Genomic DNA, 57671 nt, shown 5'->3' on the forward strand with positions numbered 1-57671 from the left:
AAAAAATAAATGAGAGCATTTGTATAAATAGAAATAGTGCAATGGTCTTGCTAGTTTTAGATGGGCGCGTGAGCATAAATAAATCTTTAGATCTTAACAAGGGTGAGAGCATTTTTATAGGCAGAAAATCTGGAAACTTATTTATTAATGGGAATGGTCAAGCTTTTATTGTTGGTTTTGATTAAAATTAAGCTTACTTATGTGAGCTTAATTTTATTACCGATTTGATTATTTGGTTAATTAAATGCAAATTTTATGAATCCAAATCCAAAAAAATTGAATTTAATTCCTTCAAATAAAATTTTTGGCTTTGTTAGTAATATTGTTGGTCCTAGTGCGGGGTAAATTTTGAATCCTATGTATAAATTTTTTGCAAAGTTATACTCCATTACAAAAGGAATTCTTATAACAGTGCCTATTCTCTCATAATCAGTTTCTTTTTCTTCATTGGGAGGTATAAGAGATGTTTTTGACCAATCAGCACCTATTCCAATGCCGCCTCCGATTCTCATATATTGTCCAATTTGTTTTTTAAAAACAATATCTATTGCTCCATTTAGATAATTTTCAAAATTGTTTGATTTAAGGCCAATAAAACCTCCATATCCAAAATCAATGTTTACATAAGGAATTGTGACTATAATGTTTGCAATAGGATTACCTATTCCAATGCCCATTGAGAATAGATCGTAACTTTTTTTTTCTTTTACGCCTTTAAGCTTTGCAATACAGGTGGTTGAATCTTCTTCTTTGCTGCATCTGACCATATAATTGTCAGATGCAAAAGAAAGTTGTAATACACCTAATGCTAATGTTAAGATATGTATTTTTTTAAAATTTTTTATCATTTATTCTCCATTATATATATATTTTTATAAAGCCCGTGCCTAGGAAATTGAATCTAGCTCCTTCAAATGACAGTGGGTTGCCAAATAGCATAGTTGTTCCAATAGTAGCAACAGCTTTAAATCCAATCACAATATTTTTAAGAAAACTGTATTCTATTACCAAGGGTAGTCTTATTACAACTCCTATTCTATTTTGAAGAGAAGCTGCTTGTTGAGTTTCATTTTCTTCTTCTTCTTCAATATTTGATTTCTCAGGACTTCCTTTTGACCAATCTGCGCCTATTCCAATACCTCCGGAAATCATAGTGTTTTTATGTATTTCATCTTTAAATAAAAGATCTATTCCCACTACAACATAGGGCATGAAATTATTGGGGTTAAGCCCTATAAATCCTCCGTAGCCAAGGTCTATGTCTACATATGGAACAGATATTGTAATGTTTGTAAGCGGATGTCCAACCCCAAAGCCTATGCCAAATAAATGACGCACAGACTCTTCTTTTGTAAGAAGTTTCTCAAAATCAAAGTCATCTTCGATCATAGACTTGCTTTTTGATTGAGCAGGTAATAAACCCGTTGTTAATATAAATATTATTATTGCTAATAGCATTCTCATTGAAATTCTCCTTTTTTATATCCAATAATTTTAGATATTATCTTTACAATATTTTTAATAAAGCATAAAAAATTAAAAATATTAATATTTATTTGTTTATTTTGATAGCAAAACTTTATTGTTAAACTTTTTATTGTTTTGTTTGTCAAAGTTTTGCTTATCAAAAAATTTTTAATCACAAATACAGGTATTATTATACTACTTGACTGTATGTTGATGTTAATCTTGTTTATTTGTATAAGGTTTTTGGAAATATATTTTTGTTTTAAGGTTTTGGTCTTTAAAAAAAATATAAATTGATAAATTGGTAATAAATAGCTTTTATTGCAATGCTTTATTTTAAAACGCTTGCAATAAAACTTTATTTGCTTGAAAGTTTTTGAAGTTAATTTTAGGCCATCATTCTTTTTGTTCAAAAATTTATCCCAAAAATTTGAATATTAAGTTTTTAATCTATAAACAAATAATATATCAAAGTTTTGAATTTGAAATGCTGTTTGATATTATTTTAATTAAGACTAACTTAGTTATACTAAGTTTAGTATATGATTTGTTGTTATTAAACTTATATAAAGCTTATGATTAAACTGTATATCGTTTTTTTTTATTTTTTTTCTTTTTTATTGGGATTTTCAGAAAATATTTTTTTTAAAAATTTAGGATTCTCTAATAATGATCAGTATTTTATGTTTGGCGAATACGGATTTGAAAATGGATATTATTATTCTGCTGTGTACTTTGTTGATGTTGTTAAAAATAATTTTGCAAATTCCGGAGCGCATTCTAGGATTTTCAAGGAGCATATTGAGTATTCAGACAGCTATGATAAAAGTCTTTATGAACTTTTAAAGATGATTAATTTTAAAGTTAAAGAATTTAAAATTAATCATTTAAGAAGAGGACGAGAAATTTATTTTTATATTAAAAGTGAAATTCCAGAAACAGATTTTTTAAATTTTGTTGATTTTAAAACAGGAAACGAATATCAAGTTTTTGTAAATAAGGATATTAATTCTCAAGAACTTTCTTCTTCTTTTAATATTTTTTTATCTATTAGATATTGTAATTCAACTCTAGAAAAACATTTAACTGTTGGAAGAGGGAATTTCTATAGAAAGAATGTTATTGATTATAAAATAAGGGAGATTTTTTTATTTCCAGATGAAGATGGAATTGTTTTTGTTTTAGAAAAAATCATGTTAAATTCTTATGGGAATAAGTATAAACGGTTTATGGTTGAAGTTAAAAAATATTGAATATAATTATTTATTTTTTTAAAGAAGTGTAATGCTTTAAAAAGGATAATGTATGAATGATTTTATAGCATCAAAAGAAGATGATTATTCTAAGTGGTATTTAGATATAGTTCAAAAAGCAAAACTTGCTGATTACAGTCCTGTAAAAGGGTGTATGGTTATTATGCCTTATGGATATTCTATTTGGAGCAAAATTCAGAGTATACTTGATGAAAAATTTAAAGAGACAGGGCATGAGAATGCCTATTTTCCAATGCTTATTCCTTATGGTTTTTTAGAAAAAGAAAAGGATCATATTGATGGATTTTCGCCTGAGTTTGCTATTATTAAGGATGCTGGCGGAGAGAGCTTGGCGGAGCCTTTGGTTTTAAGGCCCACTTCTGAAACAATTATTTGGAATATGTATAGTAAGTGGATTAAGTCTTACAGAGATCTTCCTCTTAAAATTAATCAATGGGCAAATGTTATTCGCTGGGAAAAGAGAACAAGGCCTTTTTTGCGCACTACTGAATTTCTATGGCAAGAAGGACATACCGCGCATGCTACTGAAGAGGAGGCAATCGAAGAAACTTTGCTTATTTTAAATTTATATAAAAGATTTATGGAAGATTATTTAGCCATTCCAGTTTTTTGTGGTAAAAAATCTGAAAAGGAAAAATTTGCAGGGGCTGTTTCTACTTATTCTATTGAGGCATTAATGCAAGATAAAAAAGCGCTTCAAGCCGCCACATCCCATTATTTAGGTTTAAATTTTGCAAAAGCATTTGATGTAAAATTTCAAGACAAAGATGGCAAGATGAGATATGTATTTGCTAGTAGTTGGGGAGTTTCTACTAGATTGATTGGTGCTTTAATTATGGTTCATTCTGATGAGAAAGGCTTGATTTTGCCGCCTCGCATTGCTCCTATAGAAATCATTGTTATTCCTATTTTTAAAAAAGAAGATGAGATTAATAAAAAAATTTTGGATTATTCTGATTGCGTTGTGTGTACTTTAAAAAAAGCAGAATTTAGAGTTGAAATTGATAAGGATATTAAAAGTTCTCCAGGATTTAGATTTTCTGCTGCTGAGTTTAAAGGTATTCCAATACGTCTTGAAGTAGGAATAAATGATATCCTTTTAAATTCTGTTACTATTGTAAGAAGAGATAAAGACAGAAAATTTAAGTATCAAATATCGCTTGATTCTCTTGTTAATAAGGTTAAGGTAGAGCTTGATTCTATGCAAAATGATTTATTTAAAAAAGCATTGAATTTTAGGAATCTAAACACTAAAGAGATTTTTAGAAATGGAAAGGACAGTTATAAGTTATTCAAAGCTTATCTAAATGATGATTCTGGATTTGTGCTTTCTTGTTGGTGTGGTTGTTTGAATTGTGAAAATATTATTAAAAATGAAACTAAAGCTACAATAAGATGCATTCCTGATGATTTTAGGGCTAAAGATTTAACAGGCATGACTTGTATTTATTGTTCTTCTAAGGCTAAATACTTTGTTTTATTTGCCAAATCTTATTAATTTGTTTGATTTTAATTGATTTTTTATTAATCTTTTAATTCTTTAAAGTTTATTATGTGAATGATTGCAATGTTAAAGGCAAAGTCGATTAGTAAGGCTAAAGAGATTAATATTGGAAGCATTGGTGTTATGTTAGAAACATTTAGCTCTATTCCTTTTGTATAAGTAGAGCAAAGCATTGTAATTATATAAATTAAGCTGTTTGGTATATGAGGAAATGCAAGGACAAAAAAAAATGATAAAGTGCTCATGTAGCTTATTTCATAGATAGAAATAGGTAGGCTAGAATATGATTTTAAAATTATAAAAAATGATATTACTGAAACAAAAATAGTCCCAAATTTAGAAACAAAATTTATTAGGGGTATGTTTATAATTATAGATTTTTTTATATTTATTCTTTCATTTTTAATATCTTCTATTAATATCACATAAGGAGAGTAAGAATCTTTTGATAGTCCTGAAAATATTATGTTTTGAAATGATACAAAGATTCCTTTATATATCATTTTAAAATTTTTTGTTAATCTATAACTAATTGTTGGCAATATTACGAATAAAATGATAATCGTCCATGTCAAAAAGAATGTTATACTATTTATATAATTTTGGTAGTCTTTAAAGCTTTTCAAGCTTGTAATATAATCTGCTGCTATAAAAATGACGCCTATATTTAATATATTCGCAATAAATCCATTGGCATGGTAAAAAAGATTGGATGCGCTTAGCATAAGTTCTCTAGCTATTCTACCTTTTTGTTTTGCATAATAAAAACTGGTGCCTATTATTATTGAAATCATATAGATGCTCAGCAGATTTGGATTGCTAGATGTAAATATTTTGAAAATATTTTTTGGGAAAAATGTTTCTAATAAAGCTTCTTTTTCAAAAAAATGTGCATTTTGTATTGTTTTTTCTAGTATTGGAATTCTTTGTGGAAGATATATTATTGCAGCTATTATTGATATAGCAACTCCAGATAGGTTGGTTAAAATTCCATAATAAATTGTTTTACTAAATAGTTTTTTAAAGTTTTTATTTTCAATAATATTTTCAATTCCTAATGGGATTGAAAATATTAAAAAAGGAATAAGAGATAAGTATGATAATCTTATAAAAGCATGAGATAAAGAGCTGTAAATCCCAAGGGGGAAAAATAATCCCAAAAAGATTCCAATAGATAGCGTGAAAAAAAAATTGATTTTTATATTCATACGACTTTTCCTTTCAGAGATTTAAGGTACATTGTGTATAATAAATAGTACTAAATTTTTTTGTAAATATAAACTTTAGAGTTACAATTGTACTTGTGTTGCTTGTGGGTGTTTTGGGGGTTTTTTGTATAAATATCCTGATTCTGTAGATACAGATTTAGATTCAAGATTGCCAAATATTTTAACTTTAGAAGAGCATGATAAGCAATTTTTTACTAAAGATTTTTATAAGAATCTTATTTCAAGTAGTAAAGAGATTGGCCTTAAGCTTCATAAAGTTTTAGTAGATTATCTAAATCCGAAGTCAGAAGAGGTTGATAGAGTTTTAAAATATAATCAAGTGATTAACATGTATTGGTCTTTTCTCAGATCAATTGCAAAAAATATTTCAAAATTGACCATGGAGCAGAAAATCTTATTTAGATTTGCTGCTCTTATTCCAAATGCACTTGGATCTGAAATTCAGTTATTAATTTCAAAAACTATTTGGGACAATCGCTATAATGAGTCTTTTATTTATTTTGATGAATGGCTTTATGGGGTTAATAGTTTTAAGCTTAGTAGATTAGCTACTGATTTGCCGATGGATAATTTTAAAGAAGAAGATATGGAAAAAATTTTACTTAACAAAAAAGAAAAGCTTTTGGCAAATATTGATTTTGCAAAGAGTAGTCTTAAGAGAGCTGATAAGATCAGAGAAGAAGCTCTTTGTAAGTTAAAAAGTATGTTTGAATTTTTATTTTCAAATAATAGTCAAAACGATTTAACTTATATGTCTGAATACGGAGTACGAAATCCTTATGCTAATTCGATTTTAAAGCCTTTAAATTTTGCTGGTGATTATGTTGATGATCTTATTAAATCAAATCGAGATATCAATGTTTTTATCAATAAAATTGAAGATGCTAACAGGGAGCTTTTTGAAATTCAAAATAAAATGAATAATATTGGAATGTCTGATGAATCAACTATTGCGTATGATGAAGTTGAAGTTATAAGAAGTGCTAATAAGCTTGCAATAGGGCCAAGGGGTAATCATTTCCCCATTCTTTTGAAAAATAATGTAGTTCCTAATCCTCAATTTTTCGGCAGCAGAGAAAGAATTATGCAGCTTGTTTGGGAAATTGAAGATATTCAGCCCAGGCTTTTTCAAAAAGCGTATAGAGGAGATTTGCTCAGAGTAGTTCCTTATTTTATATTAATACCTTCTTATGGTGATAAAGGAATTTGTTGGGAATCAATTGATGTTAAAAATAGAGCAAATGGAAGGGGTAAAATATTAATCCCCATGTATGCTAAAAACTTAAAAAAAGCGGTTATTTTAGGTATTGGTGATTTTGTTTGGGAACTTGCAAAAGAACAAGCTTCTTATAGATGGATGGAAACAGGAATTACAGGTCAATATTATGATTATTATGTTAAATTTATTAAAAAAGGAAATATTAAAAATTTTTTTCTAGAAGATTATTTTATTTGGATAGAAAAGGAAAGTAAAGGAATTCAAAAACTTGAGAAATTGGTGCGCGGCATAATGTGGAGAAATTTGCCCTTTTCTAAAAATTTAAAAGAGTCACTTGCTAAAAAATCTTTTATATATAAAGATCTTATTGATAAAGATAAAAATATTCAAGTATCTGATGGGTATTAAATTTATTTTCTATTTTACCAGAATTCTAATTATTTCTTTGTTTTTCAGCAATTTAATTTCTTTTTTGTAATTATCGTCAATGTAAATTTTTTTCTTTTCTAGAGATTTAATTAATTTAATATTTTCTGTTTCTATTGCGGCTTGCATCGGTGTTTTTCTATTTTTAAGTGTAGAGCTTAAATCAGCTCCGCTTTCTTTTAAAAATTCAAATGCTTTTTCGTTATTAGTATATATTGCCCAAAATATTGGGGAATGACCGGTATTATCGATTTGATTAAGGCTTATCCCATAATCCACCAATATTTTTATAATTTCAAATTCATTATTTATTATTGAAATTGAAATTGGAGATATTTTATGTTTAAGGTTTATTTCTGCCCCAAGGTTTAGTGCGATTAAAACCCCCTTTTTATTGCTGAAAAAAACAGATATTATAAAAAGATCATTTTTGATTTTTCCTAGATTTTGTAAGGTTTTTTTGTCGTTTATATTTATTGAATTTACAAATTTATTTAAAGCGTCTTTATTTTTTTGATATTCTTTGCTATTGAAAATATACAAATTTTTTTGCAATTCTTTTATTATTGAAATATTTGTATTGGCAGTTGCTAAATTTAAATTCATTATTATTTGGAATAGCAGTAAAGGTATAATGAATTCTTTTTTCATGTTTTGTAAGTTTTGCATTCCTTTAATAAAGTATTTAATTTTAGATGATTGCTTTTTTAATAAAAGTATTAGATTAATATTTATTATAGGTTATTATAAGATTGTTTTTCAATGTTTTTTATATTAGTTGGTATTAATAAAAATGTGGGTATATTAAGTTAATATTTATAAAAATTTTGACAATTTTAAAATTGAGTTGGCATTTTATTATGTGTAGTTTATATTGTAAAATACTCTTATGAGCCTATTTATTGAAATTGCTAAATTCATTTTGATTTTATTTTTATTTGCTTCTTGCAAACAAAAACAAAGTGAAATTCAAAATCTTACCTATCTTTTAAAATCTTCTAATAAGAATAGATTAGATAAATTTCTTATTGTTGATAGGGTTGTTAATATATATATTGCAAATAAAAATTATGAAAATGCTTTAGAAATTGTAAATAGTGGAATTATTGATGATGAATCTAGAGAATATTATCCTTTGTATCTTTATTTAATGGGCAATATTTATAATTCTATGGGAGAAGATTTTGTAGCTTTTAGCATTTACAAGCACATTGTTGACAATTTTGATGATTATATTTATGAAAACTGTTCAGTAAAAACAAGAGTAGCTAAAAAGATTGTTAATTTAAATATTGATTCAATCGATAAGATCAATTATTACAAATTTATATTAAATACAGGGATTGATAATTTAAATAATGCGGAAAAGGGTAATTATTTTTATAATCTTGCATTAAGTTTGGAAGATGTTCAAGATTATGATGAATCTTATTTTTACTATAAAAAATTTCTTTCAATTCCAAGGTCAAATTTAAAAATAGATTCTAGAGACTATTTTAATGTTGTTACAAAAATTAATTATTTCAATAATCCAGAGTTTGTTGTTTATAGAAATTTAGGAGATTTAATCCAGGATGTTAAAAATTTTGTTCTCTCTGGAGAAACTTCTAAATTGCTTAATATAAGAGATAAAAATAATTTTTTTATTCAAAGTTGGGATCAAAAGGGCGGAAAAAGTAATTCTATTAATACTAACAGCTTTTTAACCACGATGATTAGGCTTGGAGGGAGAAGAAAAAACGGAATACAATTTGCAAAGCAGCTTGAAGCGGATTCTAGCGATGATATATCTTACCTTGAATCAAGCGGATGGGATCATATTAGGGAATGGTATTTTGTTTTTAAAAGAATTGTTTATCCTAAAGATCCAGAAATTAATAATGGTTGGACTTGGATAGGTGTTTATTTAGGCAAAAAATAATAGGAAGGAGATAATGCATTTTTTTAAGTTTCTTTTTAGTTATTTATTTCTACTTTATTCGAATGTTTCTATAATAAAGAATGAGGTTACCGAGACAAGTGTGTATAGAATAATTGATTGGGATAAGAAGGTTATTTGTTTTGACATCGTTAAGGAAATTAATGAAAATGAATTTAGACCAGTAGGTTTAAATACGGCTTCTAAATTAATAGCAACTATTAATGACTTTAAAGATACTTTAATAAGAGAGTCTCTTTTTAAGATAATTATGGATTCTGAAAATACTTTTAAAAATTATTTTGATCTGAATCCGAGCTTAATACTTAATTTTTCAGGTCCCAATAGTATTTTGAAAAGATCTTATATAAAATATTCAGAAGATTTAAGAAGCTTAACTGTTAGGTATGAGCTTAGTCTTTTTCCCGATTTTATAAATTTATTTTTTTCGCATGAAAAGCCTTATAAAGCTTTTTATCCATTGATAAGTGCTGATATTGATAAGACCGATTATACAGGAATTGTGATTTATGTAGGTGAAGTCTACAATAATACTTTTGGTTCTAAAAAATTGGAAGACTCTTTTTTTATCAAAATTTATGATGAAAACATTAGGCCATATTTTGATAAGAGAATGGTTTCTTCGGAAGCTTTGAAAAAATGGGGGATGCTTGAGTATAGTAATGATGTTCTTTATAATAATAAAAATAGGGTTGGGCATCGTCCTTTAAAATTAGTTGCCAAAGGCATTTATGGTAAAAATAATACAGATATTATACTTGATGAGCATTCTATTAATAAATTGTTTTCAAATAGTAATAACATTAAACTTTTACAAGACGGAAAACTTGTTGTAATAAAGTAAGAAAATTAATATCTGTACTTGTTTTTTTTCAAACAATCAACTAAGATAATAAAGAGTTTTATAAGGAATTAATGCCCTTATAGCTCAGTTGGTAGAGCACCACCATGGTAAGGTGGGGGTCGTCGGTTCAAGTCCGATTGGGGGCTTTTATTGGTAGTTAGGAGTTTTGTTGTATGGGTAAAAAGAAGGGAAAAGGAGCTGTTGAGCTTATATCTTTGATTTGTGAAGAGACAGGGATTAGGAATTATACCACTACTAAGAATAGACGTAATAAGCAAGAGAAGTTAGAATTGATGAAATATTGTCCAAAATTACGCAAACATACTCTTCATAAGGAAGGAAAAATAAAATAATAAATAATAGGTCAGTAGTTCCAACGGTAGAACGACAGTCTCCAAAACTGTATGCTGGGGGTTCGAATCCCTCCTGACCTGTTGTTAGAATTAAAGTGAGGCTTTAATGTTTAGGTTTATCAAAGATAGTATTTTGGAGCTTAAGAAGGTAACGTGGCCTAAGTATAATGAAGTAGTTGAAAATGGAAAACAAGTTTTTTGGTTAGTATTATTTGTTTCAATTTTCTTGGGTATAGTCGATTATCTTATGTTTCTTGTTGTAACTTATGTATTTTAGTTTTATTGTAAGAAGGGTAAATTATGTCTAGAGCTTGGTATGTAGTTCAAACTTATTCTCAATATGAGAAAAAGATAGAGCAAGACATAAAACTTTTAATAGGTGAAGGTGTTTTTGGTAGTGTAGTATTAGATGTTAAGGCACCTATTGAAAAAGTAGAAGAGATAAGAAATGGCAAGAAAAGAATAAAAGAAAGAAAAATTTGGCCAGGTTATATTCTTATTGAGCTAGATCTTCCAGAAGTAGGCTGGAAAGATATTGTTGCTAATATTATTAAAGTTCAAGGTGTTATTAATTTTGTTGGTGTTAGTAAGGGTCAAAGGCCTATTCCTATTAATGATGAAGAAGTGAAAAGTGTTTTTATGCTTACTGGTGAAATTAAAGCAAATAAATCTATTTTTATGCTTTATGATTTTGAAGAAGGGGAAAGGGTTAGAATTAAAGGTGGACCTTTTGACTCTTTTGAAGGGCTTATTAGCTCTATTGATTACGAAAGAAAGAAATTAAAAGTTGCAGTTCAAATTTTTGGAAGGTCAACTCCCGTTGAAGTTGATTTCCAGCATATAGAAAAGATTTAAAATTTGATACTAATGGGAGCTTTGTAGGCGTTATTACCATAAGGAGATAATATGGCAAAAAAAAAAGCAATTTCTTGGATTAAATTACAGGTTCCAGCTGCTCAAGCAGCTCCAGGAGCCAAGATAGGGCAAGCGCTTGGACCTCATGGAGTTAGTGGCCCTCAGTTTGTAAAGGAATTTAATGAGAGAACCGCAAAAATGGATCCCGGCATTGTGGTTCCTGTCATCATCACTGTTTATAGCGACAAAAGTTTTTCTTTTATTGTAAAAACTCCCCCAGCTTCGATTTTAATTAAAAAGGCTATTGGGATAGAATCAGGATCTAAAAAATCCAATACAGACAAAGTTGGAACTATATCAAAAGAAAAGCTAATGGAGATAGTAAAAATTAAAATGCCTGATTTAAACGCAAAATCAGAATCAGCAGCGTTTAAAATTATTTCAGGGAGTGCTCGTTCAATGGGTGTTGAGGTGGAAAAATAATGTCAAAAAAGGGTAAAAAATATACCGCAGCTTTTTTAAAAGTAGATAAAAGTAAGCTTTATAGCATTGAAGATGCAATTTCACTGTTAAAAGAAATTAAATTTGTTAAATTTGATGAAACCATAGATATATCCATTAACCTTAATTTAAAAAAAAATCATACTGTTAGAGATACTATAGTTTTGCCAAATCAGTTTATGAAGCCAAAAAGAATACTTGTTTTTGCAAAAGGCGAACGAGCAGATGAAGCTAGAGCTTTTGGTGCAACTTATGTTGGAGACGATGATCTTATAAATAAGATTAAAAGTGGTTGGGATGAATTTGACGTTGTTGTTGCAACTCCTGATATGATGAAGGATGTTGGAAGACTTGGTCCTATTTTAGGGAAAAGGGGCTTAATGCCCAATCCAAAGACCCAAACGGTCACAAATAATCTTAAGGATGCAATCAATAGCCTTAAAAAGGGTCGAACAGAATTTAGAGCAAATAAAAATGGTGTAATAAGTTTTTCTTTTGGTAAATCCTCTATGGACAATGAAAAGATAAAAGAAAATTATGAGGAATTTATCAAGGAAGTTGTTAAAAAAAGACCTAGCGACTTAAAGGGAGCTTTTATAGATAGTATTTATATTTCATCTACTATGGGGCCTTCTATAAAAGTTAATTTTGTTTGGAGGTGACATTATGAGCGTAAAGATAAATTCTAAGAAGTTGGAAATGTTTGATTTATTGAAAAAATTTATAGATAACAAGCAAAATCTTTTTTTCTTAGATTATAGAGGTTTGAGCGTGTCTCAGTTAACAGATCTTCGCAATAAAATAGAAGGCGAACATGGAGCTTTAAAAGTTGTTAAAAATAATATAATGAAGATGGTTTTAAAAGAAAAGAATATTAATGTTGTTGATTCTTGTTTGGTTGGCCCTACGGTAGTTGTTGCTGCATTAGAAGAGGCTAATGTAGTAGCAAAAATTTTTTATGATTTTGTAAAAAGTAGTACTTTAAAAGTAAAGGGCGGTTTTGTTTTGGGAGAGTTTTATGATGAGGCTAAAGTTCAAGCTTATAGTAAGCTCCCTACCAAAAAAGAGTCTATTTCTTTATTTGCTAGCGTGTTAAAAGCACCAGTTTCTAAGCTTGCAAGAACATTGAAAGCTTTGGCTGATGTTAAAAATTAACATGGCAGTGTTAGTCTTAATTTTTGAGTGCATGCTATCACTGTAAAATGAAAATATATAAGGAGTTAATATGGCACTAAATAAAGAAGATATTTTGACCTGGCTTGAGGGTGCAAAAACTATGGAAGTTGTTGACCTTGTAACAGCCATTGAGGAAAAGTTTGGAGTAACTGCTGCTGTTGCCGTTGGTGGGGGAGGCGCTGTTTCAACAGGTGCAACTGATTCTGAAGAACAAACCGAATTTGATGTAATTCTTATGTCTTTTGGTGATAGCAAAATAAATGTTATAAAAGAGGTTAGAAGTATTACAGGGCTTGGTCTTGGAGAAGCTAAGGCCTTGGTTGAATCTGCTCCTAAAGCTATTAAAGAAGGTCTTTCTAAGTCAGATGCTGAGGAATTAAAAAAGAAACTTGAGGCAGTTGGCGCAAAAGTTGAAGTTAAATAAAAAATTAAAAATATATCAAAGTTGTTATTCCGCATGTCGTTATGATGTGCGGCTTGTTATGTCTTAAAAAAGGAGTCTTTTAATGATAAAAAGAGTTCATCTGGGACAAGGAAGAGCTGATGAAATTTTAGACTTACCTAACCTGATAGAAATACAATTAAATTCTTATGAAAAATTTTTACAACTTGATAAATTAAAAAATAAAGAACCTTTACTTAATGAGGGCCTTGAGTCTGTTTTTAGAAATGTATTTCCCATAAAAAGTGGAAATGGTGACGTTGCTCTTGAGTATGAAAGATACTATATAGAAAATGATTCTCTTAATTTTACAGAAAAAGAATGCAAAAGGAAGGGTCAAAGTTATGAAGCTGTTTTAAAGGTAAGGCTAAATTTGCAATTTTTGACTACTGGGGAAATAAGGCAAAAAGACGTATACATGGGAACTATTCCTTTAATGACAGAAAGGGGTACTTTTATTATTAATGGGGCCGAGAGGGTTGTTGTTTCTCAGATTCACAGATCCCCAGGGGTTGTTTTTTATAAAGAAAAAGATTTGTATTCTGCTAGAATAATTCCTTATCGTGGTTCTTGGTTAGAATTTGAGATTGATTCTAAAAAAGATTATCTTTATGTAAAGATAGATAGGAAAAAAAGAATACTCATAACTCTTTTTTTAAGAGCCTTAGGTTTTGATACAAGAGAAAAAATAATAGAAACTTTTTACAACATTAAAAGAATTAAAGTTGAAGACGGGACAAAAAGAGATCTTCCGGGTCAATATTTAGCCAAAAGTATTAACATAAGAGAGAATATGTATTATCGAGCAGGAGATAAGATTACCCTACAAGATGTTGAAGATTTTTTACAAAATGGAATAAATGAAATAGAGCTTGTTGATTTTGATGGTTATGATGATATTCCTGGAAAGCACTTTGTGAGCTCTAATGTTATTTTAAATTGTCTTGAAAAAGAAGATGCTTTTTTTGCTTTAAAGGATGGCTCTAAAGAGCTTCCAAAAGAATCAGTTATGCTTGCTGTTTATGGTTCTCTTTTTCCTGGTGAGCCAATATCGATTGATAATGCTGAAAATGATTTAAAAACTATATTCTTTTCTGAAAGAAGATATGATCTTGGACGTGTGGGGCGCTATAAACTTTCTAAAAAATTTGGATTTGATGATTTAAGTACATCGGTTTTAACTATGGATGATATTGTTAACACAATATCTCATCTTTTGAGAATATATGAAGGGCATGATATTCTTGATGATATTGACCATTTAGGAAATAGAAGAGTGCGTTCTGTTGGAGAGCTTCTTACTAATATATATAAAGGTGCGATGTCAAGAGTTGAAAAAATTGCGAAAGATAGAATGTCTAACAAAGAAGTTTTTAATCTAAAGCCTCAAGAATTAATAAGTGTTAAACCTATTGTATCTGCTGTTAAAGAATTTTTTGCAACTAGTCAGCTTTCGCAGTTCATGGATCAGGTTAATCCGTTAGCCGAACTTACTCACAAAAGACGTCTTAATGCTCTTGGGCCAGGGGGACTTTCAAGAGATAGAGCAGGATTTGAAGTAAGAGACGTACATTATACCCATTATGGCAGAATGTGCCCTATTGAAACTCCTGAAGGGCCAAATATTGGACTTATAGTTTCTTTGGCTACTTATTCTAGAGTTAATGATTATGGTTTTTTAGAAACTCCCTACAGGAAAGTTGTTAATGGAGAAGTGACTGATGAATTAGAATATTTGTCCGCTATTGATGAAGAGAAAAAGTGTATTGCGCAGGCTAATGCTGCTTTTAATTCTAGCGGAAAGTATCTTGAAGATTTAGTTTCTGTTAGAATCTCTGGTGATTATACCACAACAAGCCCTAAAAATATAGACTATATGGATGTTTCTCCTAGGCAGTTAATCTCAGTATCTTCAGCATTAATTCCTTTTCTTGAGCACAATGATGCAAATAGAGCTCTTATGGGTTCTAATATGCAAAGACAAGCAGTACCACTCCTTTTCCCTAAACCTCCGATTGTTGGTACGGGCATGGAAAGTGTTGTTGCAAAGGATTCAGGAGTAGTAGTTAAGGCTAAAAGAAGTGGAGAAGTTATTCTTGCAACAAGTAGTAAAATAGTTGTCAAACCTTTTGAATCAGAGAATGCTAAAGATTTAGACGAATATCATATTGTTAAATATGAAAGAACAAATCAAGATACTTGCTTTAATCAATCCGTTTTGGTTAAAGAGGGTCAAAAGGTTGAAAGGGGCGAGATAATAGCTGATGGCCCTGCTACTAGATATGGGGAGCTTGCTCTTGGCAATAATTTATTGCTAGGAGTTATTCCTTGGAATGGATTTAATTATGAAGATGCTATATTGATTTCTGATAGAATTGTAAAAGAAGATCTTTATACATCTATTCATATTAAAGAATTTAGTATAGAAGTAAGAGAAACTAAACTTGGTCCTGAGAAGGTTACGGGAGATATACCGAATGTTAGCGAAAAGATATTAAACAAATTGGATGAAAATGGGATTATACGTATAGGAACTTATGTAAAGCCTGGCGATATTCTTGTTGGTAAGGTTACTCCAAAGTCAGAAGGAGACATTACTCCTGAATTTAGACTTTTAACTTCCATTTTTGGAGAAAAAGCAAAAGATGTTAAAAATAATTCTTTAAAAGTTCCTCATGGTACTGAAGGCACTGTTATTGATGTTCAAAGAATTACTAAAGAAGATGTTGGCAATCTTTCTCCTGGGGTTGAGGAGATACTTAAGGTTTATGTTGCTAAAAAAAGGAAGCTTAAAGAGGGTGATAAAATGGCTGGACGACATGGTAATAAGGGTGTTGTTGCAAAAATTCTTCCTGTTGAAGATATGCCTTATCTTGCAGACGGAACCCCTCTTGACATATGTTTAAATCCTTTGGGAGTCCCATCTAGAATGAATATTGGGCAGTTAATGGAATCTCAATTGGGCCTTGCTGGCAAATATCTTGGTGAATCTTATAATGTTCCTGTTTTTGAATCTGCTACAAATGAACAAATTCAAGAAAAATTAAAAAAAGCCGGATTTAATCCAACTTCTAAAGAAATTTTATATGATGGTTATACAGGAGAGCCATTCGAAAATGAAGTAATGGTTGGGGTCATTTATATGCTTAAGCTGCACCACCTTGTTGATGATAAAATGCATGCAAGATCAACCGGTCCATATTCTCTTGTTTCTCAACAACCTCTTGGAGGAAAGGCCCAATTTGGTGGGCAAAGACTTGGAGAAATGGAGGTTTGGGCTCTTGAAGCTTATGGTGCGGCGCACACTCTTCAAGAACTTTTAACAGTTAAATCTGATGATATGTCGGGTAGAGTTAAGATATATGAAAATATAGTAAAAGGTATTCCTACTAATGTATCAGGTATTCCCGAGTCTTTTAATGTGTTAATGCAAGAGCTTAGAGGGCTTGGACTTGATTTATCAATTTACGATGATAATGGGAATCAGGTTCCCTTGACAGAAAAAGAAGAAGAATTGATTAATAAAAGTTAGGTTTTTGGAGTTTTTATGAAAGAGATAAAAGATTTTGAAAAAATAAAAATTAAAATAGCATCTCCTGACCAAATTAGAAATTGGTCTTATGGAGAGGTTAAAAAGTCTGAGACTATTAATTATAGAACTTTGAGACCCGAGAAGGATGGGCTTTTTTGTGAAAGAATTTTTGGCACTACAAAGGAATGGGAATGCTATTGCGGTAAATTCAAGTCAGTTAGATATAAGGGCATTATTTGTGATCGTTGTAATGTAGAGGTTACTCATTTTAAGGTGAGGCGTGAAAGAATGGGGCATATTGAGCTAGCAGCTCCAGTTGCTCATATTTGGTATTACAAATATATACCCTCTAGGATTGGCCTTTTGCTTGACATTACAGCGTCTAGTTTGAATTCTATTCTTTATTATGAAAAATATGTAGTAATTGAACCAGGTGATACTGATCTTAAAAAAATGCAACTTTTAAATGAAGATGAGTATATAGAGGCTAGAGAGCGATATGGAATGTCTTTTAATGCTTCGATGGGAGCTGAAGCTATTAAAACTCTTCTTGAAAATCTTGATCTTGATGGGCTTTCATCTAAGCTTAGAGTTCAAATGATAGATAAAGATGATAAAACTGATAAAAAACTCTTAAGACGTCTTGAAATTATTGAAAATTTTAAAATTTCTGGGAATAAGCCAGAATGGATGATTATGGAAGTTCTTCCTGTTATTCCCCCTGAGATTAGGCCAATGGTTCAGCTTGATGGAGGGCGCTTTGCAACATCTGATCTTAATGATCTTTATAGAAGAGTTATAAACAGGAATAATCGTTTAAGGAAGTTGCTTCTTCTTAATGCGCCAGAGATTATTGTGAGAAACGAAAAAAGAATGCTTCAAGAATCGGTGGATTCTCTTTTTGACAATTCACATAAACGAAAGGTTGTCAAAGGATCATCGAGTAGGCCCCTTAAGTCGCTTTCTGATGCTTTAAAAGGTAAGCAAGGAAGGTTTAGACAAAATCTTCTTGGTAAAAGAGTGGATTATTCTGGTCGTTCTGTAATTGTTGTTGGACCTGAGTTAAAGCTCCATCAATGTGGATTGCCTGCAAAAATGGCTCTTGAGCTTTTTAAGCCTTTTGTGATAAGAAGGTTAATTGAGAGTGAGGCTGTGTTTAATATCAAAAGAGCAAAGAATTTAATCGAACAAGAAGTTGACGAAGTATGGCAAATTTTAGATCTTGTTATCAAAGAGCATCCTATTCTTTTAAATAGAGCACCTACTCTTCATAGACTTGGAATACAAGCTTTTGAGCCTGTGTTAGTTGAGGGTAAGGCAATAAAATTACATCCTCTTGTTTGTCATGCATATAATGCTGATTTTGATGGTGATCAAATGGCAGTGCATGTGCCTCTTACTCCATCAGCGCAAGCTGAAAGCTGGGCTTTAATGCTTTCAACAAATAATCTTTTAAATCCTGCTAATGGACATCCTATTGTTTTTCCATCTCAAGATATTGTTTTGGGCCTATATTATTTAACAATGGAAAAAAAGAATACTGTTGGAGAAGGTAAAAAGTTTTTAAACTTTAGCAATGTTATTCTTGCTATAAATAATAGAAGTCTAGATTATAATGCTTCTATTTATGTAAAAATTGATGGTGAATACAAAAAAACTACAGCTGGTAGGGTTATATTTAATGAAGCTTTGCCTAATGGAATTGAATTTGTAAACAAAACTCTTAGTGATTTGGAACTGCAAATTTTAATATCAAAAGTTTATGTAGTTCATGGCTCTTCTACTGTAATTGAAATGCTTGATATTATTAAGGAGCTTGGGTTTAGGTACGCTACTAAGTTTGGATGTACAATTAGTATGAGTGATATTATTGTTCCTGATGAAAAAAAAGCTTATGTGGATAGGGCTAATAAAGAGATTGCTAAAATTCAAAATGATTATGCCAAAGGTGTTATTACTGGTGAAGAGCGTTATAATAATGTAGTTTCTGTTTGGTTAAAGACAAACGAAGAACTTACTAATAAAATGATGGAAATTTTAAAGAAGGATAGAGATGGATTTAATGTCATATATATGATGGCAGATTCTGGTGCTAGGGGTAGTAGAAATCAAATAAGGCAACTTGCTGGTATGAGAGGATTGATGGCAAAAACTTCTGGGGATATTATTGAGCTTCCAATTATTTCCAACTTTAAAGAAGGTCTTTCTGTAATAGAGTTTTTTATATCTACAAATGGAGCTAGAAAGGGCCTAGCAGATACTGCGCTTAAGACAGCTGATGCTGGATATTTAACTCGAAGATTAGTAGATATTGCTCAAGATGTTGTTGTTAGAATAGAAGATTGTGGGACTATAAACGGAATAAAAGTTGAAACTGTAAAAAATGGCGAAGAAATATTGGAATCTTTAAAAGAAAAAGCTGTTGGGAGCTATTCTATTGAAAGAATAAAAAATCCAATTACTGGCGAGATTGTTTTAGATGCAAATGAAGAAATATCAGAAGCTAAAATAGAATTATTAGAAAAAATTGGTATTGGAAAACTTGTGATTAGATCTGTTTTAACATGTGAAGCTGAACATGGCGTTTGTCAAAAATGTTATGGTAGAGACTTTTCAAAGAACAAACCTGTTAACATTGGTGAGGCTGTAGGAATAATTGCTGCTCAGTCTATAGGCCAACCAGGTACTCAATTGACTATGAGAACTTTTCACATTGGTGGGGTTGCTCAGGCTGGTAGTGAAGATGATAAAATATCTTTAAAGAATGCTTTTATACTTAATGGCATAGAAGGCTTTAATGTTAATGTTGACAATGGAATTCTTTTTACAAGAAAGGGAACTTTAAAAATAATTAATGTTTTTTATGAGGAGAAAATTAAGAATATAAAAGAAATTAAAGTTTTAGATTCTCAAAGGGTAATCAAAGGGATTCTTTTGTTTGTTAATAAAAAGGGTGTAGAGATTTTCTCTTCTTATATTGGGTATATTAAATTAAGAGACGATAAATTTTTAATAGTATCAGAAGAGCAAGAAGTTACCTTGAAAGCTGGTACAAAGCTTGAAATAGGGGTTGGTGATTATGTTGAATCTGGTAAGGTTATTGGTACATTTGATCCATTTGCAGAGCCTATTATTGCAGAGGTTAGGGGTAAAATTAAATTTAAGGATATTATTTTAGGAACCACTCTTAAAGAGGAAATAAACACTGAAACAGGTAATGTTGAGAAAAGAATTACAGACAATGTTTTTGAATCTCTTGATCCTAGAATTTTTATTATTGATAGTAGTGGTATGGAGGTTGCCTCTTATGTATTACCAGGTGATGCTTATCTTCAAGTTGAAGATGGTCAGAATATTAATATAGGAGATGTTATTGCGAAACTTTCTAAAGGCTCTGAAAAAACTCAAGATATTACAGGGGGATTGCCTCGTGTTAATGATCTTTTTGAAACAAGAATTCCTAAGAATTTAACTGAAATGGCTAAAGTAAGTGGGATTGTGCAATTTAAATCAATTCAAAAAGGTAAAAGACTTATTAATATTTTAGATGAGTATGGGGTTGAGCATAAGCATTATATTCCGGCCGGCAAGCATCTTTTGGTTAGAGATGGAGATATTGTTAAGGCAGGAGATATGCTTTGTGATGGTAGAATTAATCCTCATGATGTGCTTGAAATTCTAGGTGGGATTAGTTTGCAAGAGTTTTTGTTGGCAGAAATTCAGGATGTTTATCGAAAACAGGGTGTTAGTATTAATGACAAACATATTGGTGTGATAATTAAACAAATGATGAAAAAGGTTAAGATTGTAGCAGTTGGTGATACTAATTTTGTTTATGGGCAAAAGGTAGATAAGCATACTTTTTATGAGCAAAATAGAAAAGTAATCGAACAAGGTGGTGAGCCAGCAATAGCAAGTCCAATTCTTATAGGAGTAACTAAAACGTCCCTTAATATAGATTCTTTTATTTCTGCGGCTTCTTTCCAGGAAACAACTAAAGTATTAACAGATGCTTCTATTGCCGGAAAAGTAGATGATCTTAGGGGATTGAAAGAAAATGTTGTAATTGGGCATTTAATTCCTACTGGAACTGGTATGGGACTTTATAAAAAAATTAAAGTTAGTGAAAATATCGATTCTGAAGTTTAACTTGAAAATAAGCGATATATTTGTTACCATTTTACTAATAATTTCAAGAAAAGGAGAGCGTTGATAAATGCCTACAATTAATCAATTAATTAGAAAGCCTAGAAAGAGTCAAACGGAGAAGACCGCGTCTCCTGCGCTTCAAAATTGCCCCCAAAGAAGAGGAATTTGTACACGTGTAATGACCGTAACCCCTAAAAAGCCTAATTCAGCTTTAAGAAAAGTAGCACGTGTTAGACTTTCAAATGGATTTGAAGTAACAGCATATATTCCAGGAATTGGTCATAATTTACAAGAACATTCTGTGGTTCTAATTAGAGGTGGTCGAGTTAAAGATTTGCCCGGAGTAAGGTACCACATTGTTCGAGGAGCCAAGGATACTCTTGGAGTTAACAATAGAAAAAAGGGTAGATCTAAATATGGAACAAAAAAACCTAAAGCTTAACTAAAAGGTAGGTTAATATTAAATATGTCAAGAAAAAATAAAAAAATAAAAAAGAAAATTTTTGTTGATACTAGGTACAATTCTAGAATTGTTGCAAAGTTTGCGAACAGAATGATGTACGATGGAAAAAAATCAATAAGTGAGAGTATACTTTATAGTTCGATTGATTTGCTAGCTGATAAGCTTGAAGATAGTGACAAGATGGCTGTTTTTTGCAAAGCTTTAGATAATATTAAGCCATTAGTAGAAGTAAGAAGCAGACGAGTAGGTGGTGCTACCTATCAAGTTCCTGTTGAAGTTAGAGAAGAGAGAAGAGAAGCTTTAGCTATGAAGTGGATTATTTTTGCTGCCAGAAAGGCTAGTGGTAAGTCTATGAAGGAAAAGTTGTCAAACGAGCTTTTAAATGCATATAATTCTACTGGAGTTGCTTTTAAAAAGAAAGAAGATACTCATAGAATGGCTGAGGCAAATAAAGCTTTTACTCATTATAGATGGTAAAAAAACACCTTTTTTAAGGTGTTTTTTTATTTATATGTTGTGGTATTAGTAGAGCTATTTGTATTTTTTTTATTAAAGGTAAGGGGGTTTTTGTGTTAAAAAAGGTTTATTGTTTTTTAATTTTTTTATTTATTGTTGCTTGTTCTGGCTCTGATGAGAAGAAGTCAGGTTCAAAAACAATTTCGCTTATAGTTGACGGCACTTTTGATGATAAAGGGTTTAATGAAAGTTCTTCTAAGGCAATAAGAAAATTGAAGTCAGACTTTGGTATAAATATAATTGAAAAAGCATCTACAGGCAATTCTCATTTGGGAGATATTACAACTCTAGAAGATGGTAATTCAGATTTGATTTGGGGAGTTGGATTTAGATTGTCAGATGTTCTCTTGCAAAGAGCTAGCGAGAATGTTTCTGTTAGTTATGCAATCATAGAAGGGGTTTATAATGAAATTCAAATGCCTAAAAATCTTCTTAATGTTCATTTTAGATCCGAAGAGGTGGCTTTTTTAGCAGGATATTTTGCGTCAAAAGTGTCTAAAACCGGTAAGATTGGATTTATTGGAGGAGTGAGGGGAAAAATTTTAGAATCTTTTATGTATGGATACGAAGCTGGTGCTAAGTATGCAAATTCTAATATTAAAGTTGTCTCTCAATATGTTGGCACATTTGGAGACTTCGGACTTGGTCGCTCAACAGCATCCAATATGTATCGAGATGGGGTTGATATTATATTTGCAGCAGCAGGACTTTCTGGCATAGGAGTAATTGAGGCTGCAAAAGAATTGGGGCCCGATCATTATATTATTGGAGTAGATCAGGACCAATCATATCTTGCTCCTAATAATGTTCTTGTTTCTGCTGTAAAGAAAGTTGACTCATTAATGTATGGCTTAACAAAAAAGTATTTAGAAACTGGAATTTGGGATGGAGGAAAGAATATTTTCTTTGGACTTAAGGAAGATGGACTTGGCTTGGTTTTAAATGAAAACTTAAAATCAAATTATTCTAAGATTTATAACAGATCGTTGAAAATTGGGCAAAGTATAATGAATGGTATAATAAGAGTGCCTTATGACAAGATATCTTATGATAACTTTGTTTTACAAATGGCAAATTAACTTGATTTGTATAGAATTGGTTTGCGAGAAATGTTTTTAGGCTTTTTAAAGAGATTTTAGAAAATCTTTTAATTGTTGTAATTTTAAATTCAGATCAATCTTGCAAAAGAGTTTAAATTTAGATATTATGGTGATGATAGGAAAAATTATTTCTCCTATCATCATATTTTTACTAATGCTAGAAGTTTTTCAAAAAAAGGTTTGTTGAAGTTTTTATTTTATAAATAAGGAATTTTACTTATTAGTAAAATAAAGTTAATGTTTTTATTTTTAAAAATTCTAAATTTTTTAAATAAGCTTTATAAGGAGAGGGTTGATTTTGTTTAAAAGGTTTATTTTTATTGTTTTATCTTTATTTCTATTGGCTTGTTTTAGACCTAATGAGAAGTCTGTTAAATCTGACAAAGTTGTTATAGGTGTTTTGGCTAATGGTAGCTTTCACGATAAAGGCTATAATCAAAGTGTTCATGAGGGTGTTGTAAAACTTAGAGATGATTTTGGAGTAAAACTTATCACTAAATCTTTAAGGCCTTATCCTATTGAGGGTAAAAGACTTCTTACTATTAATGAGGCAATGACAGAGGATGCTTATGAGGTGCAAAAAAATCCTTTAAATATTTTTTGGTTGATTGGATATCAATTTTCCAATTTATCAGTTAAGCTTTCTTATGAACGGCCAGATATTTGTTATGGGATTATAGATGCTTTTGATTATGGTGATATTCAAGTTCCTAAGAATTCCTTAGCTATTAAGTTTAGAAATGAAGAGGCTGCATTTCTAGCTGGATATATTGCTGCTAAGATGAGTAGAAAGGGAAAGATTGGATTTTTAACAGGTCCCGAAAGTGAATCTTTAAATGATTTTAAGTTTGGTTTTAAGGCTGGAATTTTTTATGCTAATCCCAAATTAAGATTAGTTTCAAAAAAAGCGCCGTCTCTTTTTGATAAAGAGAAAGGCAAAGAAATGGCTAAGTTCATGTATAAAGAGGATAAAGTAGGCGTTATTTTTCCAATAGCTGGCATAACTGGTCTTGGGGTTTATGATGCTGCTAAGGAACTTGGATCTAGATATTATGTTATTGGTTTAAATCAAGATCAATCATATATTGCACCTCAAAATGTTATTACTTCAATACTTAAGGATATTGGTAAGGTTATTTATTCTATTTCATCAGATTATATTAAAAATAAAGTTTTTAAAGGTGGGGTTGTTATTGATCGAGGGTTAAAAGAAGGAGTAATAGAAATTGTTAAGGATCCTGATGTTTTAAATGATAGGTTAGTTAATGAGATTGTTGATCTAGAAAATAAAATAATAAGTGGAGAAATTATTGTTCCTGATAGTGAATATGCATTTGATTTATTTAAATCAAAGTTATAAACTACTTAGGTATAGCTTTATTTGAAAAGAGGAACAGTTTATGAATAAATTATTATTATTGATTTTGCTTGAAGGTGTTATTTTTTTATCTTGTAGTGGCAAGGGTAGTCTTGAGAGTGGTATTCCCAAGATAGCTGTAATAGTTGGTGGAACTTTTGATGATAAATCTTTTAATGAAAGCGCTTTAAATGGTATAAAAAAAGTTAAAGAGGAATTTAAGATTGAGCTTCTCTTAAAAGAATCCTCAACAAGTTCTCATTTATCTGATCTTGAAGGGCTTAAAGATGCGGGTTCAAATTTAATTTGGCTTGTTGGATATAGATTTAGCGATGTGGCCAAGGCTGTTTCTTTACAAAATCCCGAGGTAAAATATGCGATTATTGATCCTGTTTATTCTAACGAGCCTATTCCTTCAAATTTAGTAGGCATGACTTTTAGAGCTCAAGAAGGCGCGTTTTTAACAGGTTATATTGCTTCAAAAGTTTCTAAAACAGGTAAAATTGGATTTTTAGGAGGAATAAAGAGCGAGATAGTAGATGCTTTCAAGTATGGGTATGAGGCCGGTGCTAAGTATGCCAATAAAGATATAAAGATATTTACCCAGTATATTGGCAGCTTTGATGATCTTGAAGCTGGTAGAAGCATTGCAACTAAAATGTATTCTGATGGGATAGATATTATTCATCATGCTGCAGGTCTTGGAGGAATTGGGGCTATTGAAGTTGCAAAAGAACTTGGTCCTGGGCATTACATTATTGGAGTTGATGAGGATCAATCATATCTTGCTCCTGATAATGTTATTACATCTTCAACTAAAGATGTTGGTAGATCTTTAAATATTTTTACATCTAATTATTTAAAAACTAATACTTTCGAAGGCGGAAAATTAATAAATTATGGACTTAAAGAAGGAGTTATAGGGTTTGTAAGAAATCCCAAAATGATTCCATTTGAACTTGAAAAAGAAATTGATATTCTTTCTAGCAAAATAATCAATAAAGAAATTATTGTTCCTTATAATGAAGAAAGTTATAAAAAATTTCTTAAAGAATTTATTTAAATAAAGAGTCAATTTATATTTTTTATTTTTAATAATTTAGGTATAAAAAACACATTAGTTTTGTTTAAATAATAGAAATGGAGAATCGTTCTATATGAGTATTGTAATTTTTATATTTGGAATTTTGTTGACTTCTTGCTTTAGTAAGAATGGAGCTGAATCTGGTTCAAGTAAAATTAAGATATCTATGTTGGTAGATGGTGTTCTTGATGACAAATCTTTTAATTCTAGTGCTAATAAGGCGTTATTGCGTTTAGAAAAAGATTTTCCAGAAAGTATTGAAAAAGTTTTTTCTAGTGCTGTCTCTGGAGTTTATTCCAGTTATGTTTCAGATCTTGATAATTTTAAAATGAATGGTTCAGGTTTGATTTGGCTTATAGGGTACATGCTTACGGATGTTTCTTTATCGGCTTCATTAGAGAATCCAGAAATTAGATATGGAATAATAGATCCTATTTATGGCGATGATGTTCAAATTCCTAAAAATTTGATTGGCGTTGTTTTTAAAATAGAGCAAGGTGCTTTTTTAGCTGGCTATATTGCAGCTAAAAAAAGTAGTTCTGGCAAAATAGGTTTTATAGGCGGAGTTAAGAGCGGTGTAGTAGATGCATTTCGTTATGGCTATGAAGCTGGTGCAAAGTATGCTAATAAAGGCATAACGATTATAAGTGAATACACCAATTCTTTTTCTGATGTTAATATTGGTAGAATTATGGCTAATAAAATGTATTCTAAGGGGATAGATATAATTCATTTTGCAGCCGGGTTATCAGGATTTGGTGTTATTGAGGCTGCAAAAAAACTTGGCGATGGTTACTATCTCATTGGAGCCGATCAAGATCAGTCGCATCTTGCTCCCAAAAATTTTATTACTTCTGTTATAAAAAACGTTGGTGATGCATTGTATTTGGTTACTAGCGAATATCTTAAAAATAATAATGTTTGGGAAGGTGGAAAAATTATTCAAATGGGGTTAAGAGATGGTGTTGTTGGCTTATCTAATGCGAATGAATTTGAATACATAAAAGTCCTTGAAAATAAAATAATCAGCAAAGAGATTATTGTTCCTTTCAATCAGGAAGGATATGAAATTTTTATAAAACAAATATTAAAGTTATAGATTTTTCAAGTAAAAAGATTTTAATTTTCTAATTTTGAATTTTTTAATTATGTTATATTTATTGTGTTATAATAAATAGAAGTACATTTCTATTGTTTAGAGGATTTAGCATTGAATAAAAAGATGTTTCCTAAAATTTACTATTATGATCAAGACTTTATTGATATTTATAATAAAAGTTTATCTTGGATTCAAGACAAGGTTGTTTTACAAAAAGTTGCTGATAAGGGCAAAAAAGATAAAAATTATTATTCTGAGAATTTTAATTATATAGACCAGATGCAAGCTTGTATGTCAAGCTTTTTTCTTGTTTATAGTAATGGGGAATATTCATCTACATCTGCAATTGATAAATTTTATCAATTGCAGGAAGAATCTGGTGCAATCAGAGCTAGATATGACAATAACAATGCGATTATTGATCTTGATGATAATGAAGAGAATATTGGATTTCCTATTTTTGCATGGGCTGAATATAATTTATATCACAAAACTGGAAATAAAAAGAGAATTTCTGAAGTTTTGCCAATTCTTGATAAGTATTATAAGTGGATAGAGAATAAATTTTTAAAGGAAAATGGTCTTTATTCAATTGATGTAAATAAAATTTTTTATAAAAACTCTCCAAGAGTAGGTGCATACTATCCTATAGATTTTAATTCATTGCAAGTTCATAGTGCATATTGTATTTCTAAATTAGCAGACATTTTAAATGATAAAAATTTGTCACTTGAATACAAAAAACGATTTTTTTCTCTTAAGGTTAAAATTAATTCTTTAATGTGGAGTGAAAAAGATGGATTTTATTATGATCTTGATGTTAATGAAAATATTCTTGAAATTAAGACAATAGCAGGGTTTTTTCCAATGCTTTCTGAGATTCCCAGCGAAGATAGAATAGAAAGAATGATTTTTTATTTAAAAAGTACTAAGCATTTTGGGACTCCAAATCCTTTTCCAACTCTTGCTGTTAGTGAGCCGGGTTTTAGTGAGGATGGTAATGGATATTATGGCTCAGTTTATACTTATATAAATTTTTTTGTGATCAAAGGCCTTGAATATTGTGGTCGTGCAAATATTGCAAGAGAATTTACTATAAGGCATTTATATTATATATTAGATACTTTAATGCCGTTTAATAAAATTAAAGGGCACATTTGGGAAGCTTACAAGCCTATGCAAGAAGGGCCTGCATATTTTGATTCTAATAAAAAAACTTATACTGAGAAAGATCTTATTTGTTATCTTGCTCTTTTTAGCATTAGCTTGATGATAGAAAATATTATTGGGCTTACAATTAGTTTGCCCGATAAAACTGTATATTGGAACATACCAACTCTTGAGATTATGGGGATAGAAAGCTTATCTCTTAAAAAGAATCAAACTACAATAATTTGTAATAAAGGGAAAAGAGGCTGGGAAATAAAAATGGAATCTGAAAAACTTTATTATTTTACAATAAATATATTAAATAAAAAAGAAAAAACCCTTCCCATTCCTTCAGGAAGGTGTTCTATGTTGTTAGATAAGCTTTGATGAATTTGGTGGATTCATTAAATGTCTTGTGAAATTTAAATTTTTGGAGGCCTTTTAATGATAGATATTGATGAATTGAGAATTTTTCTTAAAGAGAAGAGTTATTCTAAAATTAAAGAAAAATTTTTAAAGCATGATTCTTTTGACATTGCTGAGGCTCTTAAAAGACTTAATGGATCTGAACTGATTTTACTCTACAGATTTTTACCAAAAAAAATAGCAGTTGAAACTTTTTCTAATTTTGATCAATCTACAAAAAACAAATTAGCAAATTCTTTTACAAATAAAGAAATAAGTGAAATGATTGATGAGCTAAATCTTGATGACGTTATTGATCTTTTAGAAGAGGTTCCTGCAAATGTTGTTCAAAGATTTTTAGCAAGTTCTACAGAAGAGAATAGAGAAATTATTAATAAATTTTTGTCCTACAGTGATGATTCTGCAGGTTCGATTGTAACAATTGAGTATGTTGAACTTAAAGAAGATTTCACAGTTGGCAAAGCTCTTGACTATATTAGAAGGGTAGCTAAAACCAAAGAAGATATTTACACTTATTATATTACAGATGATGAAAAACATTTAAAAGGAGTTATGAAAATTGAGGATTTAATCTTAGCTCAAGATGATGTCATTTTGTCATCAATAATGAGAAGTAGTGGTTTTTATATTGTGGGGGTTAATGATGAGAAAGAAGATATTGCGCTTCTTTTCCAAAAGTATGATATTACTAGCGTTCCCGTTGTTGACAATGAAGGGAGAATGATAGGGGTTATTATTATCGATGATATTTTAGATGTTATTCAATCAGTAAATACTGAAGATTTTCAAATGATTGCGGCTGTTAAGCCCCTAGATACGTCTTATCTTGATACTTCTATTTTGGTTATGACAAAAAATAGGATAATTTGGCTTTTAATTCTTATGGTATCTTCTACTTTTACAGCGACAATCATTTCAAATTATCAAAACTTAATGTTGTCTTTAGTGCTTTTGGCTAGTTTTATTCCCCTTTTAATGGATACTTCAGGCAATGCTGGCTCTCAGGCATCTGCTTTAATAATTCGTGAGCTTGCTCTTGGTACTGTCAAGGTAAAAGATTTTTTTAAAGTTTTTTTAAAGGAAATATGTGTTAGTATTCTAGTGGGAGTAATTCTTGCTAGTGTTAATTTTTTAAGAATTGTATTTTTTGTAGCTCCGCAGCATTCTGATAAGCTTAAAATAGCGTTTGTAGTTTCAGCCTGTTTGATGGTAAGTTTGACAGTGGCAAAGATATTGGGGGGTCTTTTACCTATTGTTGCTAAAATTTTCAAGTTGGATCCAGCGCTTATGGCAGGCCCTTTAATTACTACGATTGCAGATGCTATTACTTTGATAGCTTATTTTAATATAGCAAAATGGGTTTTGGTTAGTTATGCTGTTTAAGTTTCATTTAAATATATTGATTGTTATTTTTTTATAATAGGATATTTTAATGTATAATTGTATTTTTTGTAAAATAGTAAATAAAGAGCTTCCTAGTTATAAAGTTTATGAGGATGATTTAGTTTTAGCATTTTTGGACATTAATCCTTTGGCTGTTGGGCATATTCTTGTTATTCCTAAAGAACATAGTGAAAATTTATTGAATATGGATGATAAATTTAACGAGAGAATTTTAAGGGTATGTAAAAAAATTTCTAATGCTTTAAAGAAAATAAATTTAGGCATTTATGGTGGAATAAATATTTATTCTTCTTTGGGAGCTGTTGCAGGGCAAGAGGTTTTTCACACCCATTTTCATATAATTCCAAGATTTAAAAATGATGGACTTGGTTTTAAGAGAGGTAATAAACTTAATCTTGAGGTTGAAAAATTTAAAGAGTTGTCTATGCAAATAGGTATGAATATTTAATTTTATTTTGCCAAAAAGGATTCTTTATGAGAAGAAACTTTATTTTCTTTTTTGTTTTTATGTTTAATGTATTAAGAGTTTATTCAGGAATTCCTGGCTATCTTAATGTATACAATGGAATTGGGGTTGGTGTTGATAATTTTACTAAAGATTTATTCTTCTACGAAAGACTTAGGTATCAATTTTTTAGTGGACTTGGTATTAATGTTTCTCAAAATTTTGCATTTGGTGGGGAATTTAATTTAGATATTAAATTATTGCCAAGCCATACTCCTTATACTAAAGAAATTATGTTTATGTTGGATGATCAAATACATTTAAAGCATCCTCTAAATTATTTTATAGTAAAAGATATTACATTCTCAATGAGAATATATGGCAATTATTATTTTTTGCCTTATACTCCAATGTTTAGTTTAATCTTTTTTACAGGGTTAAAATTTTCATATATTGGTGCAAAAATTTGTTTTGAAGGTTCACGTGATTGGGCATTATTTAATAATGTTATTTTAGGAGTAGACATTGGAGCTAGAATGAATATGGATGTTATTTTTTTGGAATATTCAATTTCTCCAATTTTTTATAACAAGTCTTTGCTTTTAAATCAAATGCATAAAATAACTTTAGGCTTTATTTTCCAGCTTGATGTAGCAACAAAAAATGACAGTGAGATACTTTCTATTTTGTAAGCTTTATAAGCTAGGGATATTTTAAATTTTCTTCTTTGATATTGTTTAATATTTGTAAGTATTTAGAAGACTCATATTTAGCCATATCAAGGTTATGTTCTTTGTAATTCCCGCATTCTTTATCGCTTGCTCCTGGAATAGGTTCTGAAAAATTTACAATTTCGTAAAAAAGCCATGATATTAAGTCAATAAGATCTTTGCTTTCATAGTTTCCAAAAACTATTAAGTAAAAACCAGTTCTGCACCCCATGGGACCAAAATATACTATTTTTTCGGCCCAAACTTCGTTATTTCTAAGTAAAGTGGCTCCTATGTGCTCTATTGTGTGTATTGCTGCGTTTTCAATTATTGGCTCAATGTTGGGAGCTTTAATTCTAATGTCTATTGTAGTAAATATTACATTTTCAAAGGTATCTTTTCTTGAGACATATATGCCAGGGTTTAATTTTGTATGGTCTATTGTAAAGCTTGTTATTTTTTTCATTTTTTTAGTACCGTTTGTATTTTTTTTACAAAATCTAATTTTTCCCATTCAAATTCATTTTTTCCAAAATGACCATAAGTACAAGTTTTAAGATATATGGGTTGTTTTAGGTTTAATTTTTTAATTATACCATTGGGAGTTAAATCGAAGTTATTGACAATGAAATTTAATATTTTGTTTGCGTATTTAGGATCATTTATTCCTGAAGTTATTTGAATAGATATTGGGTTTTCAATTCCAATTGCATATGCAAGTTGTAGCTCGAATTCTTTAGAAATACCGGCTGCTACCATATTTTTTGCGATATATCTTGCCATGTAGGCAGCTGATCTGTCTACTTTTGTGGCATCTTTTCCGCTGTATGCCCCTCCTCCGTGTCTTGCAAATCCTCCATAACTATCGGCAATAATTTTTCTTCCCGTAAGACCCGTGTCTCCGGTAGGACCGCCAATTACAAAATTTCCAGAAGGATTAATGCAATAAGTAGTATTGTCATCAAGTATTGATTTGTCTTGAATGGTGGGCTTAATAATTTCTTCAATTATTGTTTGTCTTATTAGTTTTTGGGAGATATTTGGATGATGTTGGTGAGAGACTATAATATTTTTTATTTTGATAGGCCTTCTATTTTTATCGTATTCTATAGTAACTTGAGATTTTGAGTCGGGCCGCAACCATTCTATTGCTCCTGATTTTCTAAGATTGCTAGCTTTTTTTAGAATTGAGTTGGCGAGTTCATAAGGAGCAGGTAAAAAATTTGTTGTTTCATCGCAAGCATATCCAAATATTATTCCCTGATCACCTGCTCCAAGGGTGTTAGATCTTTTTTTTTCAATTGCGTTTATAATATCACGTGATTGATTGCCAATGGTGTCTATTACCGTTATTGTTTTATAATCAAGTCCATAATCAATATTTGTATAGCCTATATCTTTAATAATTTTTTTAGCAATTTCTTTTATATTTATGTGTTTTTTTTCAGGACTATTTATTTCTCCTGCTATTACTACTAAATTTTGTGTAATTATGACTTCGCAAGCTACTTTTGCATTCTTATCTACTTTTAGCATTTCGTCAAGGATGGCATCAGAGATTTGATCTGCAATTTTATCTGGATGTCCTTCAGATACAGCCTCAGAAGTTAAAGTTTGGTTAGCTGCTATTATTTTATTCATATTAGCCTAATAAGTTCCTTTGTCATTTTGCTTGAATTTATTGATGATGTTTTTAAAAATTTATTAAAGTCTATATGGTTGTCGTTATTGTTTGGTAAATCAGAAATTGAACGAATTATTATGAATGGTATTTTAAATATGTGTGCCACTTGAGCTATTGCAGCTCCTTCCATATCTACGGCTAAAGCATCTTTGAAATTTTTTTTAATTGTCTCAAGATTTTTTTCATTGTCAACAAATTGATCTCCTGTTAGTATTAGGCCGATATGGATATCAATGTTTAAAAGTTTGTTGTCAATAATATTGGTTACTTTTTTCAATAGCTCTTTGTCTGCTTTAAACTTTTGTGGTAAATTAGGGACTTGTCCTATTTTGTGTCCAAACTTGGTTAAGTCAAAGTCATAGTATGCTGTTTCTGAGGATACTATGATATCTAATATTTTAAGGTTAGAGTTTTCTTTTATTCCTCCAGAACTTCCAGAGTTTATTATATGAGTGATTTTGTATTTAGATATAATTTGATTACTCCAAGTAGCTGCGTTAACTTTTCCAATTCCTGTAGTTAAAGATATTACATCTTTTCCTAAGATTTTTCCTTTATAAATTTTTTTATTTTCTAGGTAGCTATTTAATACAATCTCTTCTTTCTCATCAATCATTTTATTTATTTCTTCTGATTCTTCTTGCATAGCTGCTACGATCAAAATCATGCTTTTTCTCCTTTTTAAGTGTTTTATATGCTATCTGATAAAGAATGTTTATTTTTAATTAGTTCTATTTCATTTTGATTGAGTATTTTTTTTATTCCTGTGTTTGTGTTTGGTATAGCCTGAACGCTAACTTGCTCACTTTTATCTACAACTTTTCCATTTTTTATTATGTAGTTTATGTATGGGAGTTTTGGGTTAGAATCGTCTATGTCTACTATTTTGGCTATAGAATTGTCATTAAGCTCTACAATAAAGTCTAAAGGGCAAGAAGATATTGCATTGATTATTAACTTTAAAACTCTTTTGTCAAATTTTTTGTCAGCATCTTTAATTAATTCAATAATAGATGCTCCAGAATTAAAAGATTTTTTGTATGCCTTGTCTAAAATGATAGCAGAATAGGCGCTAGCAGCGCCTATTATATTTGATTCTATGCTTATGTTTTCACTTGTTAGTCCTTTAGGATAACCTGTTCCATCTAAATTTTCCTTATGTGTTAAAAGTGTTAAACATATTGATCGTGACAAATTGCTTGTTGAGGCTACTTTATAATTGATTATGGGATATTTTTTTATTATTTCTAGTTCTTCGTCAGTTAATGCTTCTTTTTTTTCGCTGATTTTTGATGGGATAAACAGGAATCCTATTTTATGTAAAAGAGCAATACTACAAAGTTCTACTGTTTTATAGTTATTTAGCCCCATTTCATTCCCAAGGGCTACTGTTAAGATAGCTGTATTTACTGAATGAATAATGTGGTAGTTTGCAGAAAGCTTGGGAATTCTAAAATATTTGATAAAAATTTTTTTCTGTTTCTTATAAAATTCTATTACTTTTTTTACAGTAGGCATAATGTCTTGGTAATATATTTTTTTATTTCTTTTACAATTTTCATAAATTTCTTCTAAATTGCTTATTATTACATGATAACTAGAAATAGCCTCGTCATTGAATTTTTTGTGTATTTCCTCATATTCTTTTTTAACAGAATCATCACTGAAAAAATTTGCTCTCTCTTTAATGTATGATTTTAAGTTCCATTTTTCGATAAGCTCAATATTTTTGTCTTCAATAAATGCATTCTTAGGCCAAACCAAAAATTCCTTGTCTATTAAATATGATGAATTTTTTATGTTTTTGATAATGCTTTCAAAATTTTGCATTTATTTCCTTGAAATTAAGCTCTATTAACCATGTATATCATATTATTTATTAATTGTCTATCTATTAGTATAATGTATTTATTATATCTCAATTTTTGAATTAAGCTTTTTTTGAAGAGATTTTTATGGTAGAAAAAATACGCTTAGGCTTTAATATTGTATTTCTTGGATTATTTATTTATTTTCTTGCAATTTTAAGATTTCAAATGAAATTAAGCTTTATTTTGTTTAATTACCAATTTATTGTAATTTATTTTTTACTAGTGGTTGTTTTTAATGTTATTTATTCTCAATATTTTTCTTCAAGATTGTATTTTATTTTAAATGGGATAGAAGATACATTTACTTTTTTAAAGCTTAAAATGGTTCGTAAAAAGCTTAAAAGTGTTTTTGAAATATCTATTCTTCTTAGGCTTATTTTAATAAAACAAGATAAAAAAAGCCTTGACGAGCTTTATTTATATTTAAAAGACAATAAATTAAAGCATAAGACAATAGTAGAGCTTTATTCTGTTCTTATTAGCTTTAGAGAGAAAGAAAAAGCTTCTAGTTTAATTTTAAATCATAAGAGCAATAGAAATAAGTGGGTGAAATATTGTGAGGCTCTTAGTATGCTGTCATTTGAAGAGCATTTAAAGTTAAAAGAGTTAGTGAATTTTTTAAGTAAGTTTTTTTTAAAAAATGATATTTTTACTATTTATTTCTATTATTTATTGCGAAAATCGAAAATATCTTTTGATTTGCTTGAAATCAAGAAAATTGAGATTAGAAATCGATATTTTAAATTTAAAAATAGAATAGATTCTAAGCATACAAGGCTACTTAGTTCGAATTTATTTTTTGTTGTTTTTTATTATATTTATGATTTTTCTAAAAAAGATGTTTTTTATTGAAGGAGTTGTGTTTTGAGTATAAGAGTTCGTTATGCGCCTTCTCCAACGGGTTTGCAACATATTGGTGGGATTAGAACAGCTTTGTTTAATTATTTTTTTGCAAGGTCTTGTGGGGGTAAGTTTTTACTTAGAATTGAGGATACAGATCAGAGCAGATATTTCTCAGAAGCTGAAAATGATCTTTATTCAAGCCTTAAATGGCTTGGCATTTCTTTTGATGAAGGCCCTGTTGTAGGAGGTGATTATGCACCTTATGTTCAGTCTCAAAGAAGTGCAATATATAAGCAGCATGCTAAATATTTAATTGAATCTGGGCATGCTTATTATTGTTATTGTAGTCCTGAAAGGCTGGAAAGAATTAAAAAAATTCAAAATATTAATAAGATGTCACCCGGATATGATAGACATTGTAGAAATTTAAGTGATGACGAATTTAAGAATGCGCTAATTAAAAAAATCAAGCCTGTTGTTAGATTTAAAATTCCTTTAGAAGGAGATACTAGCTTTGATGATATTTTGCTTGGAAAGATTACATGGTCAAATAAAGACATTAGTCCTGATCCTGTAATCCTTAAGTCAGATGGACTGCCTACTTACCATCTTGCAAATGTTGTTGATGATTATTTAATGAAAATTACTCATGTATTAAGGGCGCAAGAATGGGTTTCTTCAGGTCCGTTGCACACGCTTCTTTATAAAGCTTTTAAATGGAAGCCACCTATTTATTGTCATCTTCCAATGGTTATGGGAAATGATGGTCAAAAATTAAGCAAAAGACATGGGGCAACAGCCTTAAGGCAGTTTATTGAAGATGGGTATCTCCCAGAAGCTATTATTAATTATGTTACTTTGCTTGGCTGGTCTTACGATGATAAAAGAGAATTTTTTTCAAAAACTGATCTTGAGCAATTTTTTTCAATTGAGAAGATCAATAAGTCGCCTGCGATTTTTGATTATCATAAGTTGGATTTTTTCAATAGCTACTATATTAGAGGGAAAAAAGATGAAGATTTATTTAATCTTTTACTGCCTTTTTTCCAAAAAAAAGGGTATGTTTCTAAGCTTAGTACTCCAGAAGAAAGCCAAAAATTAAAATTATTAATTCCTCTTATAAAGAGTAGAATTAAAAAACTAAGCGATGCTTTAAATATGACCAAATTTTTTTATGAAGATATTAAATCTTGGAATTTAGATGAGTTTTTAAGTAGAAAAAAAACAGCTAAAGAGATTTGTTCTATTTTAGAATTAGTAAAGCCTGTTTTAGAAGGATTTGAAAAAAGATCTTCAGAGGAAAATGATAAAATTTTTTATGATTTTGCTGAGAATAATGGTTTTAAATTGGGAGAAATTCTTCTTCCTATTAGAATTGCAGTACTTGGCAGCAAAGTCTCTCCGCCGCTTTTTGACTCTTTAAAATTAATAGGCAAGTCTAAGGTTTTTGAAAGAATAAAATTGGCGCAGGAATTTTTAAGAATAAATTAATAGCTATTAAGGATATTTTTATGGTTAGAATGGAAGATATTATTTCTCTTGCAAAAAGAAAAGGTTTTGTATTTCAGTCCTCAGAAGTTTATGGGGGTCTGTCAGGAGCTTGGGATTATGGTCCTTTGGGAGTTGAACTTAAAAAAAATATAAAAAAAGAGTGGTGGAAGAGCATGGTGTATTTACACGAGAATATTGTAGGATTAGATAGTGCTATTTTTATGCGACCTGAAGTTTGGAGAGCATCTGGGCATATTGACGGTTTTTCAGATTCTATGGTTGATTGCAAAGATTGTAAAAGTAGATTTAGAGCTGATTTTGTTGATTTGTCAAAAAATTGTCCAAATTGTAAAGTTGGAAATAATTTTACTTCTCCAAGAAGTTTTAATTTAATGTTTAAGACTCATATTGGAGTAGTTGAGGATAGTTCTAGTGAGATTTATTTAAGGCCCGAGACAGCGCAAGGAATTTTTGTTAATTTTAGAAATATTTTAGATTCTTCAAGGCTTAAGATACCTTTTGGAATTGCTCAGGTGGGTAAAGCGTTTAGAAATGAAATAGTTACTAAAAATTTTATATTTAGAACTTGTGAGTTTGAGCAAATGGAAATGCAGTTTTTTGTTCATCCCAAGCAAATAGATGAATGGTTTAGTTATTGGCAACAAAATAGAATGAATTTTTTTGTAGAAACTCTTAAAATTAGGCCTGATAGATTAAGATTTAAAGCTCATGATTCAACACAGCTTGCTCATTATGCAAAATCCGCATTTGATATTGAGTATGAATTCCCATTTGGATTTCAAGAAGTAGAAGGTATTCATAACAGGGGTAATTATGATTTAACACAGCATTCTAAATTCTCTAATAATCCTAAAATATTTGAATATTATGATTTGTTAACAAAAGAAAGATATGTGCCTTATGTTATTGAAACTTCTGCTGGGCTTACAAGGTCTGTTTTGATGTCTCTTTGTGATGCTTATTCTGAGGAAGAGCTCTCAGATGGGGATAAGCGTATTGTTTTACGATTACATCCCAAGTTGGCTCCCTATAAGATTGCTATATTTCCTCTTGTTAAAAAAGTTGAGCTTGTTGAGATTGCTAGAAGGATTTATGTGGAGCTTTGTGATGATTTTCATATATTTTATGATGATAGTGGAACAATAGGTAAAAGGTATAGACGTCAAGATGAAATAGGAACTCCTTATTGTGTAACAGTAGACTATGACACTATTGAGGATAAAACAGTTACTGTTAGGGAAAGAAATAATATGACTCAAAAGAGAATTTTTATTAATGATTTATATTCATACATTAAAACAGATATTTTAAATTATAAAGGAGATTTTAATAAATGAATCTTGCTTTAAATCTTTTACATAGGCGCGGATTTTTAAAGCAATGTACATCTTTGAAAGTTTTAAGTGATTTAATGGATAGAGAAAAAATAGTTTTTTATGCAGGAGTTGATGCAACATCTAGCTCTCTTCATATTGGTCATTTGATTCCTTTTTTAGCAATGATGCATCTCAGACAACATGGTCACATGCCAATTGTTTTGATTGGAGATTCTACAACAAAAATAGGTGATCCTTCTGGAAAAAGCGAGTTGAGAAAGATTTTATCTTCAAAAGAGATTAGTAATAATGCGGTGTCGATAAAAAATCAACTTCAAAGAATAACTAAGTTTAGTTCAAGATGTTTTATTCATAATTCAAATTGGTTAGATAGTCTCAATTATATTGAATTTTTAAGAGATATTGGCATCCATTTTTCTGTTAATCGTATGTTAAGTTTTGAAACTTATAAAAGAAGGCTAGATTTTGGACTTTCATTTATTGAGTTTAATTATCAGCTTTTGCAGTCTTATGATTATTATATGCTTAATAAAATTAAAAATTGCCGACTTCAAATTGGTGGTGATGATCAATGGGCCAATATTATTTCAGGTGTTGACTTGATTAGGAGAAAAAATGGAGTAGAAGCTTTCGGGCTTACTTTTCCATTAATTACAAGAAGTGATGGAAAAAAAATGGGCAAATCAGAAAAAGGTGCTGTTTATCTTGATTCTAGTCTTTACAGTATTTATGATTTTTATCAGTATTTTAGAAATACCGCAGATTCTGATGTTAAAACTTTTTTATACCTTTTTACTTTTTTAGAAGAAAATGAGATTGAATTACTTTCAAATTTTAAGGGAAATTCTTTAAATAAAGCCAAAGAGATCTTAGCTTTTGAGATAACTAAAATTGTTCATGGAGAAGCAGAAGCTTTGAAGGTTCAAGAGGCATCTTTTGCTGCATTTAGGGGTAGTGGAGATAGAAGTAATATTCCATTTTTTAAGTTTAGCTTTTCTAGTATAGAAGAAGAGGTGTTATTGGTTAATTTAATGCTAGATTCAAAAATTGTGCTTAGTAAGTCAGAAGGCAGAAGATTAATTAATTCTGGAGGAGTATATATCAATGGTAAAAGGGTAGAAAATCAGAATCATTGTCTTACTAAAGAGGATTTTAATAATAATGAAATTGAATTAAGAGTAGGTAAAAAAAAATTTTTACGAATTGTTTTATAGTTGATTTTTAATGTATGACAGAAGAGCTTTAAATTGTTTGTTTTTTAACACATTTTTGTTTTTCATGGAGTCTAAGCATCTTGTTTTTACAGAAGAGCACATTTTTTATGGGTTGATTAAAAGCGATAAAATTAAAGAGCTACTTAATTTTTGTACAATTGACTTTTATAAGCTTAATAAACAGCTAGAAGAATTTTTTAGTAAACTTCCCTTAAGAGACAATTATATCCCAGATAATGTTTCTAGTATTGATTATTTGTACGAAGATATAATTAGTATTCTTTTTTTTTATAAAAAACCTTATAAAATACAAGAAAAAGATTTATTGTGGGTGCTTGTTAAAAAAAGAAAAAATAGCATTTTAGATGCGTTACTTAACTCAGGTTTTAATTTAACTATTTTTGACAAACTCATTGAAGTTCATGATTATTTGGCTTTAAATACTAAATCTGCTTCAGGTTATGATGGCGAATTAATTGCAGAATATATTCATAATAATGCACCAAAAAGTAAAGGAGGCTTTCATATTTTTAATGATAATCGAAGTAAGTTAGATCAAAATAATATTTTCTTAGAAAATAAAGATTCCATTGGCAATTTTTTAACAAACGTTATTGATTCTTTAGATTTAAAGCACAATCCTTTAATTGGCAGAAAGCAAGAATTATTTCGGTTAATTCAGATAATACTTAGGAAGCATAAAAGTAATCCTATTTTATTTGGAGAACCTGGTGTTGGCAAAACAGTACTAATCCAAGGTCTTGCATATAAAATAAAAACAGAAAATGTTCCAAAGGATTTAATAGGGTATGAAATCTATTCTCTTGATATTGGTAGACTTATTTCTGGTACTAAATATAGGGGAGATCTTGAGAGTAGAATTAACAGGGTTTTAGATTTTTTAAACTCAAGAAAGAAAGTTATTCTTTTTATTGATGAGATTCATATGATAGTAGGGGCAGGAGCTACTTCATTTGGCAGTATGGATATTTCTAATTTATTGAAGCCTATTCTTACTTTGGGAAAAATTAAATTTATTGGGGCTACTACTGAGTGTGAATATAGAAAATTTTTTTTAAAAGATAAGGCTTTAATGAGAAGGTTTCAGAGTATAGAGCTTAAAGAGCCAAATTTTGATGACACCTATAATATTTTGCAAGAGATTAAAAAAGATTATGAGAGATATCATAATGTAGAATATACTGAGGAGGCAATACAAGCTTGCATTGTCATGTCTCAAAAGTATATTAAAGATAGATTTCTTCCAGACAAAGCTTTTGATATTTTAGATGAATTAGGTTCTAAGTTTAAGCTTGAAAACATAAAAAGGATCATAACAAAAGATGATGTTTGTGATTTGATTAAGTCTCTTGTTGGTTCTAATATTTTTAATTTTGAAGAGTATAATAGTGAATTGTTGATTAATTTAGAAAATAGAATAAAAAAAGAACTTATTATAAATGATAGTTTGGCATCTGATTTAATATTAAATATTAAATTATTAAAATTTAATATTCTTACCAATAGAAGCACTATTGGTATATTTGCTTTTATTGGTGCTTCTGGAGTCGGAAAATGCAAATTGGTGGATATTTTGTCAGAAGAGCTTAAAATTCCAAAATTTACTCTTAATATGAGTGAGTATGGCGATTTTAATTCTCTTGATAGATTAATTGGGCCTGTTTTAAGTAATGAGGGGTATTATGAATCTACTAGATTTTTCAAATTTTTGAACAAATTTTCTAATTCTATTATTTTCCTGTCAGATTTTGATAAATGTAATAAAAGGGTTTTGGATTTTTTTTTAGAGGGGTTTAAAACAGGTAAACTTTTTGATGGTCTTGGGAGAAAGGTAAGTCTATCAGAAAGTTTAATAGTAATAAGTGTCAATGCAGAGAATAATGAGCTTAATAGCATTGGCTTTAAAAATAAAATGGCAGGGGAAAATGATTTTAATCTTATATTAGAGAAGAGGTTTCCCAATGAATTTTTAGAGTTAATAGATTATGTGTTTTTATTTAAATTTATTGATGAGTTAGATTTTGAAAAAATTATTTTTAATGAGCTTAATCATTTTGCAAGGATATTAAGAGATAAAAAATTTGATATTTTTTTTGAAAAAAGTGTTGTTGATTATATTCGGGAAAAGGTTTATGGGAAAGGTTATGGATTAAGAAGTGTTAAAAAATTTATATTCAAAGAAGTGGGGAAACTTTTAATAGATGAAATTCTTTTTAAGAAAATTGAAAATTCTGGTAAAATAAAAATCTATTTAGATGAAACAATAATAAAATATGAGTTTTTATAAGGTTATAGGGAGTATTTATGAAAGTGTCAGTAATAGGAGCGGGGGCTTGGGGGACAGCTATTGCTAAGTCTTTGGCAGATAAATTTGATTTTAATATTTTTTTATGGTCTTTTGAAGAAGATGTTAAGAATGGTATTAATAATAATAATGTTAATGTCAAATATTTAAAGGGAATTAAATTGCCAAAAAATTTAGTTGCAAGTTCAGATTTATTTGAAGTTGCAGCAATGTCTGATTATATTTTAATTGCAACGCCTTCTCTTTTTACTGTTGATATTTTAAAAAAATTGGATCAATTTTTCAATTCTTTAAAGATAAAGCCAAAATTAGCAATACTTACAAAAGGGTTTATTACTTTTAATGGAAAAACTCAGCCTGTTGTTGAAGCTGCTGAGAGAGTTATGAAAGGATATAAAGATGAAATTACCTATATTGTTGGTCCAAGTCATGCTGAGGAAGTTGGACTTGGTGTTATAACAGGCCTTGTTGCGGCTAGTAACAACAGGGAAAATGCATATTTGTTTATTAATTTATTTGGTAAAACCCCAATTTCTTTGTTTTATAGTAATGATATTTTCGGGGTGCAAATAGCAGCAGCTTTAAAAAATGTGTTTGCAATTGCATTTGGAATTTTAGATGCATATAAATTAAATTATCCTAATTTAATAGGTAATAATACAGAATCATTTTTATTTTCAATATCCTTAAATAATATGAAAGATATTGCAATTGAGCTTGGGGGAAAAAATATTGAAACGTTTTTATTTTTGTCTGGTTCTGGTGATTTAGATGTTACTTGTAGAAGCATATTAGGAAGAAATAGACGATTTGGTAATGAAATTGTTAGCAAAAACATTTTAGAAAACTTTTTTAGCCTAGATGATTTGATAAGCAATATTGAAAAAATTGGATATTTGCCAGAAGGAGTTTTGGCGGCCAAATCGATTTTTTCCCTTTTAAAAGAATTAAATCGCGATCTCAATCCCAATAGCTTGTTAAGTGTTATATATAAAATTTTGAATAAAGAGTTAGGGCCTGAATCTGTTATTGAGTATATGAGAGATATTAGACAATAAAATAAAGCCTCTGAGGAGGCTTTATTGTTTTTGATCATTCATCATATATAAAATTTTGTTATAGACATCTTCTATTATTTCAAAATTCATTACAACTTCTGTAAGTTCATTAGATTTAATAGTTCCTATTATGTTTTCATTTTTTGTCAAATCATCTCTTTTGACTAAAGAATTGCTGTCTACTAAAATTTTTATTCTTGTTATGTCTTTTTTTATATTTTTAATATTTTTGATTCCTCCAAAGCATTCTATAATATGCTCTGCTACTTTGATTTTATTTGTTTTTTCTAGGTCTGCCATAGCAATTTTATTCCTTGTAGAAAGCTGTATATGCTAAGTAAGCATTGTATAAGTCAAATTTGGAAGTTATTTCCATTGGAGAATGCATGCTTATAACAGCAGGTCCCATGTCTATTGTTCTTATTCCATAGCTAGCTAAGAATTTAGCAACAGTTCCCCCTCCGCCTTCTTCTACTTTTCCAAGCGTTGCTACTTGCCAGGCTATATTGTTTTTATTTAATAATTGTCTAATATAAGAAACAAGCTCGGCGTCAGCATCGCTAGCCATACTTTTTCCACCATGTCCTGTATATTTCATTATGGGTATGCCATAGCCAAGTTGAGGAGCATTTTGTTCGTCATGAACTGAGCTAAATAGTGGGTTTATTGCTGCACAAACATCAGCAGAAATGCTTTTTGAATTCCATAAAGCTTTTTGTACATGAAGGTTATTATATTCTGATTTTTTAATTTTAAAAATCATGTCAGAAACAAAATATTCAAGATATCTTGAGTCTAGTCCAGTTGAACCTGTTGAGCCAATTTCTTCTTTATCTACAAGAAAGCAAATAGCTGTTTTATTTGGAACCTCTTCAAGATCAAATATGGATTCTAGCGAAGTGTAGGCGCATATTTTGTCATCTTGTCCGTAAGCACCAATTAAAGCTTTGTCAAGTCCAATGTCTTTTGCTGTTCCTGCAGGTACTATTTCAATTTCTGATGATACGAAATCTTCTTCTTCTATTTTGTATTGTTCTTTTATTAGTTGCAGAGTTGCCATTTTGACTTTATCTTTTTCTTTTGTTTCAATTGGTAGGCTTCCAATTAAAATTTTTAGATTTTCTCCCTCAATAATTTCATCTGATTTTCTATTTCTTTGTATTTTTCTATCAAGATGAGGTAAAATGTCGGGAATTATAAATACAGGATCGTTTTCATTGTCGCCAATATTGATTTCAACCTTTTCTCCATTTTTTAAGAATACTACGCCTCTTATTGAAAGGGGTGTAGATAACCATTGGTACTTTTTTATTCCCCCATAATAGTTGGTTTTAAGAAATGCAAGGTTGTTTTCTTCAGAGATTGGCGAAGGTTTTGCATCAAGCCTTGGTGAATCCGTATGAGAAACAATTAAATTCATTCCATTTTCAATGGGATTTTTGCCAATAATAGCAAAAGCAACAGATTTTTCTCTACAGGTATAAAAAATTTTATCGCCTGGCATTAAATTTTTTTTCTCTTCAGCGTTAAGAAATCCCCTTCTTTTTGCTTTATCTAGAGCATAGGATATAACTTCTCTTTCTGTTTTAAATTTACTTATAAATTTTTTGTAACTTTCAGAAAAATTGAAAATTTGATTTTTTTCTTCTTCGCTTAAAGATAGCCATGGATTTTGTTTTTTCATTAATAAGTCCTCCTGTTTAATTTTAGCATTTTAATTGTTTTTAAAGTGTATACAAAATAAATTATTTATTGTAAACTTACCTTTAATTTTAATATTATTAATTAATTAATTATAAGGGAGAATTTTTATGGATAAAAATGGTTTTTTAAAAAACTGTTTAATGGGGTTTTTATTATTTTTAATAATTGCGTGTACTTCAAAAGATACCTCAAATGAATATGTTGAAGAGCAAGAAATGGATAGCTCTTCTAAGCTTGATGATACTTCTAAAATAGATGAACATACTATTGGTCATGTTTTTCATGCTATGGGAGTAGTTCATTCAAAAAATGATCGAAAAAGTTTGGGGAAAAATATAAAGGTTTTTTATTTTTCTGAAAAAGATGGCTACTTTGAAACAATACCTTCAAAAGAGAACGCAAAGTTAATAGTTTATTTTTATGATAATATTTATGCAGGAGAAGCCCCAATTAGTATTTCTGGAAAAGAAGCGTTTATTTTTGTTGGGATTGACTCCGATTTTAAAAAGATTATAAATAGTAATTTGCATGGTGCTAAAAGTGATCTTATTAGTACTTTTAGAGATCTTAATATTAAAAATTTAAAATTAGAAATTACAGTTGATAAGAATAATTCAGATGCTAAGACTTTTTTTGAATCTATTAATTATATTATCAGCGGTGTTGAGAAAGTTTCACCTATGATGATGAATTAATTTATATTTTTGATTTTTTAGGCTTTAATTTTAAATTAAAGCCTATTTTGAAATCAAATCCCCAAGTCCTTTTATTAAAATTTCTGCTGTTTTTATGTTGGTTGCAAGTGGTATTTTATGTACATCGCAAAGCCTAATAAGAGCTGACACATCTGGTTCGTGAGGCTGACTTGTTAGAGGATCTCTAAAAAAGAATATGGCCAAGACATTCCCTTCAGCTATTTCAGCTCCAATTTGTTGATCTCCGCCCATAGGGCCCGATTTATATTTAATAACCGTAAGATCAGTAGCTTGTTGAATTCTAGACCCTGTTGTTCCTGTTGTAATAAGCTTGAATTTGGATAAAAAGAGATGGTTTTGTTTGACAAAATTTACCAAATCATCCTTTTTTTTATCATGTGCAATTAATGCTATTTTTTTTTCCATTAATTTTATTCCTTTTCCAATGTAAAATATTTTTTTTGAAATTTAATAAAATTTAGTCATGAATATATTTTTATATTTTACTGTTTTTAGAATTTATATTGGTTCTGGTTTGTGCCATAAAAATCCTTGTCCATAGTCTATTTCTAGTTCATTTATTTTTTTTAATATTTCTTCATTATATACAAATTCGGCAATAATTTTTATATTTTTTGTATCTGCTATTTTTTTAATTGATTCTATTATTACAAAATCTATTTCACTAGAGTTTATTGCTTTTATAAAAGATCCATCTATTTTAAGTAAGTCTATTGGTAGTGTTTTAATATATGAGAGTGATGTATGCCCGCTTCCAAAATCATCAAGTGCTAGTTTGATTCCAAAACTTTTTAATTCCTGAAAATATTTATTTATTATCTCAAAATTTTCAAGAATTCCAGTTTCTGTTATTTCTAGGCATATATTTTGAAGTGGGATTTTACTTTTTAATAAAGTATCTCTTAAAAATATTCGAAAGTTTTGAGATTTTAGCGAATAAGGAGATATGTTAATTGAGAAAACGTGTATCCCATTTTTTGATACAAAACTTTTATATTCCCTTAAAGCTTTTTTAACCACTAATTGATCAACTTCAACAGTTAAATTATATTTGTCTATTAAGCTAAAAATTTGATCGTTTGGAATTGGTTTTCCCATATGATCAAAAAGTCTTGTCAAGATTTCTATTTTGGGCTTTAAGTTCTTTTTAAGAGGATTTATTTTTTGATAATAAAGAGTAAAAAAATCATTTTTTATTGCTTTGAGTATATATTGAAAGATTTTGTTTTGATTTTTTAAAATTACCGCTTCTGGTAGCTCTTCTTTGTATATAATAGGATCAGATTCTTTGTATTCTGATGATATTTTTGTAGCCATCATTAATTTAGGGATTTTGAATTCTAAGTTTTCTCTTAAATTTACTTCTATTATTCCAATATTGAATTCGAATATAATAATATCTTCTTTTTTTAATGCTAGCGTAATTGTTTTTTTGATTTTTTTAGCAATTGCGATTATTTTTTTTTCATCGCCACTTGTACATATGATTACTATTAAATTGTTGTTTTTTAGCTTGAAAATATATTCAGAGTATAATGACATTATTTTTGAATACATTATTTTAAGTATTTTTATATTAAGTTTTTCTCTATTCTCTTTATATTTATATTCTGTTGTTAGAGATAGGTCTAAATTAAGCAAATATGTTCTTTTTTTTTTGTAAATATCTATATGGTTTACTAGTAATTTTTCAATTTCTTTGAAAGTTTGAATCTCGTCTTGTGAATCAACAATTTCTAGGTATTTATAGTTTTCTATGTTATTGGGGCTTGGTATTTCTTTTATTGTTATTAATTTGTCAATATTGTTTTGATCGATTATGCTAATAAATACATCTACATGTAGTTTTTTATTATTTTTTAAAGTTAAAAGACAATCAGTTATTAATATATTTTTAAATTCAGGAATAGAATTTGTATGCCAACTTAAATCTATTTTTTTTAACTTTTCCCAATCTCTAATATCTATGTCAGTTACTTTGATTATATTTCCAGAGGTTTTCATTGGAAGATTAAGATTTTTACTACCTTTTTCATTGATATAAATAATTTCATTTTCGGTATTTGTAATGATTACTATTTCTTTAATGAGTTCTGATAAATTTAAAAAGAAATCCAGAGCTGTGTTTTTATTGTCGCAAAATAGTTTTTTTTGGTGTATTAAACTTTGTTTATATTCTAATTCACTTATATCTTTTATTATTTCTATGTGATTAAGTTTTAAATATTCCTTATCAAATTTTTCATTGCTAATTATAATAGAGTGAATTTTGTTTGTTTTTTTTAATTCATTTGCAATATTTATTGAAAAATCTATTGGTTTTTCATAATTATAAATAATAGCGAATTTAATATTATTTTGTTTTACATATTCACTGTATAAAGCTTTTTCAGATTTTACGATTTGGATTAAGTTAAAAATAGATTTAAGTTTTATAAGATCTTTAACATCAATTTCTTTTTTAGAAATTACAACAGAATTTATATTTTGATAATTATTAACCTCTTGCATTTTTTTGGCTTGCTCTTATTTTAATTTTTGTATGCCAGGTTATTATTATTTTTTATTTTTTTATCTGCTATTTTTTTAGTTACTATTATCCAGATTAAACCTAAGAGTATTAGTGCTAGTGATAGAATTTGTCCCATTGATATGTTTAAAAAAGAAAATTCGGACAGACTTTTGATTGGCTTGTAGTTTATTATAAATCCAAGTTCTTTGTCAGGTTCTCTTAAATATTCAATAAAGAATCTGAAAAAAGCATAAAGCATTATATATATACCAAAAATAAATCCATCATATTTCTTGATTTTTCTAAATAAAAACCATAGTAACATGAAAGTTACAGGTCCTTCGAAAAATCCTTCAATAAGCTGAGAAGGTATTCTTGGAAGGTTGATTACTAGGTCATGAGGCAGAATTTCAAGCCCTACGGATGATGCAAATTCTTTTACACCTGGTATATTTGTGTCAAATGGTTCTGCATTAGGGAATATTATTCCGCCTTTTATTACTCTTCCATAAAGTTCTGCATTTGCGAAATTAGCAAGTCTTCCAAGTATGTATCCAGAAGAAAAAGCTATTGATCCATAATCTGTTAGTTTTAGAAAATATTTTTTAACATTTGTGTTTTTAAGTTTTGTATTTATTGTGATTAGAGGAGCAATTATTGCGCCTAAAAAACCACCATGGATGGCCATACCTCTAAAACCTGTAAAATTCCAATTTTGATCGAATGGTAAAAGGATTAACCAAGGATGAGAATAATAAATCCCTGATTTGTCGTAAACCAAGGTAGATGCTAATCTGCCTCCCAAAATTGCTCCAAGTACAAGTGAGAACATAAATGTTTCAAAATCTTCTTTCTTAATATCAATTCTGTCTGATTGTATTTGATACCAAATAAACTTATAAGAGATTATTATTATAAAAATGTAAGATAGGCTATACCATGTAATTGGTATGCCTTGAATTACTTCAGGATGTAACCAACTTGGATAATTTATATAATTTGGCATTAGACCTCCTTAGCCTTTTTAAACTTTTCAAAAAGCTTTTTTTTAAATAACATATTTTGCTTTCTTAATGTTTCGATTTCTCTTTTCTGAGATTTTATTATATCAATAATTTCACTACTTTCTATTGTTTTGTTTTTTATTAGTGATTCAAGGTATTCAATTTTTTCAATATATTCTTCTTGAGCTTCTCTTAACACGAAATCGTAACTTTCATTTAAATCTTCTTCGTTTAAAAGCTCAGCATCATTTGTTAAATCTTCAATTTCGATCAATTTTTTGGCAATTTTTTTTATACTTTTAGAGGTTGAGCTTGTAGGTTTGTATATAGTGATAGGGATTTTGCTGTTTAAGGCTTGATCAACTATTTCATCTTTATAGATTGCTCCAATGCTTTGTAAATTTATGCTTAAATAGTTTTTTGCTGATTTTATTATTTTTTCAGTTTTTTCAATGTCATTGGGAGTTTTGAGCATATTAAATATCATAAAAGGGCTAATTGATTTAAACAATTTGTTAAATTTGGAGTAATTTTCAGGATCTTCGCTTTCTAGTTTTAACAGTAAATTAGGTATATACACCTTTTGAAGATCGATTGAGTTTTGTTTTATTGTTTTGAGAATTTCATTTCCTTTTGTTCCTCTTTTAAAGACGCTTGACAACAGTCTAAATATTATATTTTTAAGAAATAAATATGCATTCATTGTAGCTGTTACTGTTGGTGTTGTTACTATTACTCCTCTTTTTGACATTAAAAAAAAGTCGATAATATTAAAAGTTGTTCCTGCTCCCAGATCAATCACCAGGTAATCATATTTTAAAGCTTTTAAATTTTTTATTATAGTTTTTTTTTGAGAAGTGGCTATATTAGCAAGTTCTGGTATGTCAGAATCCCCCGCAATGAAGTTTAGATTTTTAATTCCAGATTTAATAATAATGTCTGAAAAATTAATCGTTGTTTTTAAAAATGTGCCGATACTTTTTTTGGGTATAATGTTTAGCATTGAATGCAAATTAGATGCTCCAAGGTCAAGATCAACAAGCAAAACACTTTTTCCTTCATTTGCTAGGCAAATTGCTATGTTTACCGAAAAAAGGGATTTGCCAACTCCCCCTTTACCACTAGCTACAGGAATAGTAATCAAGCTTTACTCCACTGTTTTTCTTTTTGCGTTAATTAGTGCTAAAATTATTACATTAAATACTAGATAAACTGCTGTAATCCCTAAAAGGATAGCCAGAGAGGTTTGATAGATGTACATTTTAAAAGTAAGTCCCAGAATAAATAATAATATTGTTAATATTATTTGGAATAATTTAGTTATTGCTATAATACTGTGAAGAATTTTAAATTTTTCGTAGATAAAATAATAGAGTGTTAAATTAGCCATGAAAAATTCAGGTGAGTATAAGATAAATGTGAGCATAAACTTTATGGAGTAATTATTAATAAAAATTAATCTATTAATAACTTGGTATAGTAAGGCTAGAACTAAAAGACTCTCGAGTATTTGCAATACAATAAGGCTTGCTCTTTTAAGGCTTTGTTTTTTTTTAGGATGTGAGTTTAACATAGTTTTAAAATATTATATTATGGAAATAAAATCAAGTTTTAATTTTTGCATTAGGAATGAATAAATGAAAAATAAATTTTTAATATGCGTGTATTTTTTGTTGACTCTAGGTATAAGCTCTTTAGTGATTGTTGAATCTATTTTTGCTGTTGATAAATCTAATAATAAGTTATCAAGATCTAGCTATGAGCAGATGATGATTCAAGCTTTTGAATTTGTAAAAGAAAATTATGTTGAACCTGTAAACGATGAGGTGATTTTTGAAGGTGCTTTAAAAGGGATATTTCAAGCTCTAGGCGATCCTTATTCTCAATATTTGACAAAAAAAGATTTAGAAGAAATTTCAAAAACAACAGTAGGAGATTATGTTGGTATTGGAATTTCTATAATAAAAAAAATGCATTCTCAAGATAAGCAAGATAAGATAAAAAATCTTGATCCTAATAGCGCTTGTGTTTCTATTGTTACACCTTTTGAGGGAGGTCCGGCTTATAAGGCTGGAATTAAATCTGGAGATTGTATTACTGCTGTTGATGGTAAGAGTGTTTCTTCTATGGAAGTAGATCAAGTTGTTGATCTTTTAAAAGGTAAAGAGGGCACAAAAGTTAAAGTATCTATTCTTAGGGGGAAAAATTTAAAATTGGATTTTGAACTTACAAGAGAAAAGATAGAAATTCAAACAATCAAGTATGATGTTATTAATTCAGATATTGGTTATATAAGAATAGTAAGCTTTAATCCACATACTTCTGTAGATTTTAGCAAAGCTTTAGACAATCTTAAGAATAGAAATATTAAATCTTTAATTTTGGATTTAAGACTTAATACCGGTGGATATTTTCAGGCAGCTATAAAAATGGCGGATGATATTTTACCTAAAGGAACTATTGTTTCCACAAAATCAAGAAATTCTAGCAAGCCTATTGATTATAAGGCAAGCGCAAAACAAGTTTTGCCTTCAGATATAAAAATTGTTGCTTTAATAGATAGATCGTCAGCATCAGCATCAGAGGTTTTTGTAGGTGCTTTGAAAGACCATAAAAGAGCCTATATTATAGGCGAAAAGTCTTACGGCAAGGGGGTTATTCAACATGTAGTTCCTTTTTATACTGGTGGATTTAAAATTACAAGCTCAAAGTATTATACTCCATCTGGAAAGAGTATTCATAAGGTTGGAATTGAACCTGATTTAGAAATAAAAACTCCAGATTTTTCTGAGGAAGAAGCAGCAATATATAAAGAAATTTTTGATAAAAAGCTAATAGAAGGCTTTTTGAAAGACAAAAAATCCATTACCGAACAAGAGATTGATTTTTTTGTTGAGAATCTTGTTAAAGAAAACCCAAAATATAAAATTGATAAAGAATTTTTGGGCAAGTATGTGTTTTTTAATTACTATCAAGATAATAATAAAGAATTGCCAATTTATAATCTACATTATGACAAGGCTTTAAAAGCAGCTTGTGAGTATTTATCTAAATTAGGCAATTAAATTGTGAAGCAAATTGTTTTGGATGCAAATTGTTTAGTAGGTGATTTTATTATTGTTAAAGATATGAGCGTATACCATTATCTTATTAATGTAAGACGACTTAAAAAAGGTGACAAGCTGAACATTCTTTTAAAAGATAAGGAATTAAGAATGTCAGAAATAGTAAAAATTGGTAGTAATTTTATTAGGTTTGCTACTAATAAAATAGACAAAATTGAAAAAAATGATTTTGAGATAAGTATTTTTATTTCTAGTTTAAAGGGTAGAAAAATAGATTCGGTGTTAAGGCAGGTTGTTGAAATTGGAGTTTCAGAAATTAATATTATTAATGCAGATCATTCTGTGTCCAAAATAGATATAAGAAATACATCTGCCAAATTTTTAAGATTTTCAAAAATAATAGATGAGGCTTTAAAGCAAAGTGGTAATAAAATTGTTCCTAAAATTAATTTTTATAATAATTTTTTTTATTTACCTTATTCTTTAACTACTAGATATTATGTTGCTCATCAGAGTGGAATGCTTTTAAGCAAGAATGAACGTTTTGATAATTTTAGCAAAATTGGGATTATAATAGGTCCTGAAGGATGCTTTTCGAAGTCAGAAATAGCCTTTTTCAAGGAAAAAGGCTTTAATTTTGTAAGATTTAATACTTCGGTTTTAAGAGCGGATACGGCTATTATTTATTCACTTGCTTATTTTAAGGCATTATTAGGGGATTTTAATGGCTAATTTAAAAGACATATATTCAAAACCAGATAGATTTTATTTTTTAGGTGTACCTATAGATGTTTTTGATAGTCGTAGTAAGCTTATAAGCAGATTTGCTTATCTTTCAGGGCATCCTTATCATTCAATAGTAATTTTTATCGGGCTTAAAGCTTTCCTAAAGGTTTTGATTTTTAAAAAGTTTAGAAATCACATTAAAAATTCTTCTCTTGTTTTTTTAAATTCTAAGATTGTAAGATTTTTTTGTAGGATTTTTAAAAGAGTTAATATTGACTGTTATGATTCAAATACAGTTCTTCTCATTTTAATGGGAATACTAGAAAATGCCCATAAAACATGTTATATTATAGACAAGGATAAAGTAATTTCAAAGAAAAAATTTTTAAGATTGAAAGAATCTCATAAAGAAATTAGTTTTATTGGGTATTATGATTTAAAAGCTGTAAAGAGAAATAAAGAAATGTTTTTTGCAAATATCAATAAGCTTACTCCTAGTGTAATAATAAGTTTTTGTAATGATAGATATCTTGAAAATTTATTTTATGAAAATAAATCTAGTATTAGAACCAATTTAAGTGTTTTTTTATGATCCTTTAAATTTTAACTATCTATATTTTATGAGGTAAGTATGGCATTTTTGCTAAATCAATCAGTAGTTTATCCAATGCATGGAGTAGGTACGATTAAGGATATTAGAACTAAAGAGTTTAATGGTGAGATTATTGATTATTATGAAATACATTTTCCATTTAGTGATATGATTTTTATGGTTCCTGTTTCTAAAGTTGATGATTTTGGAATTAGAGCTTTGGTTAGCAGGGAAAAGGTAGAAGAAGTCTTTGATGTTATTAAAGACTTCGAAGGTCAAATAGATTCAAAAAAAATAAAAGATGGCGGTCATGAATTTTATAAAAAAAGCGATATTTTGGATACAGCAAAGTTGTATAAATTTTTATATAAAAAATCTACTCAAAAAGAACTTCCCTTTTACGAAAAAAGGATTTTGAATGATTTTGAGTTAATACTAGAGCACGAGATCAGCTTAGCTTTGCAAATTAGCTTTGAAGAAGCTAAGAAGAAGATTAAAAATATTTTGGTCGATAGCAAAAAGGCTTAAGGTTTCTCAATTTTTGAGGGGGAGGATTTGCTGTGTTTGATTCTTTAAGATTGATCTTTTTAATAATTTATAGATTTATTTTAATATTTTGCCTTTTTTCTTTAATGTTTATCTGTACCTTTTATTTAAGATATAAGTTTTTGTATTTCAATTTTTCTATTTTTAGTTATAGCCTTTATTACAATGCCTATATTTATTCTTTCCCTTTGTCGCTTGTTGTTACTTTTATGCGGATGTCTTATCCTTTTTATGGAATGGTTTTAAAGCCGCCCAGAGAAACTTTTTATTTTTATTTTATTATCTTTATTCTGATTTTATTCTTTTCTTATTTGGGATTTTTGGTTAGCTATAGTTTTCATTCTTACTATATTAATGGCAATAGAAATAATAATTTTATCCTTAAAGACGAGGTTGTACATTTTTTAAATGGTAAAATAATATTTTCTAGCAATAGTCCTAATGTTTATGGTTTTAATGGAGCTTTAATCGTTTCAGGGGATGACAAAAAGGATAAAAGTTTTTCTTACCAACCAAATCTTTTTAATTCTAGCAATATTGATTTTATTGGGAATAATTTTTTAGAGCAAAAGATTTTTAATAATTTTGTTGATTTTATTTTTAGAGATTTGAAAATTTTGAATAATTTTTTATTCTCACTCAATTATTTAAATTTAATTTTTAATATATTAGGAATTTCTTTGTTGTTATTTGCGTTTTTTTATGTTTTTAATCTTATTTTTTCAAATAGCTTTGCAATATTTCTTTATCCTATTTTTATTATACTTTTTTTAAAAATTTATAATGTCTATTCGATTGAGTTTCCCAAGATTTATAATGTAATAATAGGAAAGAGCATTATATCTGATTTTATTCCTTTTGTTTTTTGTGCTTTAACCTTTTTTTCTACTTATTTATTTGGCTTTGTTTCAGAATATATTAAAATCAGCAAAGATTTAGATGATAATTTATATAATGGTAGTTAATTCTTAAAGTTTATGAAAAGAGAAATATATGCATTTTTGAGCAACTTTATTATTTTTTTGTGTTTTTTTATAGGTTTAATCTTTAGTTATTCTTATTTTTTTGGAGAAAATTTTTTAGAAAAGCATAGGTTGATAGCAGCTTTTTTTGATTCTATTTTGCTTTTTTACAAGTATTTTTATGGATTTTTTATTTTTATTATTTGTATTTACTTTGCTTTTTTTGTTCAACAAGAAATAAAGAGTTATTTAAAATCATATAATGGGTATTTATTTTCTAAACTTTATGCATTTTTACTATTATTTTTTATTATAGGGGTTTTTTTTACTTTTATATTTAATTTAATATTGCCTTATATAATTGCTCAGAGAAATGAGTATAAGTTTAGTTACGATAGATATAATCTTCTTGAAAGTGAAGCAAATGAAATATCTCTTAAAATTAAAAATATAGATATAGGTTTGTCTTCAAATAGATTTTTTTTATCTTCTGATTTATCAGATTCAATGAAACAAAAGAGAAAACATCTTGAAAATTTGATTAGAATATATGATAAAATGCGAATTATTTATGTAAATAATGAAGAACTTTTAACAAATTATTATTTAGTGAAATCTGAATATAGTAAAATTCCAAGTTATGACGTTGATTTGGAAAAGGTTAAAAAAACTTTTTCAAGATATCCTTTGCAAAGCCTTAAAAAACAAGATTTTTTTAATATTGTCAATGAATTTATTTCTCAAAATGATTATTATACGGCTAATTACTTTGCTTATATTGCTTATATTGCAACAAAAGACGATAATTTTGTTGCGCTTTTAGATTTGACTTTAAAGTTTATTAATGAAAATAGAAATTTTGAAAAAGAAAAAATGCAGCTAATCTCTGAAGAAAAGCAAAAAAATTTTTTGTATCTTAATACCGAGAAATTTAAATTAGCTTATTACGGGTTTTTAAATCTTCATAAACTATTGCCTAGTGATAATGAAATTTTGAATTATAAAAATAAATCACTTGAAAAGCTCAGAAAAAGATATCTTTTTTTTGATGAGATTGAAAAATATTTTGAATATTACGGAATAAACAATGTATTTTTATTGCAGCCAGATTCTAATAGAGGCTTTTATGATTATATTTATATGCAAAAAGTTGTTACCCTTAATAATCATTCTAAAATAATAAAAAATTTTGAGCTTATTAGATTTAATAAGACAGGAAATGTTATATTGCATATTAAAATTCCATTTGCTACCTTGAGAGGTAATTTTGTATATCAAAATGTTTTAGACAAAGATAATGAGCAGAGTGAAATTACTCTTACTAAAGTATTTGTGTCTATGGATAGTTTTGATACAAATGTTTTAGAGGTTGTCAAGATTAATGAAAATGTAGAAAATTTAGCTTTATTTTCAAATTTTACTGAGGTTGGATTTTTTTTAAGAATTCAAAGTTTGTCAAGCGCTTTTCATAGGGTTGCTATATTAAATTTGAAATTAATTAATATTTTTTCTTTAAGTTTGGTTTTACTAATTTCTCCGATTTTGCTAGTTTTAATGGGAATGTTTTTTATTTCTTTGTTTTCTAAAATAGAATTTAATTTCAATTCCAAGGTTATGATTTTCCTAATCTCACTAATGATAGCTATTTTTTCAGGGATTACTTGTCTTTTTCTAAATTATTTTTTAATTGTTTTTACCTCCCTTATTATATATGTTTTTAATAGTGTTTACATATCTTTGGCTATTCTTTCTACGTTATTGTTTTTTCTTATTTTTAAAATAATTATTGTAAATTATAGGGAAAGGCATATTTAATATCTATTTTTTTTTAGATTCTTAATTCTAGAAAAAAACCATTCATTTATTAGTAAATTTTCTTTTTCAATTGTTTTTTTGCTTAATGCATAAGAATAATTATTGATTTGAGTTTCATCAATAATAAAAGGAGATATCCCATCAATTGAGTGTTTTATTTTTAAATTTAATTCTTTGTAGGGAGTAAAACCATTAGCAAATCCAAAACATATATTTGATTGGGATTGATTGCTAAATCCGATTAGTTTTTTTTGAGTTTTTTTATCTAAAATCCATCGGATAAACTTTTTAGTTAGAATAGACGTTTCTAAAATACCAATAAAATTTGGGCTTGATATAACAATTTCATTGTTGTTGTTGATTAAATATGAAAATTTTATTTGTGCTTTCTCTTGTTCGCTTAAGCTATTGTAGAAGGTTAGATCACTCAATCCTGTTATTAAAAGAGATTTTTTATTAAGCAATATTTTGTTTAGTTTAAGGTAGCCGTATTTATTAAAGAAATCTTTTTGTAACTCTATTTGTTTTGTATTTAAAAATGATGAGAAATATTCTAGCATTTCTAGAATTTTATTTTCATTGTAATTTAATTTATTCTTTTCAAAAGAAAATCTTGCATCGTTTATTTCAGAAATCACATAAAATAAATTTTCAGAAACATAGGGCGATATAAAAAATTTTCCATCTTTAATGAAATTTTCGTATTCTTCTTTTAAATATTTAGTGTTTATGTATTTTTTAATTTGGTATGTATTTTTATAGATTAAAATGGGAATGTCAAAGCTTAATGGAATAATTTTGTAGTTAAATTGTTTGAAAATATATTTTAAAACAGGATAATCTGGATTATAGTTGATTTTTATAGATTTAAAATGATTGGCAATATTTGTATTGCCAATGTTTTTAGAAATAATTATTTGTGCATTTTCTTTTTCTATTGTTTGTGGATCAATATTATTTCTAAACTTAATTATAAAATTGAGTTTATTTTCGATATTAAATTGATTTATATAAAATGGTATTGCTTTATTGTCAGTTAGTACAACTATATTCTTATTTTTTGAACAGCTGAGGTTAATCAGTAAAATTGCTATTAGTATTAAATTTTTTGTTCTCATAAAATTATTCAAGTTTTTTATTTTATTTTACAATAAATTATGTATAATTTTTATAGTTAATTATTGGCTTCTATGTTTAACTGCAAAATAGAGCATGGGAATTGAAAAGTTTTTAGGGGGATGATGAATTTGGGGTTATTTGATTTTATACTTTCTATGTTTAGTATTAATAAAGAACTTACTTCTGAGCAAATAAAGCAAAAAAGGTTAAAAGAAGTTAAAATTAGTTTAAGCAGGGTAAGTAATTTTTTTAATGCTTCGAAAATTCAAGCTTTACCTCAATTTTCTAGATTTCTTTATAATTTTTATAAAATTTTTTCTCCCTTAAGGCCATTTGCCCAAAGATATAAAAATTCTAATAAAATTGTTCATTTTGTTGTTGAAAAATATTTAAGTGAAAGCC

Annotated in this window: 56 protein-coding genes and 2 tRNA genes (2 of these 58 cut by a window edge); 41 read left to right on the forward strand and 17 right to left on the reverse strand. The window is 28.7% G+C overall.

Features of this window, described 5'->3' with window-relative positions; translation table 11 throughout:
- Positions 1-185, forward strand: the final stretch of a protein-coding gene (manA, locus tag DB318_RS02410) for a mannose-6-phosphate isomerase, class I (protein WP_151073510.1). The gene continues 931 nt to the left of window position 1, outside the view; only the last 185 of its 1116 coding nucleotides appear in the window; its start codon lies beyond the left edge, outside the window; it ends in the stop codon at positions 183-185.
- Positions 186-236: 51 nt separating this feature from the next.
- Here manA and DB318_RS02415 read toward each other — a convergent pair whose 3' ends face one another.
- The 3 genes from DB318_RS02415 to DB318_RS05985 are packed head-to-tail and all read right to left on the reverse strand — an operon-like array spanning position 237 to position 1880.
- Complete coding sequence (locus DB318_RS02415) at positions 237-848, reverse strand: DUF3996 domain-containing protein (RefSeq protein ID WP_151060065.1); 612 nt, start codon at positions 846-848, stop codon at positions 237-239.
- A 10-nt stretch (positions 849-858) separates the two neighbouring features.
- Positions 859-1464: a DUF3996 domain-containing protein gene (locus tag DB318_RS02420; protein WP_151060064.1), complete on the reverse strand. Its 606-nt coding sequence runs from the start codon at positions 1462-1464 to the stop codon at positions 859-861.
- Positions 1461-1880: a hypothetical protein gene (locus DB318_RS05985; RefSeq protein ID WP_151060063.1), complete on the reverse strand. Its 420-nt coding sequence runs from the start codon at positions 1878-1880 to the stop codon at positions 1461-1463. The genes DB318_RS02420 and DB318_RS05985 overlap by 4 nt, the downstream gene beginning before the upstream one ends.
- 162 nt (positions 1881-2042) lie before the next feature.
- On the opposite strand from DB318_RS05985, the gene DB318_RS02425 reads away from it, so the two are divergent.
- Positions 2043-2720: a DUF2259 domain-containing protein gene (locus DB318_RS02425; protein WP_151074228.1), complete on the forward strand. Its 678-nt coding sequence runs from the start codon at positions 2043-2045 to the stop codon at positions 2718-2720.
- A gap of 52 nt (positions 2721-2772) precedes the next feature.
- Entirely contained in the window at positions 2773-4239 is a 1467-nt protein-coding gene (gene proS / locus DB318_RS02430) for a proline--tRNA ligase (RefSeq protein ID WP_151074230.1), read from the forward strand.
- 26 nt (positions 4240-4265) lie between these two features.
- Here the strand turns inward: proS and DB318_RS02435 are convergent, their stop codons facing one another.
- The gene (locus tag DB318_RS02435) at positions 4266-5453 is read right to left on the reverse strand and encodes a dicarboxylate/amino acid:cation symporter (protein WP_151060060.1); all 1188 of its coding nucleotides are present in this window, start codon (positions 5451-5453) and stop codon (positions 4266-4268) included.
- Between the two features lie 124 nt (positions 5454-5577).
- On the opposite strand from DB318_RS02435, the gene DB318_RS02440 reads away from it, so the two are divergent.
- A complete protein-coding gene (locus DB318_RS02440; protein WP_151074232.1) occupies positions 5578-7101 on the forward strand; it encodes a hypothetical protein in 1524 nt (507 codons plus the stop codon).
- 9 nt (positions 7102-7110) lie between these two features.
- Here DB318_RS02440 and DB318_RS02445 read toward each other — a convergent pair whose 3' ends face one another.
- Positions 7111-7770, reverse strand: a complete 660-nt coding sequence (locus DB318_RS02445; RefSeq protein WP_151074233.1) for an ankyrin repeat domain-containing protein — start codon at positions 7768-7770, stop codon at positions 7111-7113.
- Between the two features lie 238 nt (positions 7771-8008).
- Between DB318_RS02445 and DB318_RS02450 the strand changes: the two genes are divergently transcribed.
- The 23 genes from DB318_RS02450 (at position 8009) to DB318_RS02560 (ending at position 30645) form a co-directional block, all read left to right on the forward strand.
- Entirely contained in the window at positions 8009-9040 is a 1032-nt protein-coding gene (locus DB318_RS02450) for a hypothetical protein (RefSeq protein WP_151073505.1), read from the forward strand.
- A gap of 13 nt (positions 9041-9053) precedes the next feature.
- On the forward strand, positions 9054-9902 hold the full coding sequence (locus tag DB318_RS02455) for a hypothetical protein (protein WP_151074235.1): 849 nt from the start codon (positions 9054-9056) through the stop codon (positions 9900-9902).
- Positions 9903-9975: 73 nt separating this feature from the next.
- Positions 9976-10048 (forward strand) — tRNA-Thr (locus DB318_RS02460).
- Positions 10049-10075: 27 nt separating this feature from the next.
- Positions 10076-10255, forward strand: a complete 180-nt coding sequence (gene rpmG, locus DB318_RS02465; RefSeq protein WP_002556991.1) for a 50S ribosomal protein L33 — start codon at positions 10076-10078, stop codon at positions 10253-10255.
- 8 nt (positions 10256-10263) lie between these two features.
- Positions 10264-10336, forward strand: a tRNA-Trp gene (locus DB318_RS02470).
- A gap of 25 nt (positions 10337-10361) precedes the next feature.
- Positions 10362-10532 (forward strand): preprotein translocase subunit SecE, encoded by a 171-nt coding sequence (secE, locus tag DB318_RS02475; protein ID WP_011600998.1) that lies wholly within the window; start codon positions 10362-10364, stop codon positions 10530-10532.
- A 23-nt stretch (positions 10533-10555) separates the two neighbouring features.
- Complete coding sequence (nusG, locus tag DB318_RS02480; protein WP_151073503.1) at positions 10556-11110, forward strand: transcription termination/antitermination protein NusG; 555 nt, start codon at positions 10556-10558, stop codon at positions 11108-11110.
- Positions 11111-11161: 51 nt separating this feature from the next.
- Positions 11162-11593 carry a 50S ribosomal protein L11 gene (gene rplK, locus DB318_RS02485; RefSeq protein WP_004791542.1) on the forward strand — a complete coding sequence of 144 codons (432 nt, stop codon included), beginning with the start codon at positions 11162-11164 and terminating at the stop codon, positions 11591-11593.
- The gene (gene rplA / locus DB318_RS02490; RefSeq protein ID WP_151073502.1) at positions 11593-12273 is read left to right on the forward strand and encodes a 50S ribosomal protein L1; all 681 of its coding nucleotides are present in this window, start codon (positions 11593-11595) and stop codon (positions 12271-12273) included. The genes rplK and rplA overlap by 1 nt, the downstream gene beginning before the upstream one ends.
- A gap of 4 nt (positions 12274-12277) precedes the next feature.
- A complete protein-coding gene (gene rplJ / locus DB318_RS02495; RefSeq protein ID WP_151060052.1) occupies positions 12278-12766 on the forward strand; it encodes a 50S ribosomal protein L10 in 489 nt (162 codons plus the stop codon).
- A 70-nt stretch (positions 12767-12836) separates the two neighbouring features.
- Positions 12837-13211, forward strand: a complete 375-nt coding sequence (gene rplL, locus DB318_RS02500) for a 50S ribosomal protein L7/L12 (RefSeq protein WP_151074237.1) — start codon at positions 12837-12839, stop codon at positions 13209-13211.
- Positions 13212-13293: 82 nt separating this feature from the next.
- Positions 13294-16761, forward strand: a complete 3468-nt coding sequence (rpoB, locus tag DB318_RS02505) for a DNA-directed RNA polymerase subunit beta (RefSeq protein WP_151073501.1) — start codon at positions 13294-13296, stop codon at positions 16759-16761.
- A 15-nt stretch (positions 16762-16776) separates the two neighbouring features.
- Complete coding sequence (gene rpoC / locus DB318_RS02510; RefSeq protein ID WP_151073500.1) at positions 16777-20910, forward strand: DNA-directed RNA polymerase subunit beta'; 4134 nt, start codon at positions 16777-16779, stop codon at positions 20908-20910.
- Positions 20911-20977: 67 nt separating this feature from the next.
- Positions 20978-21352, forward strand: coding sequence for a 30S ribosomal protein S12 (gene rpsL, locus DB318_RS02515; RefSeq protein ID WP_002656492.1), 375 nt, complete (start codon positions 20978-20980; stop codon positions 21350-21352).
- Between the two features lie 24 nt (positions 21353-21376).
- A complete protein-coding gene (gene rpsG / locus DB318_RS02520; protein ID WP_151060047.1) occupies positions 21377-21850 on the forward strand; it encodes a 30S ribosomal protein S7 in 474 nt (157 codons plus the stop codon).
- A 92-nt stretch (positions 21851-21942) separates the two neighbouring features.
- On the forward strand, positions 21943-22968 hold the full coding sequence (gene bmpD, locus DB318_RS02525; protein ID WP_151074239.1) for a nucleoside ABC transporter substrate-binding protein BmpD: 1026 nt from the start codon (positions 21943-21945) through the stop codon (positions 22966-22968).
- A 319-nt stretch (positions 22969-23287) separates the two neighbouring features.
- Positions 23288-24349 (forward strand): nucleoside ABC transporter substrate-binding protein BmpC, encoded by a 1062-nt coding sequence (bmpC, locus tag DB318_RS02530; RefSeq protein ID WP_151074241.1) that lies wholly within the window; start codon positions 23288-23290, stop codon positions 24347-24349.
- A 40-nt stretch (positions 24350-24389) separates the two neighbouring features.
- On the forward strand, positions 24390-25409 hold the full coding sequence (bmpA, locus tag DB318_RS02535) for a nucleoside ABC transporter substrate-binding protein BmpA (protein WP_151074243.1): 1020 nt from the start codon (positions 24390-24392) through the stop codon (positions 25407-25409).
- Positions 25410-25503: 94 nt separating this feature from the next.
- Entirely contained in the window at positions 25504-26529 is a 1026-nt protein-coding gene (bmpB, locus tag DB318_RS02540) for a nucleoside ABC transporter substrate-binding protein BmpB (RefSeq protein WP_151060043.1), read from the forward strand.
- 111 nt (positions 26530-26640) lie between these two features.
- Positions 26641-28065, forward strand: coding sequence for an MGH1-like glycoside hydrolase domain-containing protein (locus DB318_RS02545; RefSeq protein ID WP_151074244.1), 1425 nt, complete (start codon positions 26641-26643; stop codon positions 28063-28065).
- A gap of 57 nt (positions 28066-28122) precedes the next feature.
- The gene (mgtE, locus tag DB318_RS02550) at positions 28123-29487 is read left to right on the forward strand and encodes a magnesium transporter (protein ID WP_151074245.1); all 1365 of its coding nucleotides are present in this window, start codon (positions 28123-28125) and stop codon (positions 29485-29487) included.
- Positions 29488-29536: 49 nt separating this feature from the next.
- A complete protein-coding gene (locus tag DB318_RS02555) occupies positions 29537-29956 on the forward strand; it encodes an HIT family protein (RefSeq protein ID WP_151060040.1) in 420 nt (139 codons plus the stop codon).
- 26 nt (positions 29957-29982) lie between these two features.
- Positions 29983-30645 (forward strand): hypothetical protein, encoded by a 663-nt coding sequence (locus DB318_RS02560; RefSeq protein WP_151074246.1) that lies wholly within the window; start codon positions 29983-29985, stop codon positions 30643-30645.
- A gap of 10 nt (positions 30646-30655) precedes the next feature.
- On the opposite strand, the gene DB318_RS02565 is transcribed toward DB318_RS02560, so the two are convergent.
- The 4 genes from DB318_RS02565 to pdeB are packed head-to-tail and all read right to left on the reverse strand — an operon-like array spanning position 30656 to position 34177.
- Entirely contained in the window at positions 30656-31129 is a 474-nt protein-coding gene (locus DB318_RS02565; RefSeq protein ID WP_151074247.1) for an S-ribosylhomocysteine lyase, read from the reverse strand.
- A complete protein-coding gene (gene metK, locus DB318_RS02570) occupies positions 31126-32304 on the reverse strand; it encodes a methionine adenosyltransferase (protein WP_151060037.1) in 1179 nt (392 codons plus the stop codon). The genes DB318_RS02565 and metK overlap by 4 nt, the downstream gene beginning before the upstream one ends.
- Positions 32301-33014, reverse strand: a complete 714-nt coding sequence (locus DB318_RS02575) for a 5'-methylthioadenosine/adenosylhomocysteine nucleosidase (RefSeq protein WP_151060036.1) — start codon at positions 33012-33014, stop codon at positions 32301-32303. The genes metK and DB318_RS02575 overlap by 4 nt, the downstream gene beginning before the upstream one ends.
- A gap of 23 nt (positions 33015-33037) precedes the next feature.
- Complete coding sequence (gene pdeB / locus DB318_RS02580) at positions 33038-34177, reverse strand: cyclic di-GMP phosphodiesterase PdeB (protein ID WP_151073495.1); 1140 nt, start codon at positions 34175-34177, stop codon at positions 33038-33040.
- A gap of 125 nt (positions 34178-34302) precedes the next feature.
- On the opposite strand from pdeB, the gene DB318_RS02585 reads away from it, so the two are divergent.
- Genes DB318_RS02585 through DB318_RS02610 form a run of 6 tightly spaced genes read left to right on the forward strand, consistent with a single transcriptional unit; the run spans position 34303 to position 42508 of the window.
- Positions 34303-35070, forward strand: coding sequence for a hypothetical protein (locus DB318_RS02585; protein WP_151073494.1), 768 nt, complete (start codon positions 34303-34305; stop codon positions 35068-35070).
- A gap of 12 nt (positions 35071-35082) precedes the next feature.
- The gene (gene gltX / locus DB318_RS02590) at positions 35083-36552 is read left to right on the forward strand and encodes a glutamate--tRNA ligase (RefSeq protein ID WP_151074248.1); all 1470 of its coding nucleotides are present in this window, start codon (positions 35083-35085) and stop codon (positions 36550-36552) included.
- 20 nt (positions 36553-36572) lie between these two features.
- Positions 36573-37910 carry a glycine--tRNA ligase gene (locus tag DB318_RS02595; RefSeq protein ID WP_151060032.1) on the forward strand — a complete coding sequence of 446 codons (1338 nt, stop codon included), beginning with the start codon at positions 36573-36575 and terminating at the stop codon, positions 37908-37910.
- Positions 37907-39124: a tyrosine--tRNA ligase gene (gene tyrS / locus DB318_RS02600; RefSeq protein ID WP_151073493.1), complete on the forward strand. Its 1218-nt coding sequence runs from the start codon at positions 37907-37909 to the stop codon at positions 39122-39124. The genes DB318_RS02595 and tyrS overlap by 4 nt, the downstream gene beginning before the upstream one ends.
- Positions 39125-39134: 10 nt before the next feature.
- Entirely contained in the window at positions 39135-41432 is a 2298-nt protein-coding gene (locus DB318_RS02605; RefSeq protein ID WP_172964864.1) for an AAA family ATPase, read from the forward strand.
- 17 nt (positions 41433-41449) lie between these two features.
- Entirely contained in the window at positions 41450-42508 is a 1059-nt protein-coding gene (locus DB318_RS02610; protein WP_151060030.1) for an NAD(P)H-dependent glycerol-3-phosphate dehydrogenase, read from the forward strand.
- Between the two features lie 21 nt (positions 42509-42529).
- Here DB318_RS02610 and DB318_RS02615 read toward each other — a convergent pair whose 3' ends face one another.
- Both DB318_RS02615 and DB318_RS02620 read right to left on the reverse strand, forming a co-directional pair.
- Complete coding sequence (locus tag DB318_RS02615) at positions 42530-42808, reverse strand: PTS sugar transporter subunit IIB (protein WP_151074249.1); 279 nt, start codon at positions 42806-42808, stop codon at positions 42530-42532.
- Positions 42809-42815: 7 nt separating this feature from the next.
- A complete protein-coding gene (locus DB318_RS02620; protein ID WP_151074250.1) occupies positions 42816-44192 on the reverse strand; it encodes an aminopeptidase in 1377 nt (458 codons plus the stop codon).
- Positions 44193-44319: 127 nt separating this feature from the next.
- On the opposite strand from DB318_RS02620, the gene p22 reads away from it, so the two are divergent.
- Complete coding sequence (gene p22 / locus DB318_RS02625) at positions 44320-44907, forward strand: lipoprotein P22 (RefSeq protein WP_151074251.1); 588 nt, start codon at positions 44320-44322, stop codon at positions 44905-44907.
- 42 nt (positions 44908-44949) lie between these two features.
- On the opposite strand, the gene mgsA is transcribed toward p22, so the two are convergent.
- The 5 genes from mgsA to DB318_RS06170 form a co-directional block, all read right to left on the reverse strand.
- Entirely contained in the window at positions 44950-45333 is a 384-nt protein-coding gene (mgsA, locus tag DB318_RS02630) for a methylglyoxal synthase (protein WP_151060026.1), read from the reverse strand.
- Between the two features lie 93 nt (positions 45334-45426).
- A complete protein-coding gene (locus tag DB318_RS02635) occupies positions 45427-47439 on the reverse strand; it encodes an EAL domain-containing protein (RefSeq protein ID WP_151074252.1) in 2013 nt (670 codons plus the stop codon).
- Between the two features lie 20 nt (positions 47440-47459).
- On the reverse strand, positions 47460-48446 hold the full coding sequence (lgt, locus tag DB318_RS02640) for a prolipoprotein diacylglyceryl transferase (RefSeq protein ID WP_151074253.1): 987 nt from the start codon (positions 48444-48446) through the stop codon (positions 47460-47462).
- Complete coding sequence (locus tag DB318_RS02645; RefSeq protein WP_151074254.1) at positions 48446-49588, reverse strand: MinD/ParA family protein; 1143 nt, start codon at positions 49586-49588, stop codon at positions 48446-48448. The genes lgt and DB318_RS02645 overlap by 1 nt, the downstream gene beginning before the upstream one ends.
- A gap of 3 nt (positions 49589-49591) precedes the next feature.
- Positions 49592-50017 carry a hypothetical protein gene (locus DB318_RS06170; RefSeq protein WP_151060022.1) on the reverse strand — a complete coding sequence of 142 codons (426 nt, stop codon included), beginning with the start codon at positions 50015-50017 and terminating at the stop codon, positions 49592-49594.
- Between the two features lie 64 nt (positions 50018-50081).
- On the opposite strand from DB318_RS06170, the gene DB318_RS02650 reads away from it, so the two are divergent.
- The 6 genes from DB318_RS02650 to DB318_RS02675 are packed head-to-tail and all read left to right on the forward strand — an operon-like array spanning position 50082 to position 56150.
- A complete protein-coding gene (locus DB318_RS02650; protein ID WP_151060021.1) occupies positions 50082-51509 on the forward strand; it encodes a S41 family peptidase in 1428 nt (475 codons plus the stop codon).
- A 3-nt stretch (positions 51510-51512) separates the two neighbouring features.
- A complete protein-coding gene (locus DB318_RS02655) occupies positions 51513-52241 on the forward strand; it encodes a 16S rRNA (uracil(1498)-N(3))-methyltransferase (protein ID WP_151060020.1) in 729 nt (242 codons plus the stop codon).
- Positions 52234-52827 (forward strand): hypothetical protein, encoded by a 594-nt coding sequence (locus tag DB318_RS02660; RefSeq protein ID WP_151060019.1) that lies wholly within the window; start codon positions 52234-52236, stop codon positions 52825-52827. Before DB318_RS02655 ends, DB318_RS02660 begins: the two co-directional genes overlap by 8 nt.
- Positions 52828-52866: 39 nt before the next feature.
- Entirely contained in the window at positions 52867-53355 is a 489-nt protein-coding gene (locus tag DB318_RS02665) for a CarD family transcriptional regulator (RefSeq protein WP_151060018.1), read from the forward strand.
- Between the two features lie 32 nt (positions 53356-53387).
- The gene (locus DB318_RS02670) at positions 53388-54338 is read left to right on the forward strand and encodes a hypothetical protein (protein ID WP_172964865.1); all 951 of its coding nucleotides are present in this window, start codon (positions 53388-53390) and stop codon (positions 54336-54338) included.
- 12 nt (positions 54339-54350) lie between these two features.
- Complete coding sequence (locus tag DB318_RS02675; protein WP_151074256.1) at positions 54351-56150, forward strand: hypothetical protein; 1800 nt, start codon at positions 54351-54353, stop codon at positions 56148-56150.
- On the opposite strand, the gene DB318_RS02680 is transcribed toward DB318_RS02675, so the two are convergent.
- Positions 56147-57280 (reverse strand): hypothetical protein, encoded by a 1134-nt coding sequence (locus DB318_RS02680; protein WP_151073485.1) that lies wholly within the window; start codon positions 57278-57280, stop codon positions 56147-56149. The two genes, DB318_RS02675 and DB318_RS02680, sit on opposite strands and share 4 nt — an antisense overlap.
- A 111-nt stretch (positions 57281-57391) precedes the next feature.
- On the opposite strand from DB318_RS02680, the gene DB318_RS02685 reads away from it, so the two are divergent.
- A protein-coding gene (locus DB318_RS02685; protein ID WP_151060014.1) for a hypothetical protein crosses the window boundary here: on the forward strand, positions 57392-57671 show its 5' end (the start). Its footprint extends 1283 nt past the window's final position; only the first 280 of its 1563 coding nucleotides appear in the window; it begins with the start codon at positions 57392-57394; the stop codon falls past the right edge of the window.

It is taken from the genome of [Borrelia] turdi (assembly GCF_008828755.2).
GTDB classification, from domain to species: Bacteria; Spirochaetota; Spirochaetia; order Borreliales; family Borreliaceae; genus Borreliella; species Borreliella turdi.

What these genes read in the sequence shown, in the direction of transcription:
- DB318_RS02415 (WP_151060065.1), bottom strand. Translation starts at nt 848, where the DNA reads ATGATAAAAAATTTTAAAAAAATACATATCTTAACATTAGCATTAGGT.
- DB318_RS02420 (WP_151060064.1), bottom strand. Translation starts at nt 1,464, where the DNA reads ATGAGAATGCTATTAGCAATAATAATATTTATATTAACAACGGGTTTA.
- DB318_RS02425 (WP_151074228.1), top strand. Translation starts at nt 2,043, where the DNA reads ATGATTAAACTGTATATCGTTTTTTTTTATTTTTTTTCTTTTTTATTG.
- proS (WP_151074230.1), top strand. Translation starts at nt 2,773, where the DNA reads ATGAATGATTTTATAGCATCAAAAGAAGATGATTATTCTAAGTGGTAT.
- DB318_RS02435 (WP_151060060.1), bottom strand. Translation starts at nt 5,453, where the DNA reads ATGAATATAAAAATCAATTTTTTTTTCACGCTATCTATTGGAATCTTT.
- DB318_RS02445 (WP_151074233.1), bottom strand. Translation starts at nt 7,770, where the DNA reads ATGAAAAAAGAATTCATTATACCTTTACTGCTATTCCAAATAATAATG.
- DB318_RS02450 (WP_151073505.1), top strand. Translation starts at nt 8,009, where the DNA reads ATGAGCCTATTTATTGAAATTGCTAAATTCATTTTGATTTTATTTTTA.
- DB318_RS02455 (WP_151074235.1), top strand. Translation starts at nt 9,054, where the DNA reads ATGCATTTTTTTAAGTTTCTTTTTAGTTATTTATTTCTACTTTATTCG.
- rpmG (WP_002556991.1), top strand. Translation starts at nt 10,076, where the DNA reads ATGGGTAAAAAGAAGGGAAAAGGAGCTGTTGAGCTTATATCTTTGATT.
- secE (WP_011600998.1), top strand. Translation starts at nt 10,362, where the DNA reads ATGTTTAGGTTTATCAAAGATAGTATTTTGGAGCTTAAGAAGGTAACG.
- nusG (WP_151073503.1), top strand. Translation starts at nt 10,556, where the DNA reads ATGTCTAGAGCTTGGTATGTAGTTCAAACTTATTCTCAATATGAGAAA.
- rplK (WP_004791542.1), top strand. Translation starts at nt 11,162, where the DNA reads ATGGCAAAAAAAAAAGCAATTTCTTGGATTAAATTACAGGTTCCAGCT.
- rplA (WP_151073502.1), top strand. Translation starts at nt 11,593, where the DNA reads ATGTCAAAAAAGGGTAAAAAATATACCGCAGCTTTTTTAAAAGTAGAT.
- rplJ (WP_151060052.1), top strand. Translation starts at nt 12,278, where the DNA reads ATGAGCGTAAAGATAAATTCTAAGAAGTTGGAAATGTTTGATTTATTG.
- rplL (WP_151074237.1), top strand. Translation starts at nt 12,837, where the DNA reads ATGGCACTAAATAAAGAAGATATTTTGACCTGGCTTGAGGGTGCAAAA.
- rpoB (WP_151073501.1), top strand. Translation starts at nt 13,294, where the DNA reads ATGATAAAAAGAGTTCATCTGGGACAAGGAAGAGCTGATGAAATTTTA.
- rpoC (WP_151073500.1), top strand. Translation starts at nt 16,777, where the DNA reads ATGAAAGAGATAAAAGATTTTGAAAAAATAAAAATTAAAATAGCATCT.
- rpsL (WP_002656492.1), top strand. Translation starts at nt 20,978, where the DNA reads ATGCCTACAATTAATCAATTAATTAGAAAGCCTAGAAAGAGTCAAACG.
- rpsG (WP_151060047.1), top strand. Translation starts at nt 21,377, where the DNA reads ATGTCAAGAAAAAATAAAAAAATAAAAAAGAAAATTTTTGTTGATACT.
- bmpA (WP_151074243.1), top strand. Translation starts at nt 24,390, where the DNA reads ATGAATAAATTATTATTATTGATTTTGCTTGAAGGTGTTATTTTTTTA.
- bmpB (WP_151060043.1), top strand. Translation starts at nt 25,504, where the DNA reads ATGAGTATTGTAATTTTTATATTTGGAATTTTGTTGACTTCTTGCTTT.
- mgtE (WP_151074245.1), top strand. Translation starts at nt 28,123, where the DNA reads ATGATAGATATTGATGAATTGAGAATTTTTCTTAAAGAGAAGAGTTAT.
- DB318_RS02555 (WP_151060040.1), top strand. Translation starts at nt 29,537, where the DNA reads ATGTATAATTGTATTTTTTGTAAAATAGTAAATAAAGAGCTTCCTAGT.
- DB318_RS02560 (WP_151074246.1), top strand. Translation starts at nt 29,983, where the DNA reads ATGAGAAGAAACTTTATTTTCTTTTTTGTTTTTATGTTTAATGTATTA.
- DB318_RS02565 (WP_151074247.1), bottom strand. Translation starts at nt 31,129, where the DNA reads ATGAAAAAAATAACAAGCTTTACAATAGACCATACAAAATTAAACCCT.
- metK (WP_151060037.1), bottom strand. Translation starts at nt 32,304, where the DNA reads ATGAATAAAATAATAGCAGCTAACCAAACTTTAACTTCTGAGGCTGTA.
- DB318_RS02575 (WP_151060036.1), bottom strand. Translation starts at nt 33,014, where the DNA reads ATGATTTTGATCGTAGCAGCTATGCAAGAAGAATCAGAAGAAATAAAT.
- pdeB (WP_151073495.1), bottom strand. Translation starts at nt 34,177, where the DNA reads ATGCAAAATTTTGAAAGCATTATCAAAAACATAAAAAATTCATCATAT.
- DB318_RS02585 (WP_151073494.1), top strand. Translation starts at nt 34,303, where the DNA reads ATGGTAGAAAAAATACGCTTAGGCTTTAATATTGTATTTCTTGGATTA.
- DB318_RS02595 (WP_151060032.1), top strand. Translation starts at nt 36,573, where the DNA reads ATGGTTAGAATGGAAGATATTATTTCTCTTGCAAAAAGAAAAGGTTTT.
- tyrS (WP_151073493.1), top strand. Translation starts at nt 37,907, where the DNA reads ATGAATCTTGCTTTAAATCTTTTACATAGGCGCGGATTTTTAAAGCAA.
- DB318_RS02605 (WP_172964864.1), top strand. Translation starts at nt 39,135, where the DNA reads ATGTATGACAGAAGAGCTTTAAATTGTTTGTTTTTTAACACATTTTTG.
- DB318_RS02610 (WP_151060030.1), top strand. Translation starts at nt 41,450, where the DNA reads ATGAAAGTGTCAGTAATAGGAGCGGGGGCTTGGGGGACAGCTATTGCT.
- DB318_RS02615 (WP_151074249.1), bottom strand. Translation starts at nt 42,808, where the DNA reads ATGGCAGACCTAGAAAAAACAAATAAAATCAAAGTAGCAGAGCATATT.
- DB318_RS02620 (WP_151074250.1), bottom strand. Translation starts at nt 44,192, where the DNA reads ATGAAAAAACAAAATCCATGGCTATCTTTAAGCGAAGAAGAAAAAAAT.
- p22 (WP_151074251.1), top strand. Translation starts at nt 44,320, where the DNA reads ATGGATAAAAATGGTTTTTTAAAAAACTGTTTAATGGGGTTTTTATTA.
- mgsA (WP_151060026.1), bottom strand. Translation starts at nt 45,333, where the DNA reads ATGGAAAAAAAAATAGCATTAATTGCACATGATAAAAAAAAGGATGAT.
- DB318_RS02635 (WP_151074252.1), bottom strand. Translation starts at nt 47,439, where the DNA reads ATGCAAGAGGTTAATAATTATCAAAATATAAATTCTGTTGTAATTTCT.
- lgt (WP_151074253.1), bottom strand. Translation starts at nt 48,446, where the DNA reads ATGCCAAATTATATAAATTATCCAAGTTGGTTACATCCTGAAGTAATT.
- DB318_RS06170 (WP_151060022.1), bottom strand. Translation starts at nt 50,017, where the DNA reads ATGTTAAACTCACATCCTAAAAAAAAACAAAGCCTTAAAAGAGCAAGC.
- DB318_RS02650 (WP_151060021.1), top strand. Translation starts at nt 50,082, where the DNA reads ATGAAAAATAAATTTTTAATATGCGTGTATTTTTTGTTGACTCTAGGT.
- DB318_RS02660 (WP_151060019.1), top strand. Translation starts at nt 52,234, where the DNA reads ATGGCTAATTTAAAAGACATATATTCAAAACCAGATAGATTTTATTTT.
- DB318_RS02665 (WP_151060018.1), top strand. Translation starts at nt 52,867, where the DNA reads ATGGCATTTTTGCTAAATCAATCAGTAGTTTATCCAATGCATGGAGTA.
- DB318_RS02675 (WP_151074256.1), top strand. Translation starts at nt 54,351, where the DNA reads ATGAAAAGAGAAATATATGCATTTTTGAGCAACTTTATTATTTTTTTG.